The organism is Anaerococcoides asporogena, from assembly GCF_029590275.1.
Classification (GTDB): domain Bacteria; phylum Bacillota; class Clostridia; order Clostridiales; family Clostridiaceae; genus JG1575.
This window is the reverse complement of the sequence record NZ_CP120965.1, coordinates 3,569,495-3,627,165: the sequence shown is the minus strand read 5'-3', so window position 1 is coordinate 3,627,165 and position 57,671 is coordinate 3,569,495. Positions and strand designations below refer to the sequence as shown.

Below are 57,671 nucleotides of genomic sequence, written 5' to 3'. Positions count from 1 at the left end.
AACCGTCATTGTCTCCATCATGCCCTGTACTGCCAAGAAAGCCGAAGCGGCCCGCCCGGAATTCGAGGCCGAAGGCATTAAGGATGTCGATGTCGTTCTCACCACCCAGGAACTGGCCAGTGCCATTAAAGAAATGGGCATCGTCTTTGACGAGCTGGAGGATGAAGCCTTCGATATGCCGTTTGGACTGTCCAGCGGAGCCGGTATGATCTTCGGCGCCACCGGCGGTGTCACCGAAGCGGTGGTTACCCGTCTGCTCAGTCAGAAGCCGGATCAGCATGCCAAGCCTGTCATCTTCAAAGATGTCCGCGGTCTGGAAAACATCAAGGAAGCCACCTTCCATGTGGACGGACTGGAAGTTCGCCTGGCCGTCGTCCATGGACTCAAGCACGCCGATGAACTGGTCCGCCAGATTAAATCGGGTGAAAAGAACTACCACTTCGTGGAAGTTATGGCCTGCCCCGGCGGCTGCGTTGCCGGCGGCGGACAGCCTTCACCGGTCAATCATGACTTAAGAGCTCAGCGCGCCAGCGGACTGTACAAAATTGACCGCGGCTCCCTGATCAAGAGCTCTGAGAACAATCCGGAAGTCACTCAGATGTTTGAAGACCTTCTGGCCGACAACAAGCACCTGATTCACGTACACAAGCACTAAGCCCGAGCGCTGGAGACCTGACTATGCATACCAAAATCAACCGCTGCATTGAACTGATTGATCGTCTGGATGAATCCCATACCCTGACGGGGGAAGAAATCCAATACCTTCTGGAGCATGTCGAGGAGACCAGCCGGGACTACCTGACCCAAAAAGCGGATGCGACCCGTCGCCGGATTTACGGCGACCGGGTCTTCCTGCGGGGACTCGTGGAGGTCTCCAATTTCTGCATCCGTCATTGCCAATATTGCGGAATCAATGGGCTTAACCCCAACATTCGCCGCTATCGACTGAGCCAGGAGGAGATCCTGGCCAGTTGTCGTGGCGGCTATGAAATGGGCTTTCGGACCTTTGTCCTGCAGGGGGGAGAAGACCCCGCTTTTACCGACGAAGTGCTGACGGAGCTGATCCGGACCCTCAGACGGGATTTCCCGGATGCCGCCGTCACCCTGTCGCTGGGAGAGCGCAGCCGCGAGTCTTACCGCCGTCTGCGTGAAGCCGGAGCTGACCGATACCTGCTGCGCCATGAAACCAGGAACCGGGATCTGTATCAGAAAATCCATCCCAATTCTGACTTCGACGAACGGACCCAGTGCCTGAGGGATCTGAAGGAGCTGGGCTACCAGGTGGGAGCCGGCTTCATGGTCGGCATTCCGGGCCAGACCAGGGCCGACCTGGCCCAGGATCTGCTGTTCGTTAAGGAGCTGGACGCTGAAATGGTTGGCATCGGCCCGTTTATGCCGCACCATGACACGATATTCAAGGCGGAACCGGCGGGAAGCCTGGCCGATACGCTGCTCCTACTGTCACTGACCCGGCTGCTGCTGCCGCAGGCGCTCATCCCGGCTACCACCGCCCTGGCCAGTGTGGCTGACGACGGGCGGGAACTGGGACTCAAGGCCGGCTGCAACGTCATCATGCCCAATCTGTCCCCGCCGGGGGTTCGGGCCAGCTATTCGCTGTATGACGGAAAAGTCAGTTTCGGCAGTGAGGCTGCCGAAGGAAAAACGTTACTGGAACAAAAAATCAAGGACGCCGGTTATCAGACCGACCTCTCCAGAGGGGACCATGCCACATGGAAAATAAAATGATTATCAATGAAGCCTATATTAACGACCTGCTGGACTCAACCCAGAATCCGACGTTGGAAGATATTCGCCAGGTTCTGGCCAAAGCCGGCAAAAAGCAGACGCTGACCCACCGGGATATCGCCCTGCTCCTGCAGACGGAAGATCCGCAGGTCATGGCTGAAGTGTTCCGGATTGCCAGCCAGATCAAGCATGACATCTACGGCAACCGCATTGTCATCTTTGCCCCGCTCTATTTGAGCAGCTACTGCGTCAACAACTGCCGGTACTGCGGCTACAAGGTGACCAACCAGATGCCGCGGCGCAAGCTGACCCGGGCGGAGATTCAGGAAGAGGTCCGGCTGCTGGAGCGGATGGGCCACAAGCGGCTGGCGCTGGAGGCCGGTGAGGATCCGGTCAACTGCGACATGGACTATCTGGTGGAGGCCATCAAGGCAGTCTACGACACCCACAGTGATAACGGCGCGATTCGCCGGGTGAACGTCAACATTGCGTCCACCACGGTGGAGAACTACCGCCGCCTCAAGGATGCCGGCATCGGAACCTATATCCTGTTCCAGGAAACCTATCACAAGCCCACCTACGAAGCCATGCATCTGGGCGGACCCAAGCGCGACTACAACTATCACCTGACCGCCTTCAACCGAGCGATGGAAGCGGGCCTGGACGATGTGGGCGCGGGAGTTCTGTTCGGCCTCTATGACTATAAGTTCGAAGTGCTGGCTCTAATGCTCCACAACAGCTATCTGGAAGAAACCCATGGCGTGGGCTTCCACACCATCTCCGTGCCTCGAATCAAGCCGGCCAAGGGGATGGATCTGGCCGAGTTCCCGCACCTGGTCAGCGATGACCAGTTCCGGAAAATTGTCGCCATCCTGCGCCTGGCCGTTCCCTTTACCGGAATCATCCTGTCCACCCGGGAGAGCCATGCCATGCGCCGGGAGGTCATCGAGTACGGCGTATCCCAGATCAGCGCAGGATCCTGTACCGGCGTCGGCGGCTACAAGGAAAGCGACGCCCGGAAAGAGGAGAGCCAGTTTGAGGTGGCCGATGACCGCAAGCCCATGGATGTGCTCAAGGAGCTCATTCTGGAAGGCCACATCCCTTCCTACTGCACCGCCTGCTACCGCACCGGCCGGACCGGGGACCGCTTCATGAGCCTGGCCAAAAGCGGCGAAATCCACAATGTCTGTCAGCCCAATGCGCTGATGACCCTGCTGGAATACGCCCTGGACTACGGCGACGCGGAATTCCGCAGTGCCGTTGACGCCCTGGTAGAACAGGAAATGGATCGGGTGACCCGCCCGGCGATCCGCGAGAAGCTCGTGGAAAACCTTGATAAAATCCGTCAGGGACAGCGCGACCTGTTCTTCTAGACGCCCGTGACGCCTTCCTTAAATCATTCCGAGAGCATTTCTCGGATGATACCGCGACCGTCCTCGAATGATCCCGGGGCGGAATCACGGGACAGCCAAACGAAAGAATAAATAAAGACGGACCAAAGCCCGGCAAGCTTCGGTCCTGATGGAAAGCAGGTGCCTCTAAGTGGAAACACCCAAAGCCAATCGAAAACATATCGTATTATACGGAAAAACCAATGCCGGCAAGTCTTCCCTGATGAACCGGCTCATAGGCCAGGAGATCAGTCTGGTGTCCGCTCAGAGCGGAACCACCACCGATCCGGTGGCCAAGGCCGTGGAGCTGATCCCGTACGGACCGGTGGTGCTGGTTGATACCGGCGGCATGGAGGATGAAAGCAGCTTGGGCGAGATGCGCATGCACAAGACCAGGCTGGCACTGGAGCAGGCGGACCTGATTCTGTACGTTATGGAGATCAGGGAAAATCCCGCCCGGCTGGCCTCTCTGCGGGAAGAAATCGCCCGGCGGGACATTCCGGCCGTTCTGGCCATCCATAAAACGGATGAAGCCGATGAAGCGGAACTGACCGCGGCGGTGCAGGCTGCCAGGGCACTCTGGTCCGGCTGGGAGGTTGTACCAACCTCCATTCATGATGACCAAAGCATCGAAACGCTGCGCCATGCCCTGGGTCGCCGCCTGGGTCCGGCGGATGGAGAGGAACCCCTGGTGGGGGACGTCATCCCCCGGGGCGGAAGCTGCATCCTGGTGATTCCCCTGGACGCGGAAGCGCCCAAGGGTCGGTTGATTCTGCCCCAGGTGCAGGTGCTGCGCGACCTTCTCGACCATGGCATCCGTACCACGGTGGTGCGGGAGACCGAGTTGCCCGCCGCCCTGGCGGCACTCGGGCCGGTGGATCTCATCGTAACCGATTCCCAGGTCTTCCATCAGGTGGATGCCATGGTTCCGCCGGAGCAGAAGCTCACCAGCTTCTCCATTGCCCTGGCCCGGCAAAAGGGTGACCTGCGGGAACTCCGTGAGGGCATCCGGCGTCTGAACGAGCTGTCGGAGATCGAACAGCCCAGCATCCTCATCATGGAAAGCTGCAGCCACAATGTATCCCATGAGGACATCGGCCGGGTGAAGATTCCGGCACTGATCCGGAAGAAACTAGGCCGGGAGGTCCGGTTCGACTACGCCATGGGGAATGATTTTCCGGAGGAGCTGGCCCGGTATGACCTGGTGGTTCACTGCGGTTCGTGCATGTTCAATCGCCGGACCATGCTCAACCGGATGCGCCGCTGCCGCGAAGCCGGCGTGCCCATTACCAATTACGGCATGGTATTCGCCTACGGCACCGGCATTCTGGACCGCGCCATTGAGGTGTTCCTGCCCTAGCTTGGGGCAAGGCGCAATCCGGTTAAGATCCCGGCACCACCGGTGAAGCAGCATCAGATATGCGCCGATCCCCCCGAACCGTCAAATCCCTTCAGAAACTTCATGAAGAAAATCCAACCATAAAAATCAACCAGAAAACTTAACCAGAAAACCCCTGCGCCTTTCCACCGAAAGGGCAGGGGTTTTCTGGTTGGGTTCAGCGAAAGACTCGTACGGACAGCGCTTTGAAGACGGCATACAGGGAATCGCCGACCGCAAAGCCCAGTTCACGGAGCGACCGCGGGGTGATATGGGCGGTCAGCGGGAAGCCGACATCCAGGAGGACCCGAATCTCTCCGTCCTCCTGCTCAATCGACCGGACAATGCCCGGGAGCACATTGCGGGCACTTGATTTCAGCGGGTCCATGCTCAGGATGACATCATCCGGGGAAATGGCAATCCGGCCGGGCCCCGTCAGCGGAGTGCTTACCCAGATCCGGACATCCTCAACCAGCGCCAGGGAATCGCCTTCCTCCCGGATCAGTTCGGCGGCAAAGAGATTGTCATATCCTCTGGCCTTCATCAGGTAGAGCTGGAACTGGGCATCGGAGATCCGCAGGTGGCGGCCCAGGCGGTGAGCGGACAGTTCGCCCCGCTTGATCATTTCGTAGACGGTAAATTTGGTGATTTTCAGCCGGTCGGCGATTTCTTCGGGAGTATAGAGGACATCCTGAATCATGTTACGGTTCTCCTTGAGAATTGATTTCTTTCAGCAGCAGGATATGCTCCGGTGCAATATGAACATAAAGAAGCCGGTCCGGAGCGCGGAATCGATGCATCTGAGCCGGGGTGAGGGGCAGCCGGAGGAACAGGGGGGAACAGCCCGGGGCATCGCCGGCGGCAACCTGGATCGACCCGGTGAAGGGGTCCGGTTCCTTCTCCGTCAGCCGGACCGGGAAGCAGTTGACCTCAACCGGTGCCTCCAGAAGCTGAAGCGCCTGTTCCGGCAGAGAGACATGGCAGGCACCGGATGGAATGTCCCGGGCGGTGGTCAGCCGGATGCCCCAGGCGGGGGCTTCCAGCGTCCGGGAATCCAGAACCTGGATGGGCGAGATGTTTTTATGACCCGTCAGGCGGGCTGTTTCAACCCAGGCGGGGTGCCGGAACATGGCCTGGGTTGGACCGATTTCGACCAGGGTGCCCTGATGCACCAGGGCGGTGTGCTGGCAGAAGCGCCAGATTTCACGGATGCTGTGGGAGACATACAGAACCGTGCCTTGATACTCCTTCAGAATCGTCAGGAACTCCGGTTCCAGCTGATCCCGCAGATGGCTGTCCAGTGCCGAGAACGGCTCGTCCAGCATCAGAATTTCCGGATCCCGGGCCAGCATCCGGGCCAAAGCCACCCGCTGCTGCTGCCCGCCCGAGAGCTGCCAGGGGTAACGATCCCGCAGTTCTTCGATCCGGAGCAGTCCCAGATAGCGGTCGAGCAGTTCCCGGCGGTTGGCTTCCCTGCGGTCAGACAGACCCAGGGTAATGTTCTGCGCCACCGTCAGATGGGGGAACAGCGCATAGTTCTGAAACATCAGGCCGATGCGGCGCTGCTGGGTCGGAAGATTGACTCCCGCAGCTGAATCAAACAGGGTGTTTCCGTTGAGGACAATCCGGCCTTCATCCGGCGTCAGGATCCCGGCGATGCAGTGCAGCGTCATGCTTTTGCCGGATCCGGACATGCCCAGCAGTCCGATCCGCTCATCCTCGACGTCCAGGTCGACGGTCAGGCGAAACTCGCCCAGATTTTTTTTGAAATGGGCCGACAGACTCATGAGCGCCTCCCCCGGGTCCGATCTTTTTCCCGCGCGCTGAAATAGTTCAGAATGCCCAGAACGATCAGAGAGATGATCAGGATGATTCCGGTCCAGCGAATGGCAATTTCATCCTTGCCGGCGGCATTGGCAAAATAAATGGCGAGGGGAATGGTCTGGGTCACCTTCGGGATATTTCCGGCGATCATCAGGGTTGCTCCGAATTCTCCCAGAGCCCGGGCAAAGGCCAGGATGGCGCCCGAGATCAGACCGGGCCAGGCCAGGGGCACCAGAATTCGGAAGAAGATCCGGGTTTCGGTCAGTCCCAAAGTCCGGGCGGCCCAGATGTAGTGGGGGTCGACCTGTTCAAAGGCTCCTTTGGCGGCACGATACATCAGGGGAAAGGACACCACCACCGAGGCGATGACGGTGGCCGGCCAGCTGAAGATGACCGTTGTGCCCAAAGCGGCCAGAATTTTTCCCGGAAAGGAGTGCCGGCCAAACAGGATCAGCAGCAGAAAGCCGATGACTGTCGGCGGCAGGACCAGGGGAAAGGTGAAGAACACATCCAGCAGCCACTGGACTCTTTTTCCCGACCGCATGGCCAGGCGCGCGGCAGCCACCCCGAGGCAGGCCGTGATGATGACCGCCAGCAGCGAGGTTTTCAGCGAGATAAGCAAAGGGGAGTAATCCAGTTCCATCATGAGCAGCCTCCGGGTTCTGATCCAGCGTCCGAAGCGATGCCCCGGAGAAGAATTCGTTTCTATTATTATATCAATACTGAGGGGTGAAGCCATACTTAACAAAAACGGCTTTGGCTTCGTCGGTGAACAGGAAATCCACAAAGGCTTTGGCCAGATCCGGCTGCTTCGCCGCCTTGACTGCACCAGCCGGATAAACGATGGCCTTGTGGCTGCCTTCCGGTGCTTTCAGGACAATCTGGACCTTGCTGCTGATTATGGCATCTGTTTCATACACGATGCCATAATCCACCGCCTCGGTTTCGACCCAGGCCAGCACTTCCCGGACATCCTTGGCAAACACGAATTTCGGTGTGAGCGGCTCAAACAGCTGCAGGTTCACCAGGACTTCCCGGGCATACTGTCCGGCCGGCACGCTGTCGGGATCGCCGATGCCGATCTTTTTGACGCTGTCCTGGCCAAGATCCTTGAACTCCTTCAGGGAAGCGGCGGACCAGGGAGCAATCAAAACAACCTCATTCTTTAAAAGCGGCTTCACCGTAGATGGATCCATCAGACCGGCGTCAGACAGGGCGGTCATCTGCTTCTGACCGGCGCTGACAAACACATCAACCGGAGCACCCTGTTCAATCTGCTGCTGCAGAGCTCCGGAGCTGCCGAAGTTAAAGCTGATGTCCGCACCGCTGTGCTTTGCCAGGAACAGGGGCTTGAGCTCTTCCATGGCATCGCTCAGGCTGGCTGCAGCGGAAATCTGCAGCGAGCCGGAAGCAGGCGTGCTCGTCTGACCGCTCGACGGGACCGATCCCCCGGTGGTTGACACAGTGGCAGGGCTGCAGGCTGTCAGGGACAAACCGAGAACCAGGAGCAAAGACAGGGTGCTAAGACGTTTCATACGAAATCCCTCCAGTTGAATTGACCAAAACGTAACCGATCCTGTTTCATTGATTTAAGTTCATTTTAGTTCGGTTTTGTTTGGTTTATTTGAATAATACAAGTTTAAAATACTCCAACTCCAACGCTCTGTCAATCACATCGCCCGGTTCTTGCCGATGGTCGGAAGCAGCCAGGCAGTCAGTTGAATTTCCCGTCTCAGTTTTGAGCTCGCCCCAGAATGCCGGGCTGGAAGAACCCTTCGGAGGGCGTTCCGTTTCCCTTCTGTCGGATCCAGGTTCCATTTGTCGTCGGACTCCAGTAGAATGAAACTGACACCATGGGAACGGGAGTCTTCTTCACTCGCCGGGATCCCTTGTTTCGCAGACGATTTTTTACCAGAAGCAGCTCTGAAAACTTCATTTGCTAATGAGACTCAGCTCTGAAAATTTCATTCATTAAGGAGAGACGCATACCATGGAAGAACGCCTTATTTCACTGGCTCAGGAACTGATCCGGATTCCCAGTCCGTCAGGACAGGAACAGCAGGCTGCCCTGGCCATCGAACGGACGATGAAGGAACTTGGATTTGATGAGGTTGTCATTGACCGGTACGGCAGCGTAACCGGCCGGATCAGGGGGCGGTATCCCGGTCCCACGGTCCTGCTGGACGGCCACATCGACCACGTCGACGTCATCGATGCCGCCGAGTGGCTTCATGATCCCTTCGGCGCTGAAATCGAGGAGAACAGGATTTATGGCAGGGCGGCCTCGGACATGAAGGGGAGCGTGGCGGCCATGATCATCGCTGCCGCTGAGTTTAACCGGTCCACCGGCGGGGCGTTTGGCGGCAGTGTATGTGTGGCCGGAACGGTCCATGAGGAATGCTTTGAAGGGGTGGCGGCCCGGGAGGTCAGCCGGGTTCTCCGTCCGGATCTGGTCATCATCGGGGAAGCGACCTCAGGCACACTGAAAATCGGACAAAGGGGCCGGGCGGAAGTCATTGTTGAGGCGGAAGGCCAAAGCTGCCACTCGTCCAACCCGGAAAAAGGCATCAACGCGGCTTATCATATGGTCAGTGCGATCCAGGCATTTCGCGGTCTCACACCGCCAAGCCATCCGATCCTGGGGAAGGGCATATTGGAACTGACCGACCTGATTTCATTCCCTTATCCCGGTGCATCCGTCGTCCCATCCCGCTGCCGGGCCACCTTTGACCGACGGACGCTCCCCGGTGAGGATCCCGAAGCGATCTTAAGCCCGATCCGGAAAATTCTGGAAACCGTCAAGCAGCAGATTCCGGAGCTGAAGGCCACGGTCCGGCTCGAGCAAGGTCAGGCCCCATGCTGGACGGGTGAAACCATTGCGGCTCAGCGGTATTTCCCCGCCTGGCTGATGGAGGAGGACAGTGAACTTGTCCAAAAGTGCCGAAAAGGCCTGCGTCAGGTGGGAATTGACGCACCCCTTTCCCACTTTTCCTTCTGTACCAACGGCAGTCACTATTGCGGGGAAGCCGGGATCCCCACCATCGGATTCGGACCTTCGCTGGAGAGTCTGGCCCATGTCCGGGATGAATCCATCGAGATCCGGGAACTGGTGACGGCCTGCCGCGGGTTCATCGGTATGCTCTCCGAGCTTCTGGCCTGTCCCAAAGAAGAACCGGAACAGTAAACCAGTGAGACGAATGGGGGGAGAACTTGATGCCCCGGCCGATCACAGCGATCGGCCGGGGCATTGAAATGGGACCAACCCAGGGGCAAAAGAATGAACGGGAGATCGGATCAAGACGAGATGGAATCAAAGGGCGAATGCCTCAAGGATTGATACCGTTCAAGGAAATCAGCGAACCTTCCGGCGCCACTTCCAGAATTCATCCTGCCCCTCCGGAACAAAGCCCAAGGTTTCATAAAACGGCTGATCACCGCCCAGCATTCCCCGGGCCGGACCGATCTTGCGCACCCGATTGGCCGCTTCCCAAAGCAGAGCCTTTGCAACCCCTTTGCGCCGGTGCCACCAGACCACTCCCAGCGGTTCCAGTTCACAGTAGGGCATGGCCTCATGGTACCAGATGATCGCCATGCCAGCCGGCTTGCCCTCGGGATCCAGTGCCACCAGTTCCAGTTCCGGACGGTAGTCCGGCATCTGCCTCAAATGGTTGAAGGCGGCTTCTCCTGTCTCCGTGTGGGGAAGGCCGTATTGAAAGGAAAAGGCGTGGACAAGTAGAAGGCAGGGGGCCGTTGTGCCATCAATGATTCGAAATCCCGCGGGCAGCTCTATTTCAAACGGTCCCTCCGGGAAAGTCAGAATGTTCTGGCGGTCATGAATGCCTTTGAACTCATAGACCCGCTCCCTGGCATACTCACGCAAAACGGGGCATTGAACCGGCACATGCAGATCCAGAATCCGTTCCCCCGTGGTTGATTCAAAGCGGGCAATGTGGGTTTCGGCATGGAAGAGCATCCGGTCCAGAAGTTCGCGGTCATTCATTCGGCTGACCCGGTCAAAGAGGGGGAAGGCGCCGCCATCGTAGTTCCCCTCACTGACCACCGCTGCCGCCAGATGATCTCCTTCAAACCAGAGTCCGTTGGTGTGGCGCCAGCTGCCGGGCGCTCCGACATAGGCCGGATGCAGCCCGTGACAGAATTCATGGCGGCTGATGCTCCAGGCCGGAACCGACCATTGATAGCTGGCCAGCACCAGTTCCCGGACCTGTGCGTCATCAGATTCCCGATAATAGCGGAATGTATAACTCATAGATTCACCAGCTTTCCATCAGATTTCGTTCCAGCAGGTCAGAGACCAAACACAGCCCTGCATAGTGATCCCCTAAATCGAATTTGAAATCGGCCTGCTTTTCTCCTTTATTATCCGTTTCCGAATTCAGGAGTACAAGAGAACAGTTGATGAAAACCTGTCAGTTCAGTTTCAATTCCTGCACCGTCTGTTCCACGCGTAAGCTGACTCGACCCTAACCCGACCCTCAACCGGGATCTCCGGATCCCGGACCCTCAGGCTCTCAGGTTCTCTGCCATTACATGCAATCTGCTCATACTTGACTTGCTCTCTGTTTCCTCAGCAGGACATTTTTAGACATCGAACCCTTTCCGGTCACCGGGACTGGATATATTCTCACGGATCTTTATCACCAAGCCACGCGATCAACTATAATAATAGTAGAGATACCATGAAGGATGCGCCGTGGGCGCTGTATTGAACCATAAGGAGCAGCCATGGTCTACCTGAAATCTTTCTATGCATTTTCCCGGAAACTGAAAGATTCAAACCATCATAGGGCGGAATCTGCTGATTCTGACCCTGGCTTTTCTGATTCTGTCGGTCTGGCAGGCACCTGATACGATGACTTTGCTGGCGGTTCTCAGCTTTCTCCCGGGAGTGTTCCTGGGGATTGTGAAGGGAGACAAATATGTCGTGACCAGAGATTCTTTGGACGTCCTGAAGAAGAACTTTCCGCCGGGCTTTGACACCAGGGATCTGTACCTGCATCTGGACTGGGTCTGGCCAACCATTGAAACCCATCTAAAGGATAACCACCTCTTTGTTATTCAGCCGGATCATTTTCTGGTGGAGGATCTGAACGAAATCGACTGGATCTACACTTCCTATGGTTCAGGCCGTTCCATGTATTACTTTTTTCTGGAAATCATCCGGAAGGATCAGCGGCATCGGATCGTTCGTCTGCCGCATACGACCGATATGGACTGGTCCGGGGTTTCGCGTACCAAGGATGATCTGCTGGATCTGATGGAGTTCCTGCGCCGCAACTACCCGCATATCCGGATCGGCTATACCAGGGAGCGACGGGAAGCCTTTCTCAGCGGACTGCCCTGGTATCCCAGGCTGCTGGAACGGCCCCGCTTCGCAGGTGCGAGGGATTTCATCCCATTGAACCCGGATCCGGCCAGCGGAAGGGATGCCTGATCCGGCGCATGGTCAAATAGGATTGAAACAGGTGCAGGAATCACACGTACTGTCAAGAAATTGAACTTCTGAACTGGTAAGATGAACTCAGACACAGGGAAAAGAGGTGACCGGAATGGGATCCCGGGATACAGTGGAAGCGGTACAGCGGATGCAGGATTATATGGAGGAGCATTTATTGGTTCCCATTACGATGAAGCAGCTCGCCCGGGCGGCGGGGTATTCTCCCTGGCATGCCGCCAGGATCTTCCGGGAGGAGCTGGGCAAATCACCCTTTGAGTATCTGCGGGCGCTTCGGCTCAGCCGGGCCGCACTGAAGCTGCGGGATGAGCCAGTGCGCGTTCTGGATGTCGCGCTGGAGTTTGTGTTTGATTCCCACGAGGGCTTTACCAGAGCCTTCAGCCGGACCTTCGGCGTGACGCCCAGCCGGTATAAGGCTCACCCCCAACCCATCGGGCTGTTCATGCCCCATGGGATTGCGGACTACTATCGATTCCTGGAAAATGAGGTGAAACAAATGAAATCGGATCACAATGCTGCCGTTCAGACTGTGTTCGTTCAGATCGTGGAACGGCCGGCTCGAAAACTCATTCTGAAACGAGGCATCAAAGCGGAACAATATTTTGACTACTGTGAGGAAGTCGGCTGTGATGTCTGGGGACTGCTGACCAGCGTCAAGGAGGCTCTGTACGAACCGATTGGTCTGTGGCTGCCGAATTCCCTGATCCGGCCCGGCACGTCCCGATATGTGCAAGGCGTTGAAGTCCCGGCAGACTATACGGGCATTGTGCCTGAGGGTTATGAACTCATTGATCTGAAACCCTGCACCATGATGGTCTTTCAGGGAGAACCCTATGAGGACGAAACCTTCGGTGAGCGGATTCAGGAAATCTGGCTGGCCATGGAGAACTATGACCCCACGGTATACGGCTATGCCTGGGCAGATGATGAAGCACCCCGCTTCCAGCTCGAACCCCAGGGTTTTCGCGGATACATCGAAGCTCGCCCCGTTCGCCGACTGATCCACGAGCAGATCGCCAAACTGGATTCACAGCCATGACACCTTAATCAGAAACAGAAATCCTTGAGCCTCTCAAAGAGCTTCGTTGTTTATTCTGGGTTATTTTTAAGTGAATAGACCGAATATCAGATTGAAAACTGGTGACAGGAAAAAAACAGGATCCTGAGACTGAACCAGTCTCGGGATCCTGTTTTTGAAGTGATTTGAAGTGATTTGAAGTGATTTGAAGTGATTTGATATCCATCCTGCTCCGGCAGAACTTATTTCACCTTCGAAGTGATGATCTCATAGCCGACTCTGCGGATGGCTTCTTCAATGGTTTCGATGGACAGCTTGGTTTCATCAAACTTGAGCTTCGCCTTGCTGGTGTTGAAGGATACACTGGTAGCTTCCTGATCGATGCCGTCCAGGGTTTTCAAAGCTCCCTCAATTTTCAGCATACAGGATGGGCAGGTCAGAGTTTCTAACTGGATGGTTGCAGATTTCATTTTTTTTCTCTCCTCTTACGAATTGATGTTATTTTAGGATATATGGGATGGGGATTCAAGTAGGATCTGGATTCAAGGGGGAGTCCGGTTAGTTGGCCAGATTCAGGAAGTCCGGATTAGTTCAGTTTATAGCGCATGAGCCGCATGCCGTTGAGGATGACGGCCAGGATGCTGGCCTCATGAACGAGCATGCCGATGGACATGCTGACCCATTCACTGAACAGCACGCCGGCCAGCAGCAACACGACGACGCCTACCGCGATGAGGATGTTCTGCTTCATGTTCCGGGCGGTGGCTTTGGTCAGTCCCAGTGCATGGGGCAGACGGCCAAAGTCGGAGTTCATTAATACCACATCCGAGGTTTCGATGGCCACATCCGTACCGCTGCCCATGGCGATGCCGATCTGGGCGAGAGCCAGGGAGGGGCTGTCATTGACGCCGTCGCCGACAAAGGCGACAATCTGGTGTTCCTTTTCAATCAGATTGCGGACATACTTGGACTTATCCTCCGGCAGGAGATTGCCGATGGCTCGGGTCAGTCCCAGATCGCGGCTTACGGCATCCACCGTGCCCTGGTTGTCGCCGGAGAGCATGATCAGATTCTTCACACCCAGTTTTTTCAGCCGGGCCAGGTCTTCGCGGATTCCGGGCCGGAGCTGGTCCCGGATTCCCATAAGGATCTTCAGTTCGCCGTCCACTGCGGTCAGCACCAGGGAGTTTCCATTCCCTTCGAAGCGCCGGATATCCGACCGGACCTGCTCGCTCAGAACAACTTCTTCTTTTTCCATCAGGGCGACATTGCCAACGGCCACGCGGTGTCCGTCGACACTGGCAACAATGCCTCCGCCCTTGAACACTTCGGTATTGCTTACGGGATAAGTCTTGATTGGCCCGATCTCCTGAAGGACAGCCTTGGCCAGGGGGTGGTCGGATTCGTACTCGACACTGGCCAGATAGGCCAGGGACTCGCCGGGTTCACCGTACCCGGCTTTTTCAGCCACCGTCGGATTGCCGACGGTGAGGGTCCCGGTCTTATCAAAGACCATCGTCTGCACCCGGCTGAAGTCACCGATGACTTCACTGCCTTTGAGCAGAATGCCGTGACGGGCTCCGTTGCCGATGCCTGCTACATTGGATACCGGGACTCCGATGACGAGAGCGCCGGGGCAGCCCAGGACCAGAATGGTGATGGCCAGCTCGACATCTCTGGTTGCGAGCCAGACGATGAACGCCAGTACCAGAACCGCGGGGGTATAGTATTTCGAGAAGCGGTCGATGAACCGTTCCGCTTCGGATTTGGAATCCTGGGCTTCTTCCACCAGTTCGATGATCCGGCCAAAGGTGGTATCTTCACCCACCCGGTCAGCCACGATCTGAAGGGTGCCGTTGTCGAGGATGGTTCCCGCAAAAACGGTGGAACCCTTCTCCTTGCTGACCGGAAGGGATTCTCCGGTGATGCTGGCTTCGTTGATGCTGGCTTCGCCGCTTTGCACGGTTCCGTCCACCGGTACCTTGGCTCCGGTTTTGACCAGGAGAACATCGCCCACATCGACCTCATCCACATCCACTTCCTCGAACTCGCCGTTTTCCATTTGCTTCAGCGCGCTCTCCGGAGCCATTTCCGTCAGCTCACGGATGGCGGATCTGGTTTTATTCAGCGTCCGCTGCTCCAGGTATGCTCCGAACAGGAAGAGAAAGGTTACGATGGCAGATTCCTCAAAGTTACGGATGACAAAGGCACCGGCCACAGCGATGGTAACCAGGACATCGATGCTGACCACCTTGACTCGCAATGCCTGATAAGCCTGGATTGCAATGGGAGCCACTCCGATGAGGGATGCGATGATCAGCGCCCAGACCAGGACGATTTCCTGATGAAAGAGCCATTCAGCCAGGAACCCGATCGCGATCAGAATCCCGCTGAGCCATGTGATTTGATTTTTGTGTTTTAGAATATACCGCTGCATAAGCGCAACTCCTTTCCTTCTCCAGGCGATGTCCTCATTGACTCCACTTCAAAAAAGTTCCTCTTCCCGGCAGACGCAAAGAAGAGGAGTCCCGCTTTATCCGTGATAAGCTTCATCCAGCTCGGACAGCATGACATAGACCGCTTCATAGCTCTCACAGACATCACCGGGAACGGTATAGCGGTCAGTGAGTTCCCTCAGGCGGCTGAATTCAGACTCAAGATCCGGGGCTTCCGAATCAGATTGATTGATTTTTGCGATCATCTCATCGTATACTTTCCGAACTTCATGGAATTCAGGGTGATGTTCCCCGTGAACCCGGGCGACCACCGGTACAAAAAGCTTGAGCTTGTCCAGATTCCGTTTTTTTGCTTGTGCGAATGTCATCATTTTTTTTCCTTCCTTTATTACCTGTATTTTTATCAGAGCAGCTTTTCCGCGTGAACCAAAGGAATAGACCTGTCTCTGATATCCGATCTTCTGATTCTATTCTAGTCGAACTCTGCCCGGTAAACTATGATTCAAATCAACTTTCAACCAAGTTCTAAGGATAAAACAAGTTGAGGCGGACTGTAGTACTGAATTCAGCGGGCTGTCGTCAGCTTGGGAAATAATCAGAGGATTCATGAAACCGGAAGTAAATCCTATTGTAGGATACCTAGGATCAAATGATTGTAAAGTAAAAATCTCCGGCGACTGTTTCGATCAGCACAGGAGACCTATTCCGGTGTTATTAAGGTAATTAGAATACTACCTGGAATATGCAAAAGCTGAACTTAAAAAGGAGGAACGAGTCATGATTGATTCTGCTGTCAGCATTGAACTTCCCAATAAAGTAAAGATTTCCTGCTTTGAGAGGGGGTCATGGGAAGGCGTCCCGATGATTCTGCTCCATGGATTAGGCGACTCCTGGCATATCTTTGAACTCCTCATGCAGGATCTGCCCCAGTCAATCCATGCGTTTGCCCTGTCGCAAAGAGGCCATGGGGAGTCAAGCCGGCCGGACTCAGGATATGACACCGGGGATTTTCAAGGGGATTTGGAGATGGTCATGGATGCCTTGAATCTTGAGAAAGCGGTTATTCTGGGGGCTTCCAGCGGAGGTTTTCCAGCCAGAAGTTTTGCACTCAGTCACCCGGATCGCACCCTGGCCCTGATTCTTCTGGGAGCTCCGGCAACCCTTCAGGGTAATCCGGCAGCTCAGGAGGTATGGGAGTCCACCCTTTCAAAATTGACAGATCCGGTGGAAAGGGATTTCGCAGAACGCTTCTTATTGAGCACTCTGTCAAAGCCGATTGCCCAAGATTTCCAGGAGATGTTACTGAGGGAAAATCTGAAAGTGCCGGCAAGGGTATGGCGGGATACGATGGAGGGCATGATGAAGGAGGCATTCCCCGGGGGGTTAAGCAAAATCAGTTCGCCTACCCTGATTATCAGGGGAGACCAGGACAGACTTCTCACCAGAAGCAGTCAGGAGGAGCTGGCGAAAGTGATCCCCGGGTCTCGGCTGGTTGTACTGAAGGACGCCGGGCATTTGCTTTACTGCGAGGATCCCAGAGGCGCTGCAACGGCTATTGCCCGTTTCAGCGATGAAGTGAACCAGAATACAAGGGGAGATAACCCGGTCTGAATCAGATCACCGAGGATCAGCTGGCGCTGGTTCACATCTCGTCCCAAGAAGGAAATAAAAGGGAGTTCGCCGGAGGGAAATCTGCCTGGAATCAGATTCAATCAGACTTCTGTGGACCGTCAGAGGGGAGAATTCCTGCAGATTTCACAGGGATGAACACTGTTATCTGATCCATGCTTCCGTGGGAGCATAGGTGAAAATAGGACATGGCAATGCCTGAATGAGTAGGATCATGGTGGAAAGTACTCTTCGCAAGGTGTAAGCTTAAGGTTAAAAAATACACCATACGAAAACATATGCATCTTGTGGTTTGCACTTAATGTTTGTAAACGCTTGGTTATGTCCATATCAAATGAGGAGATGAAGATCATGAAACGGATGAAATGCCTCCTGGTCGGGATGATGGGAAGCATACTGCTGCTCACAGCCTGTCAGGGAACTCCTGTTTCAACGACCGGAGGTACTCAGCCAGTAATCTCCGGATCAACCCGGCCGGCGACCGTTCCGGGCACCCAGCCGGCGACTATTCCAAGCACTCAGCCAGGGACGACACCCACTTCCACTACTCCTGGAACGACAGTTCACAACATGGGAAATCTCAACGTATCTTCCAGAAAAAAAACCTCAAAATTGATTGGTGCCTCTTGCTTTGAGGCACTTTTTCAATTTCCAATGTATGGTCAAAACTTGATTTCCAGCAGTTCCGCAATCTTTCTCTGCTCTTCGCTGAGTTCGGAGATGACTTCGCTCTCCACGCCGCTGAATTCGACGATTTCTTTGCGGATCGATTTGAGAACTTCGATGACATAGTCAAAGGTATATTCTTTGTTTTTTCCCTCAACATCGCTTTCCATCAGCGGTTTGATGCGCTGCTTCATGTTCCACATCAGGTAGTAGGCAAGCATACACACAAAGACATGGCAATCCACTCGGTTATCAGTTTTGTGGAATACCGGTCTGATGTCGAGTTGCACTGTCTTCAGGTTGCGGAAGGCCTGTTCAACATTGATCAGTTTCCGATAGCTCCTGACTACTTCCTCGATCTCCATATCTTCTTTCGGCACACTTGTGAAAATGACATAACAGCCGTCAAACTGCTCTTCTTCCCGGATTTTGGCTTCGTCGAAGGACCAGGAGAAGGTTCCGTCGATGATGGTAGACTGCACGAATTTACCGACTTTGAACTTATTGATAACCTTGCCTACCCGGATCCCCAAGTCGCCATCATCAACTTTGCGCTTGCCTCTGGCGATCTTATCCAGCTCAATACGGGTCTTTTCCAGTAATGCACGGCGAGTCTGCCCCTCATCGGCCGCGCGGGCGTTGTTCTTGCACAAGCCATACCGGATTCCCTTTTCAGGGTCCACCACTTCGACGATATTCTTCTCATCGAACATCGACAGCTGCACATCTTCCCGTTCGCAGAGCTTCTCGATCTGGGAATGGGTCAGGGCTGAAATCGTATGGATTTGGAAGGCTTCCTGGGTTTGGATTTTCTCAAACTGCGCCTTTGTGATCATCCCACGGTCACCCACGAAGATGGCATTCTCAACTCCATACTTTTCTTTGATCTCGAGGATCTTCGCCGATACGGTCGTCTCATCCTTGGTGTTTCCCCGGAAGACCTCGACAGCTATGGGGCACCCATCCTGACTGCAAATAAGGCCGATGACGATTTGTTCATGGCCTCTTTTTTTATCACGGTTGTAGCCGTAGGTGATCATTTTGCTGTTTGAATATTTTCCTTCAAAATAGGTACTGGTGATGTCATAGAGGATTACACTGCGCTGGGTCAGATGCTTTTGTGCCAGTTTCTTCTGGATGATGTCCTTGCGCTCCATGAGACGATCCATGGGGCTGTAGCAGTGATGGTTGACATCGATATTCGTGTCAGTCACACCGCACAGTTCCCACAGCGAGCTGAAAGAGCCCACTCGGGTAAGGGACAGCTTGCTGCCCGCATAGATGACGCGGCCGACTATCATAGCCATAACATCCTGCACCCACGGCTCAGCCGGGCGGGAGTAGATGATCTTGTCGAGTCCGGTGGATCTGGCGATCTGGCGCAATGCAAACGAAGCCCCATACTCCTTGGAGTTGAGGATTTTAAAGTCTGATTTCAAGACGACATTGCCTTGAAAAGCAGCCTGGATGAGTTTCAACGTGGCCAAGGGAACGCCAGTGATCCGGGATAGCGTTTCGTGCTTAATGACACCGTTCTCCCTGTAGGAAGAGCGGATGAGACCATACGGATTTGAACGATGGGTTTGGATCTCTAAATGCAGTCGTGAAGACTTTTTATCACTCGACGATTTCATAAGACACCTCACCATTGAACTGTATAGTATTATTATACACTTATATCGATTACATATCAATGGATTTCGATTAAAATGTATGGCTACATTTTCACAATCAATATGGCTGTAATCATTGGCACACAATGATTACAGCCATTTCCCCTCTGGAAGATACGTCTCAACCGAAACTATTCGAACAGCGGATTGTATGCTGAAAACGACGAGTGGGTATGGTTCTCCCAAATGCCGGAATATCGGCTGAGCCGCATGACCAAATCAGGCTCGCAGGTGACATCCTTTGAAGCGGTGCACGTCATGCATATCAGTCTCGTTGGTGAGGCGGTCTATTATGTCGCAATGGATGAGGAAGGCGTAGAGATGGGCGGATCGCTATTCCGGATGAATCAGGACGGGACGAATCTGACAAAGATCAGCCCGGTCCAGGTGAATGTCCTTGGAACCTGCGTCATCCTGGATGACGGGATCTACTTTACGAATGCCGAGGATGGAGATCGCCTCTATCGAATGGATTTGGATGGGAAGATTCTCACGAAAGTAAATGACTCGCCGACCTGGATGGCCAATATCGATGAGGAATGGATTTTCTATCTGACGAGCGTCATGAATCAGGGGGAACAAGTGCTGGAAATCCATAAGATGAGGCTGGATGGGTCTGAAGATTCAGTTCTGGTCAGACCGGCCGGACGAAATCTGATGGCCGATCGCGGCTGGTTGTATTATGCGGATGACGCAGGAAGCCTTTTCCGCATGACATACGATAAAGCCCAGAGCAGTAAAATCGTTGCGGGACCCATCATCGATTACACCATCGATGGAGATACTTTGTATTTCATTGATCAGAAAACCGGAAACCTTATAACAAGCAGCCTGGATGGCTCTAAGGTCAGAGAACTGCTGACTTATCCAGTCCAAGGAGTTCAGATTACCGAGTCCTGGATTTATGTGCTTCATCGGAGCGGTCGATTGTATCGCATCAAGGCGGATGGCTCCAATTTAATGGAAAAAGCCTATGCGCTGAAGATGGTTCAACCAGATCCCCCTGGAACTCCGGTGGTGGAAGGACTGGGTTCCCTGAACGCCAATCAGAAGTATCGATCCATGTTCGTCTCTCAGGGAGACTGGATTTACGGCATTGATGTTACATCGCCGGAAAGCAGTCTGTTCCGGATGAAGCGGGATGGTTCCCAGCGGAGCGTGCTTGCTCCCAAGAGCGTGAGATATTTGAATCTGGTCGGAGACTGGCTCTACTTTATCGATGGTGATGCCTATAGCAGCATGGCCCGCATGAAGATCGACGGGACTTCCTATGGAGTCATCCATGACAGCAGTGTTTCCGGAATGATTGTGCGGGATGGGTGGATTTATTTTACCGACCGGGATCAAGAAAATCAGATCTGGAAGATCCGGACCGACGGCACTGAATTGACAGTTCTAAACAAAGGGCAGGCCATTCTTCTAGCCCTGGAGGGAGACTGGGTCTACTGGTCTCATCCCCGAGAGGACAACTGGGGCGTTAAGGATATTTATCGGACGAAGACCGACGGCAGCGAGGAAGAAATGCTGCTGGAGGGAATCGTCCAGCACATGACCGTCGGCGAAGGCTCGATGTTCTATGCGCCCGATGAAGACTGGATGGGAAAAATCAAATCCGACCCGGCGGGGATCTATCGCTTGAATCTCGACGGAACCGGAAAAGAAAAAATTCTGAGCGAGGATACCCTGACTTTAATCGGAGTTTACAAAGGCCATGTCTATTATTACAACGGGATGGAGGCAGCCGGGCTCTACCGGGCAAAGCTGGACGGAAGCAAACGCGAACGGCTCAACGGTCCGGGAGATTTCACCTGGGTACACTTCCTGGACGATCAGATTCTTTTCTTTGACAACTCCACCGGAGCCTACCGAATCATGAATCTCGATGGATCGAACGTTAAGAATCTGAAAAAATAGGAGACGACAGCAGCTGAATCCGGACAAAGATCGAGCATGCCTCGGGATAAAGGGGCATGCTCATCGGAAGTCCTTTTCGAAACGGCTTCAGCCTCTGCGAAGCATCAGAAACTTCTGATTGAGGATCAGATCGAACAATGATAAAGACCGTCGAATCGATCGCCTGCTTCAGGTGATCGATTCGACGGTCTTTTTCCTTCATCCGATGCTCATCAGGCACCATGCGATTCGAAAGCTATTACGAGGATTTCGACTTTGCGTAAAAAAAGCTTAGTTGACCGGCACGCCGTAATAATGGGTATTGATGGAATTCTGGCACATCTGGAGACAGATGCCCTCTTCCTTGCCGCCGTTGTAGTAGATATCGATGAGACTGACCCCGTTATTGAACTTGAGATAGAAGTCATTGTTGGGATTGCTTTTCACATCGATGATCTTGTAGGTTCTGACCTTCCCGTTCAGATCAGAGACCGATACCAGGGAACCTGTCTTGACATTGATCATATAGTTGAAAACCCCCGAACCATGACCCAGGATCATTGTGGTCTTGTTGTCGTAGTTGTACATAGCCGGACCCCAGGTTACCAGAAGTCCTTTGTCCAAGTAAGTCTGCAGGGTGGATCCGCTCATATAGTTATGTTCGCCCCAGGACGGATCAAAGTAAGGCCGCAGATCGGCGATTTTTTTGTGCAGCCCTCCCAGGTAACCGATGCTGTGCACCGGAACGCTGGTCGTACCGGTGGACTCACTGGCGAGTTTCAGATAGGAAGCGGAAAGATAGCCAACGGTGCCATTGACGCTCACTTTGTACCAGGTGGAGCTGTATTTGGAGATTATTGACACACTAAATAAACCTTGCGTTTCTTGATGATTTCTGATATAATAATCTTATGAATAATGATTTAAAGACCCAAGCAGTACGGCTTAGTCCGGAAGAGCAATATCAGATTCGCAAGAACATCATCCGACTATCAGAAAAAGGTAAAACGAATGAGGAAATAGCGGAAATCTTAGATGTAAGCTTGCGTCACGTCCAGAACACTAAGAAACAATACAAGGAAGGCGGGATCGCAGGGATCAAGCCCCAAAAGCGTGGTCGCCGAGAGGGTGCCAAACGAACCCTTACTCCTGCCCAGGAAAAGGAAATACAACAAATTCTGGTTGATAAGACACCGGATCAATTGAAGTTCAAAGACTGCATGTGGAGCAGAAAAACCATTGCAGAGCTCATTTATGAAAAGTATAAAATCAGCCTGCCCGTATCTACTTTAGGGGTCTACTTGGCGCGGTGGGGATTCTCAGTCCAGCGGCCGATGAAACGCGCCTACAAGCAAGACACAGAGAAGGTGCAGCACTGGGTCGAAACTGAGTTTCCTGGCATTACTGAACGAGCAGAGGCTGAGAATGCAGAGATTTTCTTTGGAGATGAAACCGGATTGCAAAACCAGTCAACTTGCTTGCGTGGGTATGCGCCAATCGGTCAAACGCCCGTGGTTCGAACCGAAGCAAAACACATCAAGATCAACATGCTTTCAGCAATTTCCAATCGAGGAAAATTGCGCTTTGTCCTCTATAAAGACAACATGAATGCCGACAAACTGATTGATTTTATGAGGCGGTTGGTGCATGACAGCAAAAAGAAAGTGTTCCTGGTGCTCGATAATCTGCGGGTTCATCATGCTAAAAAAGTCATGGCGTGGGTAGAAAAGCATAAGGAAGAAATTGAGCTGTTCTACCTGCCACCGTATGCTCCAGAGTACAATCCTGATGAATTGCTCAACAGCGATCTCAAACGTGGCATAAGTAAAAAACCAAGTCCCAGGAGCGATGAGGAGCTTGAACATAATGTTCGATCTCATTTAAAAACTGTGCAATTGCGTCCTAATAAAATCAGGGGGTTCTTCCATTCAAAAACCACAAAATATGCCTCTTAATATCCGCAAGGTTTAATCAGGGGAGCAATAGTGTGGCGGAGGTGCCGGCGGATAGTTTGCGGATGACAGAATAGGCAGTGGAAGGCCCGGTCCGGAAGTTGATCGATCCAGTGGTTACATAGACAGAAGCTGTTGTCGGCAGTGCTGAGGTTGTTGCTGCTTTCAGATAACTGGCGGAAAGATAGCCGACGGTTCCATTGACGCTTACTTTATACCAGGTGGAACTGTATTTGGATATCAGTTCCACTTTTGTGCCGGCGGACAATTTACGTATGACGGAGTAAGAGGTGGAGGGCCCGGTCCGGAAATTTACAGAACCCGTAGTCTGGTAGATCGCACCGGTATCCGGCAGGGACGGGACTTCCTGAGTTCTGGCGACCGGAGCCATCTTCGGGGCGTTTGTCTGTGACTGACCCGCGGGAAGAGCAGTCTTGACTGAGTTTGTCTGAATGACTGAACCAGGATCCGTTGGCGCTGACTGAGGCGCGGAGAGTACAGCGAACTGTGAGATCCCGAGTATGATGGCCAGGGTGACAAGTGATTTACGATGTTTCATTCCATTAAACCTTCCTTAAGCGTATTCTTTTGATTAGTAAATTAGGTTAATTTAATATATCTCAAATAATACCATGTTTTGTAAATAGAAATTCCGCATTTAAATATGGATTTTATTAGTTATATAAAGACTTGAAGTAAAATTAAATAGAATTAAAATTTATATTGAATCCAACTTGCTGTGGCTGCTGGCTCAGGATAAGGACTGAAAGAAGTCTCATCCGAGATAGTTTTCTAAACCTGAACAGAAAACTGCTGTATTGATCCTTGTTATTTTTTAAAAGACGAATATAAGTCAAACGGATCGATCGAAAAGATTAAAAGAAAGATTATATGCATCATCCAGACACCGTTCAACATATCCTCACTGAGAATGGTATGCCAGGAGCGAAAAAAACAGGAAAGCAGTCGAAATTTACAAATGGCCAAAATATAAGAGAGAGGTCTTAGGTAATGAATCATTGCTGAAAAATGAGGTAAGCAAAAGACAGCAGAACCAAGAAATGTCATACTTTCTCGGTTCTGCTGTTTTGGTTTTTGGTGTGGTGGAATAGCGTTCAGGTGTAGAGTGCTGATTGAATTTAAGTTAAATAAAGGAAAGACGACTCATGCGAGTCTTCTTTCCAGTCAGTGGTTATTTTGTTCAATCATGTATTTTCTCCAGTAAGGAGCTGTTACTGCAATAAGTTGTTTAAGCCATCTTATTTCCGCTTGATCGTTAACGATACGGTTGCAGTATTGGAGTATGTACTTCCATCCCGTACCCGACAGGTGAATTTATCCGTGCCTGTAAAACCGCTATTCGGAACATAGGTGGCAATATGATCCGCAAGGGTGACACTGGCGCTGCCAGGTGGAGCAACAATTTCGTAAGTCAGAGGATCCCCGTCCACATCAGCACCCTTCAGTGTGACTTGAATGGTTGCGTTTCTTTTTGCAGTCACTGAAACATTGCCGGCAGTGGGGGGATCATTGACCGGCGTTACCGTAATGCTGATTGTGGCAGAATCGGAGTATGCTTTTCCGTCATAGGCTCTAAATGTAAATGAATCATTTCCGAAGTAATTCAGCGCTGGTGAATAAACGAGATTCGGAGCTGTTCCTTTCAGAGTGCCATGAGAGGGTCCCGAGGCAATCTGGAACGAGATAGTATCTCCGTCAGGGTCGCTTCCCGTCAGAACAATGGATTTTGGGATGTCTTCAGGGGACGCAACAGACTGGCTGACTGCGAACGGCCGATTATTAGGGGAAGGTGCGCCGCTTAGCGCGGCAGCAGCATCGATGAGGCCCCAGCCGAAGGTATTGTCTCGTCCGGAAGATCCAAGGTCATAAGCAGTACTCTGGAGGATATTCTGCACTTCAAGGGGCGTCACCGCCGCTCCGTACGCAATTACCAGAGCAGCGGCGGCTGCTGCATGTGGAGTCGCCATGGAGGTTCCCTGGAAGAAATAATAATTGAAGCTGGACGGATTCTTGGAGGTCGGATCAAAAGTATTCTGCAGGATACCGTCCACATAGCCATCTCCGTTTTTATCTACACTGGTGTCTCCGCCTGGAGCAACCAGATCGACACTGGATCCGTAATTGGAATATGGTGCCAGATAACCGCCATAGCCTGTCGCGCCGACTGCGATCACGTAATCATCATAGGCTGCGGGATAACCGGTGAAGCTTGATCCCTCATTACCGGCAGCCGCTACGATGGTAACGCCTTTGACATCATGGGCATATCTGATAGCATCCAGGAGGATCGAGGAATCATCTGGCCCGCCCAGACTCATGTTAATGACCTTGGCTCCGTTGTCAGCAGCATAATAAATTCCGTTTGCGATGGCGCTATAGGTGCCTGACCCCTTTTTGTTCAGCACTTTCACCGGCATTCGTGTGACTCCGAATGCTGCGCCGGCAACACCAAGGGAGTTGTTGGTACTTTGGGCCACCGTTCCGGCCACATGCGTTCCATGACTGTTATCATCATTGGCATGAGCGTCATTGTTGATGAAGTCATATCCCTGCATAAATTTGGTGTCGGCGAGGTCCGGAGCTCTGTAATAGTTTCCGTAGTTTTCGTAGGCAATGCCCGTGTCCAGGATCGCGACAACGACATTGCTGCCCGTCGTTTTTCCCAGGCCTGCTCCAGCTCGATGCCGCCCTGTGCTTTCTCTTTGAAGTTCCACTGATAGCTGTAGTAAGGATCATTCGGAACCATGTATGCCTGAGCAATATAATTAGGTTCAGCATACTCCACATTGGCTTGCTTCGAATATTTGGCCACTTCGTCCTTCACTGAACCGGCCGCAACTTTGATTGTTCGGAAGAGATTCTTGTCATTACGGAATTTCACATTGATTTCATCAGGCACGAATTTCAATTCATTCTTTCCCAGAGAGTCGTTCACTTTGAACTCTTTGTCGGCGGCTCTGGTAGGGAGTCCCATGAAGGTCATACTAAGCAGGATTGCAGTAATCGCGGATAACCATCGTTTCATCCAATTCACCCCCAGGCTTGATTTTTTAAAGACATCCAGCTGGTTACAGAAGACCCTGTTCAAGGGATATCTATTTGTAAAGAATTATAACTCTAAGATGTGAATTAAACAGAAATAATTGAAGATCACTAAACATTTGGTTAAAATGAACTTATGATCCTGTCAACTTGAAAAAATGATAATAAACAGGCCTTCAGAATACGATGCAGCCTTCAGGATCGTACTTTGAGGAGTTGTAAAAGCGTAGTTAAAGTGTTGTAAAAGAAAAAAATAAAAACAGCAGAATCCTTGAAATCGTTGATACGACAAGGATTCAGCTATCTTTATAAGTGTTCTATGGCGGAGAGTCAGGGATTTGAACCCTGGGATGCTTGCACATCGCCGGTTTTCAAGACCGGTGCCTTAAGCCACTCGACCAACTCTCCATGTGACTATATTATATTACCAATTGGAAAGTTGGATGTCAATGATAATGATTTTAGGGCCTTATAGCAGTTATTATGGCTGGAACTGGTGATGGGTAGCTGTGTCGTATCGGATCAAAGCATGAGCTCATAAACAAATTATGGGAAACAGGAACTGGAGCGTTAGATGACAATTCCTGTTTCCCATTCATGCCGGTGAGTTATTGCGATTGTCTGATAGTCAGGCGCGGTCGATGGCTACCAGCAGATCCATAACCATTTTTCCATCGACGGTCAGAACTTCTTCCAGGCAGGGGGCCTTGGGATCGTGCTTGAAATCCGGATCTTTGAAGTCGTGCTCTTCGAGCCAGGCGACGAGTGCCTGCCATCCGCCTGGAATCCGTTCAAAGGGAGCGGCAAAGGGATCGGTGATGCGTAGGATAGCGTACCGCAGAGAGGGAATCTGTTTGATTGTAAGCCGTGTATCTTCAAAGACGAGTGAGGTGGGAAGCTGACCGACCTGAGTCGGGTCGATCACCAGCCAGGCTTCGTATCCCCGCAGGGCAGTAACATCTTCCGATCCCTCAACCGGTGAATCAAAACCAAACCGACGGCTGACCTTCAGATTCCAGGCTTTCGCCAGACGATCCATGCGGCCGAGGATCTCGTCTTCTGGTTCTGAACCGATGGCGATTCCACAGACAACAGTCATGGCTGGCAGAATTTCATAACGGACATCACTTAAATAATCTTGCATGCTTGATACTCCTTGTTCAATGGTGGGCAGCAGCGGGCGAAAGGCAGGGGGTAAGCCCTTCAAAATTCTTTGCGGATCGATTTGAAGGGTTCTGTCATAGGACTTCAGACGTCGGATCCGAATGGGCGGATCCATTCGAAAGGCACTGGGAGGCTGACCGAAGGTTCTCCGAACTGCCCGGGAGAAGGCTTGTTCCGACCCATAACCGGCATCCAGTGCTGCATCCAGGATGCGATTGCCGTCTTTCAAGCTGATCAGGGCTTCCTCCAGACGACGGCGTCGGAGGTAGTCCATGACGGTATATCCCGTTTCAGCCTGGAACAGGTGAATCAAATAATACTTTGAAATTCCGGCTTCGGCGGCCAGCTGATCGAGAGTTACCGGATCATTCAGGTGATCCTCCAGATGTTGAAGAATGGATTGAAACCGATGATTCAAGGGGAACCTCCTTTTCGGTCTGATGTTAGGATAACCCGTCTTATGAAAAGATACCCAACCAAAATTGCTATTACCGGTCGGTTGAAGAATTTTTTTCGCTTTTTACGTCGTCGGATCAGGATTCTCATCCCTGTCCCAGACTTGCTTCAGCAGAAGCCGTTCCTTGAAAGCGCCGCGTTCTTCTGCTTTCTTCTGACGCAGAGCTTCCAGTTCTTCCATGGAACAGTCCTGGAGTTGGGCCAGAGCCCGGATGACTTCCAGGAGATCGGCCAGCTCCTCGGTGTTTTTGGCTTCCAGGTACTCTTTGGTTTCTTCCATAAGTTTTTCTTCCAGTTTGGCAGCGTATCCTTTTTCCGACAGGATCTCAAAGTCAGCGGATTTACCGGTCGCCTGGATAATCTCCGGGATCCGGTCGCGCACCAACTTGTTGTAAAGTTTCATCAGCAAGGTTCCTCCGTTTCAACTGCTTGCAATACAGCTATGTTCACTCTGATATTATTGAACAAAATCGCTACGCGATAGTTCTTTGTTACAATTTTATACTTATGCCTCTTGGTTTGACAGAGGCTTGTTCGTGCAAAAAAAACAAATAGTAGCTACACCTCCATTTATGGTTTATTGTGGATTCACTACAAACAACAAATAACCAAAGGAGAGCAACTACTATTTGCACGCCTATGTTACCATATTTTAGCCACCACAACAACACAACTTTTTTAATCTGCCCATTCAGGTCTCCACCCAAGGCGCTGATGCCCAATGCATTACTGCGCTTTTTGAAAGGAGTACCTCGATGGATCAATTTATTTTAGAATCTTATTTCTCTCAAATGGAACATTATCTCGAACTCAGAGATCTCTCATCAAATACCAAAAAAAGTTATCAATCCTTCCTGAAATCCTATCTCGAGTGGCTTGACTCCATGGGCATCCAGCCCAAGGACGCATCCTACGAAAATATCAGGACCTACATCCTCTACTTGAAGAAGACAAAGAAGCTTTCCAACCACAGCATCAATGCCCATACCTCTCAAATACGATTTTTCAGGCTCTATCTCCTGAAGCAACCGTGGGACCGGTACGAAGTTCCCGCCATGACGATCAAGTCTTACCTTCCAGAGGTTCTTTCGGTGGATGAGACCATGGCGTTTATCAACTCCATAAACGATTTGCGACTGAAAGCCTGCGTTGCATTACTGTATTCCTCTGGACTCCGGTTGTCTGAGCTTTGTCATTTGCGCTTTGAAGATATCCATTACCAGGATGGCCGAATCTTTATACGGGCTTCGAAAAACCGGTCCGAGCGGTATGCCACGCTCTCTAAAAAAGCGGTACTCATCCTAACAAAATATTATTATCAATATGGGCGACCCAGGGGATGGCTTTTCCCCAACAAAAAGGGGATGGACCAGTGAAGAGCGCTTTTTCGGACGTCTCATTTCTCTCCATCTGAAAAGCCTTAACTGGAGCAAGCATGTGACCGCTCACTCATTTCGCCACGCATTTGCCACTCATCTCTATGAGAGTGGGACAGATCTTCTTACCATCCAGAAACTGCTGGGACACAAATCCATAAACAGCACCACCATATACATCCATCTGGCAAGAACCGGGCCTGTCAACTTCACAAATCCCTTTGATGGTGGTTTGTAATGCACAAAATCCAGCAGGTCTTTGATCAGGGTTACCTTGGTTATCTGGAACAATACGGAATGAACTATGAGTCGAACAAAGTGGCAGAGGCGATCATGAGCTGCAAGACACCGGCTATGGGCGGTAACCAGACCATTTGCCAGGACTGCGGCAAAACCCATTTCCACTACAATTCCTGCAGAAATCGCCATTGCCCCTGCTGCCAATCCCTGAAAAAGGAAAAATGGATCGATGCCCAAAAGGCAGATGTCATTGATGCTCCTTATTTCCACGCGGTCTTCACCGTGCCCGAAGAGTTGAACCCACTGATCTATGCCAACAAACGGGCACTCTACAACCTCCTGTACAGCGCCAGCTCGGAAACTCTGATGGATCTGGCCCGCGACAAAAAGTTTTTAGGTGCGGACATCGGCTTCATCAGTGTCCTTCATACCTGGGGCAGCAACCTGTCGTTTCATCCGCATATTCACGCGATCGTTCTGGGCGGTGGTCTCACCGATGCCGGTCGATTCGTGACTTCAGGCAAGAAATTACTCTTTCCCATTAAGGTTGTTTCAAAGCTCTTTCGAGGCAAATTCCTGGACGGTCTTAAAAAACTCTCACTCAAAAAGACTCTGGCTTTCCCTGGTGAACTGAGCCTGCTCCAATTTCCTCGCGAATTCAACCAATTCCTGACGAAGCTTTATGCCAAAGAATGGATTCCCTACCTCAAAGAACCGTTCAAATCCGCGGACCAGGTGATTGAGTATTTGGGCCGATATACGCATCGTATCGCCATCAGCAACTCCAGAATCCTTGAGGTCGGCGACAAATCGGTTACTTTTCGGGTGAAGGACTACAAAACCGGTACGAAAAAAACGCTCACTCTTGGGCATGAGGAATTTATCCGAAGATTTCTCATGCATGTTCTTCCAAAGGGATTCGTCAAAATCCGGCATTACGGATTGCTCAGCAACCGAACGAAAGGCAAAAAACTTAAGCTGATCCGGATCCTGATCAAAGGGAAAATCGTCAAACCGGTCTTAGAGGATCTGACGGGAGTTGAAATTCTCAACCGCATATACGGGATCGACGTCAATTGTTGCAGACATTGTGGAAGTTCAAACATCCGGCGACAAAGTCTCGCCAGTGTCAAAAAGATCGAATGACCATGGGCCCCGATACAAAAAAAGCTCCACCCAGGTGGGGCTGCGAAGCATCCCCTTTTTTTCCAACGATGTTCCAATTCCAAAGTTTTAGAGAGTGGAGACAGCTCTTTTGCCTGATCCATGAGGCGGTGGGTTTGATTGAATCCCCATAGCCAGATCCAGTTCACGCGATTGTGTCCAATAGGAAAAATTGCTTCGGGTCATCAATGCTTTACTGCATATGATGGCTTTTTTTTCCCCGAATCAATTCTTTCCTAACTAATTATACCCCTTGAACCATCCATGGAGCAGCGCCCTGGTGAGAACCATACGCTGGTGAAAACAGCCAGCAGGCTGCCCATGGGGCAGCCTGCTGGAAATCATTTTTTTGTGAAGTCAGTTTATTGGACGACATAGGCTGATGCGTCAAAGGCATGGATCAGCGTCTGTCTGGGAAGGCTCCGAATATACTGAGCCAGCTTGTCACGGACCGGAATGAAAGTATCCACAACATCAATGGCACCGGTGAAGTTGTACTTGTCTCCGCCGGTGTATACAAAGTCCAGCGTGGAAACGGAGTACAGGGCTGCATTGTCGATGGGATCACCGTTTTGCAGAGTCATCTCCACAATGCGGGAACCATATGGTTTGGACAGATCTACTTTGACCTTGACGCCATAGAACTGTCCGTCCTTGAAGGTTCCTTCCTCAATGCCATGCTCGATGAGCTCGTACAGCTTCGCTCCGGTGACTTTCAAGGTCAACAGCGTATTGTCAAAGGGGAACAGGGCATACATGGTACCCATGGTGATTTCTCCGGCCGGCATCCGTTCACGGATTCCGCCGCCGTTGATGATCGCGATCTGAGTTCCGCCTAGTTCTGAGAGAGCTTTGGCAGTCCACTGTCCCAGCGGGGTCAGTCCAAGCGGTCCAGTTGTATCATGTTCCAGGAGTTGGGCATTCATTCCGACATACTCATTCAGGACATCTGCCAGATCGGCCTTGTAACCGGCTACCAGATCCGCTACTTCCTGGTTCACCGGAAGGCTGGCGATCCGGGTGGAGATCGGGTCGATGAACCCGTCAATGGATTCAAGCTTGGTGTTGCGATTGTTAAAGGTGAGTCGGGCCACCTGGAGAGAGCGGCCGTTATATCGGCCCTGCAGAATCTGAATGCCATTTACAACGGCATCGATGGTCTGGTGCGTGTGTCCTGAGAAAATCAGATCTACACCGGAAATATGATCGGCATAGTCCTTGAGTTCTCCGGTTACTTCACCGGTCGAGCTGTCCTGGTATCCGCCAAGATGAGTCAGAGCAACCACCGCGTCAACTTTTTTAACTTCCCGCAGGTATTTGACCCAGTGTTTTGTTGCCTTGACCGGGTCGGTAAACTCGATGTCAGCTACGTTGGCGGCAGCAGTCTTGGTGGCCGTTTCCGGGGTGGCGATTCCAATAATTCCGATTTCTACGACTTTACCGCTGGTGAGGCGGACTTTCTTGATCATGTAAGGATCCGCATAATCCACCGGCTCGCCACTGTCCTTATAAACAATATTGGAAGCCAGGAAAGGATAACCACCCTCTTCTGACCAGTCATACATCATATCCTTGCCCCAGTCATATTCGTGGTTGCCGATGGCAGAAGCTTGCAAATCCATCAGCTGGAACGCGTCATTGACAACTTTGCCATGGGTCAGATTGGATATGGCCGTACCTTGGAAATTGTCTCCGGCTGAGAAGAAGAACGTGGGATATTCGGTCTTCATTTGATCGAGCACGCCGGCAATCTTGGCAATTCCGGGATTGCTGCTGCTGGACTCGACATTTCCATGGAAATCATTAAAAGCGACAAACTGTATGGTTTCGTATTTTGAGCGCTGCCCATTCGCATAGGCATTTCCGCCCTTGGCAATGGCATTTTCAGTTCCGGTGGCAGCATAGCTGTTGGATGGAATAGATTGGATTCAATTGTAAAATCATCATAACAAACAAATGTTAAGCTTCCGTTCAATCTTCGTTTACATTTTAAGAATATCGCAGTGTAGAACCTTGATATCACGGTTCATTTTGGAATTATCTATGGCAGAAGCCATTTTTGTGCGTTATTAATGAAAAATTTTCTATAATTTTTAAGGCTCAATCACTTTTTATGTGGGATTATGATTTTCCCTGTTTACACGGAGAGGTCGACGTGGTAGCCTGACTGGCCGACTAGCCCAGCATTTATGCAGCATAGCGGCAAGGCTGGCGGAACCACGCCGACAGAGGCTCCATGTCAACTTGGGAAAATCCCACAGTTTTTGTGATTGACCCATTTTTTTAAACAGAAATGTTTTCATAAGTTATATATTTTTTAAACACCAAAAATATCGAATTAAGTCTGATGACAAATGGAAATATTCAATTCAATTTTATACCATCGTTTACAAAGTGAAATATAGATGGCCTTTTGTCCGTTGAATTTGTTATTATTAATTCAAAACAAATTCTCATTTTAAATAATCTCCAGTTTATACTTTTCAAAAAGATGGTTGTAAAGGAGTTGAGGCGTCTTGCATCCTGCTTTCCATTATTTATGGGCAAAGAAAGCAAGTAACGGTTTGGCATGGCTCCCTTTGTACATTCACTTGGAGGACACTGTCGCCATATCAAATCGATTATGGGAAAACTGGCTTTCCGATGGCGCTAAACGGGTAATCAGCGAGTTGTGCAATGCCAGTGAGGAGAAAACCCGACAATTGTATATCTTTCTCTCTGCCTGTCATGATATTGGAAAGGCAACTCCAGTATTTCAATCAAAGACAACTCAGTATCAAAGTACAGATTTGGATCGAACAATTGAAGAAAATATAAGAACACAAGGCTTGTCAATGATGGGAAAGGACTGGTTCCGGAATGGAAACAGAACACCGCACGCTCTTGCTGGTCTTTTCATTCTTGAAAGAAACAACATTGATCGCAGAATATCGTCAATTGTATCTGCCCACCATGGCAAACCTGCAGATAATGCTAATTTAGCAGATACCATGGGAGCGTTTAAGGAGAATTTTTACGGGGACTGCCAAGAAGCAGATTGGAAAAGGCTTCAAGATGATTTTTTGGAATTCGCATTAAGTAAAGCAAATTTGAGTGGTCCGGAGGAACTACCGCTTCCATCCTCGCCAGGTCAGGTTTTGCTATCTGCTTTACTGGTTATCTCAGATTGGATTTCCTCCAATGAAACACTGTTTCCCTATATTTCACCCGATATATCTCCCTTATCAGTAGAACAGTATATTAATCTCTCGGAACGATGCAGCTACGCATGGGAAAAACTTAGCTTTCCGCCCCTCTGGGCTCCGGGTAATTCGTTTTCTCAGGATGACTATTATAATAGTCGATTCGGTGATGAAAACCATGAATTCGAACCAAATCACCTCCAGCAAGCGGTATATCGTATAGCGAGCGAGTTGGATGAACCCGGCTTGATGATAATCGAGTCGACAATGGGATCTGGTAAAACCGAGGCTGCTTTAGCGGCAGCTGAAATTTTTGCCGCGAAGAGCGGCCGGACAGGTGTTTTTTTCGCGCTTCCCACACAGGCTACCTCCAATTCAATGTTTTCAAGGTTTATCGACTGGTTGGATCGAATCGACCATTGGACTCATGAAGTTAAGCTGGCTCATGGAAAAGCGAGGTTTAATGAGATTGTTCAATCCTTGGAAATAATAGACGGAGAGCATCAGATTTTTGAAAATGAGGGAGCCGGGACACACACCAGTGTTGTCCATCAGTGGTTCGAAGGACAAAAGAAATCTTTGCTTGCCAGTTTTGTAGTGGGAACTGTAGACCAGATTCTACTGGCTGGTTTAAAACAAAAGCATGTTATGCTGCGGCACCTTGGGCTGACCAATAAAATAGTAATCATCGATGAGTGCCATGCTTATGATGCGTATATGAACCAATACCTGTTAAAAGCCATCTCCTGGTTAGCTGCCTACCGTGTACCCGTCATTATTCTGTCAGCTACATTGCCATATCAGAAGAAAAAGGAGTTTCTTAACTCGTATCGTAAGGGTTGGGGACATAAAGCTTTTCATCTCAAGGAGGGGATTCGGTCTTATCCATTGGTTACCTATACGGATGGCGACGAAGTTAGTGAGAGCAGCATCGAGATTCCTCAAACCGGACGAGTTGTCAGAATTGAACGTATTGAGGATACGGAGATCTCGAGCGTACTGACCAATTATTTATCGCAAGGAGGTGTAGCAGGGATAATAGTAAATACCGTCGCCAGAGCGCAGAACCTTTATTCTCAGTTATCCCAGGACTATGGGGAAGATGTGGTAACGTTGCTACATTCACGGTTTACTGCTTATGACCGGATCAAAAAGGAAGATCGGCTTATCAGTGAATTAGGAAGGAAGACCGATAATCGGCCCGCATTGCGAATTGTGATTGGAACACAGATCTTAGAACAGTCACTAGATATTGATTTTGATTTGCTTATTACTGACTTATGTCCGATGGATCTGCTGCTTCAACGCATTGGCCGACTTCACCGGCATGAGCGGGTTCGACCGCAACTTTTGAAAGATGCACACTGCCAGGTTGTTTCACCAAAGGAGGGTTTTGAAAAAGGAAGCGCACAGATTTACTCGGAATATTTATTAGCAAGGACTTCTAGTGCATTGCCCCTGACCGTGTCGATTCCTGAAAATATTCCATCACTAGTTGAGTTGGTTTATGATGAGACATCTATGCCGGACAATGACCCGAATTACTGGAAAGAAGTCTATGAGGCTTGGAAAACAACCATCGAGAGCAGTCGAATTCGATCGAAGGCATTTCAAATCGCGGATCCACAGGTCCGGTTTCACTACCCGTTTACAAGCTGGCTGGAAACGGACCAGGGTAACACAGAGCATCAAGGCAGAGCAGCAGTACGCGACAGCGCGGAGTCTTTGGAGGTTATTGTGCTATATGAAAATGATTTGGGAGAAATTCATACACTACCTTGGACAGATCCTGACATTAGGGTAAACCCGAAACAAGTTCCTGAGATAGAAGCAGCCACTATGATCGCCAGACAGACGGTTAGTTTACCCAGGCAATTGTGTGTTCCTTGGGAGATCAATCACACGATCAGGTATCTTGAAGAACAGTCTGTAAATCTGCCCATGCTGCAGGAGTCACATTTATTGAAGGGTGAGTTATTTCTTGTGCTGGATCGGGATTTTCGCGGAGTTATTAATGATCATCCTGTCAGGTACAGCCAAACGCTTGGATTACTAATTGAGGAGAAACCAGAATGTTAGAGATAGAATTTAATTTGTTGGAGGAACCATGGATCATGGTTCTGAATGAAGCAGGCCAAACATTAGAAGTGTCAATAAAGGATGCATTTCAGAATGCGCATCGCTACATCCGTCTTGCTGGAGAGACGCCTACACAAAACATATCAATTACCCGCATGCTGCTAGCTATTCTTCACTCTACTTTGGGAAGAGACTTCCCTCAGGAGTGGTTACAGGATTCGTTGCTGGAAACGATTGAGGATACTTCTATTAAGGAATTCCTTGACACGGATCTGGAAGTGGATCCACTGCAAAGATGGTCTCTTTTATGGAAAAGAGGTTCATTTCCAATGGAACTTATGATGAAGTATTTTACTCATTATTGGGATCGGTTTTATCTTTTCCATCCCACTCACCCTTTTTATCAAGTGCCGGGAATGAAGCGGGGTACAGCATATCAAGCGGCAAAACTGAATGGAGAACTCTCTGAAAGCAATAATAAGGTTCGATTGTTTCCCTCCCGCAGCGGGCAGGGGAAGCAAAGCCTTAGCTACAATGAAGCGGCCAGGTGGTTGCTGCATGTAAATAATTTTGACGATACGGCCAGTAAATCCACTGAAAAACTAGCCAGCCCTGGGGCAGGGTGGTTGGGGCAAACCGGGAGCATTTATGCAGAAGGAAGGAACCTGTTTGAATCTCTGCTACTAAACTTCATCTTGTGTGACAGCAGTGGCACTGTTTGGCCAGAAGGTCGGGCAATTTGGGAACGTCCCGTTCAGGCTCAAGAGCGGCGGGAAATTCCTCTCCCTGAGAATCAGGCGGATCTGCTTACTCTTCAGTCTCGAAGGCTTTTACTTCAAAGAACAGACGACAAAGTGACCGGTTATATTCTGCTTGGAGGAGATTATTTCAAGAAAGATAATGCTTTTTCGGAGAATTTTACACTCTGGCGACGTTCATCCACAGGGAAAAAGGATGATCCCATAAATTATGTACCGAAGCGACATGATCCTGCAAGACAGCTATGGAGAGATTTTGCCAGTTTGCTAGTTGCTGAAAATGGTGATAAAAGACCTGGAATTGTGAACTGGCTGACCTTTCTTAAGGTAAACAATGTACTGGAAAACAGGCATTGCTACTTTCAGTCCGCAGCGATTCAGTATGGCGACAAGGATTTTTTTGCGAACGATATCATTGAGGATTCTTTATCGTTCAGCAGCCAGTTGCTGGATCAGATGAACAGTGACTGGATCACGGGAATATTGGAGGAAATCAAGCACACAGAAAACTTGATAAAGGAATATGGATATCTGGCGCGCCGTATTGCCCTTGCATCGGGGGATTCTACCGGCGAGAGTCAGGAGATGACAGCCAAGGAGCAGGGATATTTTACAATTGATCCATTGTTCCGGAACTGGCTAAGAAAGATAGAACCAGTGAAGGATGACTTGTCACAGGTGAGTGAGGCTTGGTGGAAGATAGCACAGTCAACGATACGAAGGATGGGCAAGGAATTGGTAAGTCAGGCTGGATCTGGGGCAATAATTGGCCGGACAGTTAAGCTGGATAAACAGGAAAAACATTATAGTTCTCTGGAGGCATACAACGATTTTATCTACCGTACGAGTAAACCACGATAAAAATAAAAAGGAGGCATTCATGGATACATCTTGGAATCAGACAGCCAGCTTTATCGAAGGTCGGATCAGTCAGCTCAATCAAACGTCAAACGAGGCAGCAGTTAGAGCGACCTTTGCCAAAATGCGGCGAGGTTTGGGGAAATCACCGGCAGCCAGTCCTGAAAACTGGGAACTTACTCTTCAGGGAGTTCCTGAGGGTTTAACCGGCAGGGGATTGGAACCATCCTGGGGTGAGTGGGCAATTCATATATCCCTGACTCTCTATTCGTTTCACCAGCAAGGCAAGAGCCTTCAAGCGGAGTCTATGCATGAAAAGGGACAGTATTTAGGAAAAGCCCTGCAGCGGCTGATCAAGACGGATGAGGAATCTCCGCGGATAAAAAAAAGATTTGACCAACTGGTAACGGCAAATAATCTGGAGGAGATTGCTCATTATTTACGTGGAATTGTTCAATTATTGAAGGCGGAGGGATATCCGCTGGATTACAGTGCCTTAGGGCAGGATCTGTATTTATGGCAAAATCTGGCAACACGTGACGGTGTAAGGCTCAGATGGGGCCGCGATTACTATCATCGAATTTCAAAGTCAGCTTCTGACGAAAATAAAAAACAAGAAATGGAGAATTTGTAATGGAGAATCAGAAAAAAGAGAGATTGTTCGTCGACATTCATGTCCTTCAAACCGTTCCGCCCAGCTGCCTGAACCGGGATGACACAGGTAGTCCCAAAACCGCAATTTACGGGGGAACCACACGATCCAGGGTTTCCTCACAAAGTTGGAAGCATGCAATGAGAGGTCTTTTCAAAGAGAACATGCCGAAGGAAGACTTGGCCTATCGCACAAAGGAAGTCATGCAGCTGATTATTCGGGAACTGGAATCGAGGAATTATCCAGAAGACACTACAGTCGCAGCTGAGGCACTCCTAACTGCCGCAGGCATGAAATTGAAGAAAAACGCAAAAACAGGACTAATCAACCGGGATGCACTGTTCTTTATTAGTAACGCACAGGTACGGGCACTGGTTGATCTACTGCTAAGCAATTCTGATTTTCTCGAAAAGAGTTCTTCCAAAGAGTATAAAGCAATGGCACAACTGTCATTAAAGCAAAATCCAGGCATTGATATTGCTCTTTTTGGCAGAATGGTAGCAGAGGATCCTTCACTCAATACTGATGCAAGCTCTCAGGTTGCTCATGCCATTTCAACACACAGTGTCAGCACAGAATTTGATTTTTTCACTGCTGTGGATGATTTAGCGCCAGAGGACAATGCGGGAGCAGGACACATTGGAACCGTTGAGTTTAATTCTGCCACCTTGTATCGCTATGCCACGTTGGCAGTCCATGATTTAAAAAATAACCTGGGAGAGGTTTCCAAAGATGCAGTGACTCAATTCGTTCAGGCATTTGTTTACTCCATGCCAACTGGAAAGCAAAATTCATTCGCGAACAGGACATTGCCGGATGTGGTTCAAATATCATTGCGGGAAGATCAGCCAGTTAACTTTGTGGGAGCATTCGAAAAGGCAGTCCCAATAAGCAAGGAAGGGTATGTCCAGGAATCTGCACGTCGATTAGTGGCTCATGAGGATTCTTTAAGTCAAACATTTATGAAGCCTGCAATAAAAAATTTCTATGTGGGTAGCCACTTCGCTGAATCAAGACCAACTCTTTCGTTTGCACAAGCGCTGGACGAAGTAAGTAAGGTTCTATCTGAAAAAATGTCGTCTTAGGGTGATGTTTATGGAAAAAACACTATTGCTTCGTCTGGCAGGACCTTTACAGTCATGGGGGATAGGGTCCAAATATGAGGGCAGAAGACAGACGGAGCGCTACCCCACGAAAAGCGCAGTTATCGGGTTGCTCGCCAGTGCTCTTGGCCGAAAAAGAGATCAATCAGTGGATGACTTGGCTCAGCTCAAGTTTGGCGTAAGAATAGACCGTGAGGGAACTCTGATTCGTGATTTTCATACGGCAAAAGCTAATAACGGGAAGGACAGCTATATCACTAACCGCTATTATCTTTCTGATGCTTGTTTTCTGGCAGGGGTCGAAGGAAATCCGGATTTAATTCATAGGCTGGAAGAAGCTTTGAACTATCCAATGTTTCCACTGTTTCTCGGTCGGCGCTCCTGTCCGCCGGAGGGCAGAATCAATCTGGGGATCCAATCATCAAACCTCAAAGAAGCCCTTTCGAACTATCCTCCCCTTTGTCGAGGGGGGGAGTGGGATAAATTGGGTGACACAGCGGAATATCGGTTAATCATTGAGGATCATGATCTTGAAAATTGCATGTTCGTAAAGGATCAACCGGTCAGTTACAGTTTTATAAAACGTCAGCATACGTACCGAGCAATTGAGGAGCATGGTGTTATAGGTGAAATAAGGTCATTTGACGAAAAGACAATCACCACACATGATCCGATGGCAATTCTGGAGGAAGTGTAATGTTTTTATCGCGAATCCACTTAGATGTAACCAAACGTCATACACTGCAGATGATGAATTCGCCGTCTAAGATCCATGGTGCAGTCCAACAGTGCTTCCCTGGTATAAAGGAGCGGTGCTTGTGGAGAATTGACCGAATCAAAGACAACTATTATCTGTTTATATTAAGCTCATCGAAACCAGATGCTGCGTCTTTTATTGAGCGTTATTGCGAAGACAGGAATGAGGTCCAATTTAAATGTAAAGAATATGATATTCTGTTGGATCAAATTACAGACGGGCTGAGTCTTAGGTTTCGCCTTGCTGCAAATCCAGTGAAAAGCTTATCTTCAGATCAACCCAATCGCGGAAAAGTTTTGGCTCATGTGACATTTCAGCAACAGAAGGACTGGTTGTGCAGGCAAGCTGAAAGATGTGGATTCTTACTAGACCCCAATCAATTTGAAGTAATAAAAAGTGACTGGAAGAACTTCAGAAAATCAGATGGGAATAAAGTATCTCTGAAAGTGACCACCTTTGAAGGAGTTCTGACAGTAGCTAATCAGGAAAAATTTCGAGACGTACTGACACATGGAATTGGACGTGGCAAGGCCTACGGCTGCGGGCTTCTTACTGTCATGAGATCAACATGAAGAACATAGGATTGCGCAAGGCAAAATTAGCCGCTCTGCCGCAAATCAGAGATCGTTTATCATTTCTTTATGTTGAAAACTGTGTGGTGAATAAAATGGATGGGGCATTTACTGTAACGGATGCAACAGGTACAGTGCATGTCCCAGCTGCGGCACTGAGTGTCTTGCTTCTGGGCCCAGGGACTAGTATCACCCACCGGGCAATGGAGCTGCTGGGTGATACAGGTTGCCTGGCGATCTGGATGGGAGAGCATGGAGTGCGTTACTATGCACATGGCAATGGAATGACACATAATGCTGCTCTCCTCACACAGCAGGCAAAACTTGTCTCAAATTCAAAATCAAGAGTAGCTGTGGCTCGAAAAATGTATCAGATGAGATTCCCAGGAGAGGATGTGTCACATTTATCTATGCAGGAACTAAGGGGAAGAGAAGGAGCCAGAATTCGAAAAGCCTATCGAATAGCTTCAGAAACAACAGGAGTCCCATGGATTCGCAGAGACTATGATCCGAGCGATTTTGCAGGCGGGGATCCTATTAACATGGCTCTCTCGGCAGCGCATGCTTGCCTGTATGGATTGGCACATAGCGTAATTGTAGCTTTGGGATGTTCTCCGGGACTTGGATTTATCCATACTGGTCATGACAAATCGTTTGTCTACGATATAGCTGATTTGTACAAAGCAGAAGTTACAATTCCACTTGCTTTTGAAGTGGCATCGCAAAAACAGGAAGATATCGGGTCAGTCACTCGAAGACGAGTACGAGATGCATTCGCAGATCATAGACTTCTTGAGAAAATGGTTCATGACATACATGCTCTTCTGATGGATGAAACGAACAAAGAAGAAATTGTTGAAGCCACAACCCTGCACTTGTGGGATGACAAGATGGGAATCGTTAAAAATGCTACATCCTATGGGAAAGACCAGCAAAATGATAATAATGGAAGTGAAGTTGTGGAATGACAATCATTACTCTTACATCAACTCCGATTTCATTGCGTGGCGACCTTACAAAATGGTTGTTTGAAATATCAACAGGTGTCTATGTTGGAAATATCAGTGCCAGGGTCAGGGATGAGCTTTGGGATCGTATTTGCCTGTACTGTAAAGAGGGACAGGTGACAATGGTGTATAACGCAAAGAATGAGCAACGACTTGCCTTTCGGGTTCATAATACAAACTGGGAACTGACTGATTATGATGGCATAAAACTTATGAAGAAGCCGCTAAATCCCAATGAGCAAATCCCAAAATTGAAACCTGGATTTAGTAAAGCCTATCAGAACCACCAAATCCATAATCAAAGGAATGGCAAGACTCAGAAGAAATATCAGGACCCTAACTTTCCCACAACGTACGTTGTACTGGATCTTGAAACGACTGGTCTTTCAAAGGAGACTGATCAGATTCTTGAACTGGGAGCCTTGAAGATTGTGGAACTGGAGATGAAAGAACAATATACTTCGTTTATCAAAATCGACTCAGTCATTCCCGATTCTATTCAAAACCTAACGGGAATCACAAATAAAATGGTTGCCGCGAACGGGCGTAGTTTAGAATGCGTTCTTGAGGAATTTAAGCAATTTGCAGGAGACTTGACGATACTCGGTTACAATATTCCCTTTGACTATGGGTTCTTGCAGATGGCATCAAGAAGGTTGAATATCGACCCTATAAAAAATAGGTATGTTGATCTCCTCCCACTCTGCAAAAGATTCATCCAGAATGTTCCCGACTATAAATTTCAGACAATTCTTGACCACTTATTCCCCAATCAAAAACACATCCATAGAAGTTTGGAAGACTGTTTGGCAATGCACCAGGTATATATGCAACTAATAAAAATCCGTGATTTACCTAAGTAGAAAAGTAGGAAAATCAATGCTTTTTTTAGTGTGTTCCCCGCGTGTGCGGGGGTGATCCTTTCATTGAACTTAGCGACTTGCTTTCCGTCCAGTGTTCCCCGCGTGTGCGGGGGTGATCCTAGGCGCTCCTGCTTTTCCATGAATACCTCCAGGTGTTCCCCGCGTGTGCGGGGGTGATCCTCATCGGTTGGTGCTTTGTCAGTGAGCTGATCAGTGTTCCCCGCGTGTGCGGGGGTGATCCTTGATGGAAAACAGGACGCTGCTGAATCGAGCAGTGTTCCCCGCGTGTGCGGGGGTGATCCTAAAGATTCTTTCCGCAATGCCAGCAGAATCTGGTGTTCCCCGCGTGTGCGGGGGTGATCCTAAAACGGCGGGAAATCATCGGATCAATAAAAAGTGTTCCCCGCGTGTGCGGGGGTGATCCTAGTAGTTATACCTGTATCGGTTACTACACCAAGTGTTCCCCGCGTGTGCGGGGGTGATCCTGAAACTTTGGGAAGTAATGCGATTATTGGAAGGTGTTCCCCGCGTGTGCGGGGGTGATCCCTAAATTTCTGTCCCATCAGATCATCCCCATTGGTGTTCCCCGCGTGTGCGGGGGTGATCCTTGAGGCCATTTTGGAAAAGAAAGGAGAGGCGAGTGTTCCCCGCGTGTGCGGGGGTGATCCTATCTCTTGCGCTGTCTGGATTACTATTTGATGGTGTTCCCCGCGTGTGCGGGGGTGATCCGCATGGGGCGACTATCACGCAGTACCTGGTGGAGTGTTCCCCGCGTGTGCGGGGGTGATCCTGGCAGCTGCCAGACCTGCCGGCAGTGTCCAGGGTGTTCCCCGCGTGTGCGGGGGTGATCCTGCACTGGGCGGATATCTTGCGGCATTGGTTCAGTGTTCCCCGCGTGTGCGGGGGTGATCCTTAAGGAGGACTAGAAAATGAAAAAATTTATCAGTGTTCCCCGCGTGTGCGGGGGTGATCCTGACAAGCAACTAAAAAAGTTAGAAGCGATCAGGTGTTCCCCGCGTGTGCGGGGGTGATCCTAGATCGCCCTTAGTCCGTCCTCTGTATAGCTGGTGTTCCCCGCGTGTGCGGGGGTGATCCTTAAAACGCCGTTTATATGGTAGTAGTCGCACGGTGTTCCCCGCGTGTGCGGGGGTGATCCTTGACCGTCAGGGATCCATCCACGTTGTGCGCCGTGTTCCCCGCGTGTGCGGGGGTGATCCTATTAAACGAGCGGGATTATATGGATGCTTTTGGTGTTCCCCGCGTGTGCGGGGGTGATCCGTGTCTCCTACTCCATCAGCAATAGTGCCGGAGGTGTTCCCCGCGTGTGCGGGGGTGATCCCTTATCGACCAACATCGGAGAGGCCTTAAACTGGTGTTCCCCGCGTGTGCGGGGGTGATCCCAGTCTCATTACTTCCCAAAGTTTCATTCTCTTGTGTTCCCCGCGTGTGCGGGGGTGATCCTTACCCGGAAGCGATCTTCCCGACTACTACAGGGTGTTCCCCGCGTGTGCGGGGGTGATCCTCGCACAGGAACCGTATATCACCGGCACAAACGGTGTTCCCCGCGTGTGCGGGGGTGATCCCGAAAACCCGCACTATGAAGGTACGGCGATCGAGTGTTCCCCGCGTGTGCGGGGGTGATCCTTGGTGATTTATCATTGAATTGGTGGTATAGTAGTGTTCCCCGCGTGTGCGGGGGTGATCCTGATCTGCCGTTTCGGCCTTTTGGCCTCATCAGGTGTTCCCCGCGTGTGCGGGGGTGATCCTCTCCAGTGCGTTCGGGATCTCAGAAACCTTACGTGTTCCCCGCGTGTGCGGGGGTGATCCCTATAACAACAGGATGGGCAAAGCATGGAAATGGTGTTCCCCGCGTGTGCGGGGGTGATCCTTGTTCCGTCCATGGTGATAGCGATTCCGTATGGTGTTCCCCGCGTGTGCGGGGGTGATCCTTTACCAGGTTGAAAAAGATGCGATATCAGGAAGTGTTCCCCGCGTGTGCGGGGGTGATCCTCAACGAGCGGATCGCTCAGGTATGTCGCAAGCGTGTTCCCCGCGTGTGCGGGGGTGATCCTTTCTCAGTGTCTCCGGTGGCCAATCAGAACACGTGTTCCCCGCGTGTGCGGGGGTGATCCCTTTTGGGAGGCAGAAAAAATGAATTATAACGAGTGTTCCCCGCGTGTGCGGGGGTGATCCAGAATAGGCGAATCATGATTACCGTAGATAAAAGTGTTCCCCGCGTGTGCGGGGGTGATCCTTCGTCATCTTCTATTTCATCATTTTCGTATAGGGTGTTCCCCGCGTGTGCGGGGGTGATCCCGGATCGACAGCGGCTGAGGCCTGGCAGACAGTGTGTTCCCCGCGTGTGCGGGGGTGATCCTCAATCGATAATGAAACGGCAGTAAACCCATCGGTGTTCCCCGCGTGTGCGGGGGTGATCCTTGGGACAGGCCGATAAGCGCGGAGCCGACAGGGTGTTCCCCGCGTGTGCGGGGGTGATCCTCTGGACTGGCTTGTTATTGTTTTTCTTGTCGCGTGTTCCCCGCGTGTGCGGGGGTGATCCCATCGCAAACCCTGATGGTCAAAAGACGCTGAAGTGTTCCCCGCGTGTGCGGGGGTGATCCTCCGAGTAACCAGGGCTACAAGCTCGCGAGGCGGTGTTCCCCGCGTGTGCGGGGGTGATCCTGAGCAGGGCAAGACTAGCATCCTGGACGCCATGTGTTCCCCGCGTGTGCGAGGTTACTTTACTGGGAAACGATCCCGAAAAATCAATAACACAAAGAAGGCAGGGTGTTTATCCCTGCCTTCTTGCTGCATGTTATGCGGGTTTCATTGGTTGGAGCTTATTTGAGGTACTTTTCGAACCAGTTGGTGATTTCGGTGAGGCGGCGGATCCGGCCTTTGGGTTTGCCGCTGCGGGAGAGTTCGTGGGTTTCACCGTGGAAGACTGCCATGCGGGCTTCACAGCCGTGGAGCTTCAGAGCGGTGAACATCTGGAAGGCTTCGGGGATCCAGCAGCGATAGTCCTGATCGGAGTGGATGAAGAGGGTGGGGGTGGTGCACTGATCAGCGTATTTCAGGGGGGAGAGTTCCCACATCTTTTCCGGATTCTTCCAGGGCCAGGCGTCGTTTTCGTTGGGTGCAAAGAAATAGCCGATGTCGGAATTGCCAAAGAAGGACATCCAGTTGGAGATGGAGCGCTGGGATGCAGCACAGCGGAAGGCCTTGCTGTGGCCGATGATCCAGTTGGTCATGAAGCCGCCGTAGGAACCGCCGGTCACTCCGACGCGCTTTTCATCGATATCCGGATAGGTATCCAGCACTTTATCCGTGAAGTCCATCAGGTTTTCATAATCGACGGAACCGTATCGGCCGCGGATGTCGGCGAATTCATTGCCCTTGCCGTCCGAGCCCTTGGGATTGCAGAAGAAGACAAAGTAGCCAAGGTTTGCCCAGACCTGCATTTCATGATAGAAGACGGAGCCATAGGCAGTTTTGGGGCCGCCGTGAATGACCAGGATGCCCGGATATTTTTTGCCTTTTTTGTAGTCGGCCGGTTTCAGCACGAATCCATTGACGATGTCATCGCCTTCGCCGCGGGAGCGGATGGACTCAGGAATCAGAACCTGATGGTTTTTCAGGTAGTCTTCGTTAAAGCTGGTGAGCCGGACCCGGGAACGTTTCTCCACCCGGTAGAGTTCCTGCAGACCCGAAGTCTCCATTCCGACAAATACGATGGTGCCGTCACTGGATACATCAAAGGCATCCACGGAGCCCGGTTCATCCATGAGCACTTCAATCTTCCCGTGACGGTCCATCCGCTTCAGAAGGGAATCCGTGTCATTGGTTTCGACATAGTAGATCCAGCCGTCTTTCACGATCAGGGAATGACCGCCGCCGTAGCGCATGTCGGAATTAATGGAGGAGCCGATGGAGAAATCCTGGTCTTCCAGAATTGGCTGAAGCTCCAGGCTTTTCAGGTTCAGCAGGAAGAACTTGGGGTTTTCGTTCAGTCCGAAGAGTTTTCCTTCGCTGATCAGAAGAACCGCCGTTTCATCATCCAGGAACTGAGCGTCATAAATCCGGTGCTTGCCGATTTTTACCTCGCTCACTTTTTTAGCGGCGACGTCGAGAATACCCAGCTTGGATTCCAGAGCAGCAACGCCCTTGTTTTCATCGATGGTAACCAGAGCCAGCGTTTTGGCGTCATTGAGCGAAAAGTCATGGATGGACGTTTTGCCTTTATTCAGAGCGGTGATCTTCTTGGTTTTTGCATCATAAAGGCACAGGCGTCCACGTTTGCCAGCCGTAAAGCCGCCGCCGTTGCTCCAGAACGGAATCTCTTCGATGGTTTCAAAATCCTTTTCCGCTTCCCGGCGGTCCAGTTCCTTCTTTTTCTCGGCTTCATCCTTCAGGATGTGCAGGTCCTGACCCTTCAGGTCGGTGGACATGGTGAACAGGTAACGGGATTCGTCGATCCGCTCGACTTTTCCGGCTTTGGCCGGAAGCGTAATGAATTTCTCCGCCTCGCCGCCCTTGAGGTAGATGCGGTAGAGATTGGTGAAATCATCCTTCTTGGCCTGATCCTTGTCTTTTTGCTTGCGATTGGCGGAGAAAATCAGGTGGTCATTGCCGTCCCAGACAAAGCCGGTGACTTCGTCGGAGGCGGTGAGGCGCCAGCTCTCGCCCTTTTTTACATCATGGAGCCAGATGTCCGACTGATAGCCGTTCTCCTCCAGATCGGGCTGGGTTCGGATAAAGGCCAGCCAGGTGCCCGCTTCATTAAATTCCGGAGCGGATAAAAAACGAATGTCTTTCAGGTCTTCAATTAGTACTTTCTGCATGGAATACCCTCCGTACTGCTTTGCGCATGATAACTCCAGTGTACTACAAAACGGCAGTGCCGGATGCCTGCCCGGCTCAGGTTCTGTTCTGATTCAGTCGCTTTGTGATGTGTTTCACCAGACCGGAAACCCGGCCGTCTTTCGACAGCCGGGTTTCGGATCGGACGTTCTGCCGATATTTTTTGAGTTTTGACTTATTTGCTGTAGTTGTCGAAGTACCCCTGAATGTAGATGACCGGGGTGCCCTTGTCGCCCGAACCGGAGGTCAGGTCGCACAGGGAGCCGATGAGGTCGGTGAGACGGCGCGGCGTGGTCCCCTGGGATTCCATGCTGCCGGTCAGATCCGCTTCCTTGTGGTTGATGTGGTTGGCAATGGCCGCCTTGAGCTCGGTACCGGACAGGTCGCGGAAATTGTTGTCTGCCAGATACTTGATCTTGATCTCATTGGGCGTGCCTTCCAGCCCGTCGGTATAGCCGGGAGATACCACCGGATCTGCCAGTTCCCAGATGTAGCCGACAGGATCTTTGAAGGCGCCGTCTCCGTAGACCATGACTTCCGGCCGTTTGCCGGTCAGTTCATGGAGCTTGGTCTGGATGCCTTCGACCAGACGCTTGCTGTCCCGCGGGAACAGCTTGACTTCCTCTTCCGTGGACTTGTTCGAGCCCAGCAAACCGTATTCCTCATTGTAGCCATGGGCATCGGACGGTTCGCTGAGGATCTCATCCAGGGACAGAACCCGGTCGGCGCCGGCCTGAAGCAGAATCCGCTTGGTCCGCTTGCGCGTATGGATATCGCAGTTAATGACGGTTTTGGTGTAATCCAGAATGGTCTGGGCATTGTTGGCGAAGACCACTTCACACTCACAGCCTTCGCCTTCGATGATGCTCCGGTAATACTGGACATAATCGACGCCGGTGAAGGTATGCTTGGCCTGACCGAAAGCGGTCCGGAAATCCAGCTCGGACAGGACATCCGTCCACGGATTGACTCCGGATTCATCCAGCTTGTCCAGATAGATCAGGTGATTTCCGACTTCATCCGCAGGATAGGACAGCATCAGAACGATTTTTCTGACCCCCCGGGCAATGCCCTTGAGGATCATGGCAAAGCGGTTGCGCGAGAGAATGGGGAAGATGACGCCGCAGGTCTCGCCTCCGGTTTTATCCCGAACATCCCGGGCAATGTCATCCACCGAGGCGTAATTGCCCTGGGCTCTGGCAACAATGGATTCGGTCATGGCGACAATATCCCGGTCCTGCATCTGCAGGTGCTCGGACTCCAGAAAATCCATGACCAGCTTGGTGACCAGCTCGCTCAGATCGTCACCCTTGCGGATAATAGGGGCTCTGAGCCCACGTACGGTAGTTCCAACGATTCGTTCCAATGGTAGTTCCTCCTTAAGGAAAGCATATTTTCGTGATCGATCCTACAAGAACAGGATCAGACTGAGCGCCATCAGCATCATGCCCAGGACAAAGCCCAGGATAGAAAGGTGGTGCTGGCCGTATTCTTCGGCCGTGGGCAGCAGTTCATCAATCGAGATAAACACCATGATTCCGGCCACGGCGGCAAAGACAAACCCTTCCACCGTATCGTTGAGAAATGGCATCAGGATCAGATAACCCACCAGTGCGCCCAGCGGTTCGGCCAGGCCGGACAGAAATGAGTAGAGGAAGGCCTTGCGCCGGGAGCCCGTCGCGAAGTAGATCGGTACCGAAACCGAAATTCCTTCCGGAATGTTATGGATCGCAATCGCCACCACAATCGGAATGGCCAGAGTCGGATTATCCAGGGCTGTAATAAAGGTGGCCAGACCTTCCGGGAAGTTGTGGATTCCGATGGCCAGGGCCGTGAATACGCCAGTGCGCATCAGGCTGCTCTTGGAATGACGCTGGCTTTCGTGATGCTCCATGAACGAAGCCGGATCTTTGATTTCATGAGGGTTTTCTTCTTCCGGAATCAGCTGGTCGATGACGGCAATCAGGGCGATGCCGACAAAGAAGCCAATTACCGTAAGGGTTGTCGCTGTTTTCGGACTGCGGCCGTGACTCAGGGAATCCAGCGCTTTGGGAAATATTTCCATGAATGAGACATAAACCATGACTCCGGCGGAAAATCCCAGACTAAGCGACAGAAACTTCGTGTTCGTTTTTCTCGATAACAATGCAATCAGACTTCCAAAGCCGGTGGCCAAACCAGCCAGAGAAGTCAGTAAGAATGCGAGCAGAATATTTTTTTCCATCGTTTATACTCCTTCTGCTTCCATTTTACACGCCCAGTCCCTGGGACACAATATCACCCGGGGACTCACGGCAGACGTTCCCGCCTGGGACATGCGAAAAAATCAAGGAATCCGCATCAAATTGTCGCCGGATGCTTGAGGATTCGCTCCCGGCCGGACCGGACAAATTGCCCAGGCAAGGAAGCGGGGAGTATAATGGAAGCAATCAGAAAAGGAAGGGGCACAGAACCGGAAGCAGCCGGATCCAGGGGACGGTTGTCAGGGGTTTCCAGGTGACGGCCGCCTCGAAACGATCCAGGGGAATAAGGGGCGCAAGCCCAACGGAGGAATGAAAATGGAAAGACAATGGTGGAAAGAGGCGGTAGTCTATCAGATCTACCCGAGAAGTTTTCAGGACAGCAACGGTGACGGCATCGGGGATCTGGCCGGAATCAGTTCCCGGCTGGATTATCTTAAGCATCTGGGGGTGGATGTCCTTTGGATTTCCCCCTTCTTCAAGTCGCCCAACGATGACAACGGCTATGACATCAGCGATTACCGGGAGATTATGACGGAGTTCGGCACGATGGCGGAGTTTGATGAGCTGGTGGCCGGCATTCATGCCCGCGGCATGAAGCTGGTCATGGATCTGGTCGTCAACCACTCCTCGGATGAGCATGCCTGGTTTCAGGCATCCCGCCAATCCAGAACCAACCCCTGGGCTGATTACTACATCTGGAAAGATCCCCGGCCCGAGGGCGGTCCCCCCAACGACTGGAAGTCGATCTTCTCCGGATCAGCCTGGGAGTATGTTCCCGAACGCGGTCAGTATTATCTCCACCTCTTCTCCCCAAAACAGCCGGACCTGAACTGGGACAATCCCGCGGTGCGCCGGGAAATCCATGAGATGATGAAATTCTGGCTGGACAAGGGAGTGGACGGCTTCCGCATGGATGTCATCAACCTGATCTCCAAGGCCTTTGCCGCCGACCCCGAGGGGGAGGATCTCTACTTCCAGGGACCGCGCCTGCATGAGTACCTGCAGGAAATGAACCGGAACGTACTGGCGGGACGAAATCTTCTCACCGTCGGCGAATGCCCCGGAGCGAGCCCGGAGGATGCCATTGACTTTACCTCACCCGAACGGGGAGAACTGACCATGATCTTTACCTTCGAGCACATGGATCTGGACAGCGGCCCCGGCGGCAAGTGGGACTTCAGGGAGTTTGCGATGCCTGCTCTGCGGGAGAATCTGTCCCGGTGGCAGCTCAGCCTGCACGAACGGGGCTGGAATTCCCTGTACCTGAACAACCACGATCAGCCCCGCATGGTCTCCCGCTTCGGCGACGACCGCCGCTACCCCAAAGAATCCGCCAAGCTGCTGGCTCATGTCGTCCATTTCCTGGAAGGTACCCCTTACATCTACCAGGGGGAGGAGCTGGGCATGACCAATCTGAACATCGAGGGCCTGGACGATCTGCGCGACCTGGAATCCATCAACGCCTGGCATGACCTGGTGGAAGCCCGCTCGCTTTTTACGCCGGAGCACATGATGGAAGCCATCCGGCGCAAGGGGCGAGACAACGCCCGCACGCCCATGCAGTGGGACGACTCCCCCCAGGCCGGCTTTACCACCGGACAGCCCTGGATTCGGGTGAATCCGAATTATCAGTGGATCAACGCCGCCCAGCAGCTGTCCGACCCCGATTCCGTGCTGCAGTATTACCGCCGGATTCTGTCCCTGCGCCGGGAGCTCCCGGTCATGGTCTACGGCCGGTTTGAGCCCCTGTTCCCGGATCACCCCAGTCTGTTTGCCTGGGAACGCATTCTGGGAGAGGAACGGCTGATTGTGGTGAACAACTTCTCCGCCGAGCCCACTCCCGTGGATCTGTCAAGCATTGCCCGGCAAGGCGAATTTGAACTGTTCCTGGCCAATTACTCTGATTTCAGGCTGTCCCCGGAGGGGCGGTATGAACTGCGGCCCTATGAAGGCTTCGTCCTGTATAACGAAGCCCATGAACGGGAGGATCAGGATGTATCGGGTCGCTGATTTTCCGCAGGCCATTCAGGATTACATGGTGCGGCAGCGGCGTCATTTTCACGCCCATCCCGAACTCTCGCTGAAGGAAGAGCGCACCAGGGACCATATCCTGGCGCAGCTGGACGCCATGGGCATCGCCTGGCAGATCGTGGGACTCACCGGCGTGCTGGCCAATCTGAGCGGAGACCGGCCCGGACTGACGACTCTGATCCGGTGTGAGATGGATGCGCTGCCCCTGACCGAAGAAACCGGACTGCCCTTTGCCTCGCAGGAAGCCGGTGTCATGCATGCCTGCGGCCATGACGGCCACATGGCCATCGTGCTGGGCTTGATCAAATACCTGGCGGAGAAACGGGTTTCCTTCTCCGGTAAAGTGCTGTTTCTGTTTCAGCCCGGGGAAGAGATCGGCAAGGGAGCCAAGCTGGTGCTGGAGGACATGGAGCGCCTGGGCATCGAACCGGATGAAGCCATCAGCGTCCATACCGGTTCCGAACTGAAACTTGGCCTGATTTCCGTCCCGTCCCGCGCCGTCATGGCCGGAACCCGGACTATGAAGGCATTGATCAGGGGGCAGGGCGGCCACGCTTCCCGACCGGATCAGACGATTGATCCCATCAATGCGATGGTCAGTTTTCTGTCCGAAGCCCAGCGCCTGAAGGACCGGACCATCTCCCCCTTTGAGGAAGCTATTCTGTCCTTCACCGGCGTTCATGCCGGCACGAAAACCAACATCGTGCCAGAAACCTGCGAAATCTGGGCTTCCATGCGCTTTTTCAACGACCGGGTCGGCGATCAGCTGCGGGACATCCTGGAACGGACCGCCCGGGCCGTCATCGAAGCCACCGGCGTTGACATCGATCTGGTGTTTTCACCCGGACTGCCCCCGGTCTGGAATGACGAAGCCGTCACCAGAAAATGCCGGGCCGCTGCCCGGGCCACCTTCGGTAACGACAACGTCCAGGAAAACGAACGCATCATGGCTTCCGACGACTTCGGCAAACTCCTCCAGCGCTGGCCCGGCTGCTATGCCTTTGCCGGAGCGGGCAGCGAAATCACCGGCATCTACCCCGGCCACTCCCCTAAATATAATGTGGACGAGCGGGTCTATCCCTACATCGTGACTTACTACCTCAATTACCTGACGTCCCAGCCGGATCAGGCAGTGATTTCTTCCGACTGAACAGGGTCAGCATAAAAGGACCAGCATAAAAGGACCAGCATAACTGATCAGCAGAACAGGATCAGCAGAACAGGATCCACATCATATGAAGAACAAACCCCGGACCGGTCTCAGTGGAGACCGTCCGGGGTTTTCGTCCGCTCGTCGAACAATCAGTCTCGGAATATGCAGCGGGAGCAGTGGAGGAAACTGCCGGAAATGAGCGAAATTTCGTTATGACCTGGTGTTATATTGCATAAGTGGCAATCCGGGGAATCGGAGAAGGGGTGTGAAGTCGTTTTCCCTTGATCTGCAAGGATATTTTTGATAATTCGGCGATAAGAGGGTTGACAGAAGAAAAAGCGATAGGGTATATTATTAACAATAAATGAATAAATATACAGACTAAGACGAGAAGAGTAGCCAGGGGTGATTCAGACAGCGAGTCCCGTGGGTGGAAGGGGATATGGAATTTCCTGGCGAACAGAGCCTCCGAGTCGTGCCGCTGAAATTGATGAGGCGGCGACGGGATGTCCCGTTACCGATTGAATAATTGCATAAATATGTAATTATAAGTGAGGCCGGAATCCTCTGGAATCCGGTGAATTAGGATGGTACCACGAGAGAGCTGCTCGTTCCTGAATCGATGATTCGGAACGGCTTTTTTAATTGAAGCAAACAAAAGAGGAGAATGAAAATGAAGATTGTGAATTCCTGGAATGATTTTGATCCCTTGAAGCATGTGATTGTGGGGCGGGCGGACAACTGCTGCATTTCCCCGTCGGAACCCGCTTCCAAAGCCAAAGTGCCGCTGGACAGCCCGATGCGCGGCATGACCGGACCCAGACCGCTGGCCACCGTGGAAAAAGCCAACGAACAGCTGGAAGGCCTGGTCAAGCTGCTGGAGAGCCGCGGCGTCAAAGTGGACCGGCCCGATGCCCTGCAGTGGAATCAGGCGGTGGTGACGCCGCATTTCATGATCGGCAGCATGTTCGGCTGCATGCCCCCGCGGGATGTGCTCCTGACCATTGGCAGCGACATCATCTCAGCCCCGATGTCCTTCCGTTCCCGGTATTTTGAATTCTATGCCTATTCCCGGATTCAGAGAGAGTACTTCGACAAGGATCCGAACTTCCGCTGGATCGCCGCTCCCCGCCCGGAACTGTCGGACGCTTCCTACGACATGCATTACTTCGATGATGAAGTCACCGAGGAAATTCTGCTGGAGCGGACCGCAAAGCTCCATATGGTCACCAAGGAGCATGAGATCCTGTTTGACGCCGCCGACGTGCTCCGCCTGGGCAAGGACCTGTTTGTCCAGCATGGCCTGACCACCAACCGCAAGGGCATGGAGTGGCTGCGCCGGATGTACCCGGACATGAGAGTTCATGCGGTGAACTTCCCCGGCGATCCGTACCCGATCCATATTGATGCCACGTTCGTACCGCTTCGTCCGGGTCTGATCCTGAACAATCCCGTTCGGAAACTGCCCAAGGAACAGCGGAAGATCTTCGAAGCCAACGGCTGGGAGATTGTGGACGCTGCTCAGCCGGCCCACAGCCAGCCACCTGAACTGTGCTACTCCAGCGTCTGGCTGTCAATGAACTGCCTGGTTCTGGATCACAAGACCGTCATCGTCGAAGCCAGTGAAACCGCTCAGCAGGAGCAGATGGACAAGCTCGGCATGAACGTGATCCCACTGCCCTTCCGCGATGCCTATGCCTTTGGCGGCGGATTGCACTGCGCCACGGCGGATGTATACCGCGAAGGCGTCTGTCAGGATTACTTCCCCCATCAGGTGGAGGATCCCACCCTGGTATCGTTCCAGGAAAAATAAACCCGGCCGGATGACAAACGGACCGCGCCGGAATCATGTGAACAAAAGAAAAGCTCAACGGAGAAAGGAGATTCTTATTATGTCAGGTTCATGGACTATGATTTCATTTTTGATTGGCTGCGGACTGCTTCTGGTCATTCCGACCCTGGTCACGATCTACAGTGAGTGGATGGCACACCACGGAGGAACCCATGTGGTTTAACTGGACCGTTTTGGTGGTCACGGCCATCGTTCTGATCGGAGTGGGTGCCTGGTCCGGCCGCCAGATTAAGGGAGCGGCTGCCGAAGGCGCCGGCTTCCTTCTGGGCGGCCGCCAGATCGGCCCCTTCATCGGCGCCGGCACCCTCATTGCCACGGGCTACAGCGGCTGGGGCTTCATCGGCTCCCCCGGCACGGCCTACCGCTATGGTACTGTCGAGATTCTGGCTAATTTCCTCTTCGCCCCAGCCATTGTCTTCGGCACCATGCTGTTTGCCGGATTCATGCGCCGGCGGGCCGAGCGCAGCGGCGGTCTGACGATCCCGGAGTACCTGGCCAACAGCCATCGCGGGACCCCCGGTCAGCGGCGCCTGGTCCATTTCATTGCCGGCTTTGCCACCTTTCTGTTCCTCTCGGTCTATCTCATCGGTCAGATCCGGGCCATCGGCCTGGTGGCGTCGCAATGGCTCGGAATCCCCGAAGTAGCCGCCTCCATGCTCCTGATGCTCCTGATCACCGTGTTCACGATCCAGGGAGGCCTGCTGGCCGTCGCCCTGACGGACACCCTGATGTGCATCGGCATGCTCATTGCCACAGTCATTGTCGCTGCCGTCATGCTCAGCCATGTCAGTCCGACGGATCTCCTGGCCGGCCTGAGCCGGATCGATCCGGAGCTGGTCAATCCCACAACTTCCGTACCCTATGGCAAAAGCCAGCTCAGCGTATTTCTGGTATTCATCTACGCGCTGCTCTTCACCACAACGCTTCCCTACATGTCGGTGCGATTTCTCTCCCTGAAGGAAGACATCAAGATTCACCGGATGGCTCTGTACATGGCCCCCATGGGCGTCATCCTCAGCCTGATCCCCCTGGTCGGCCTGTTCATGCGCCAGCAGGGCTACGTGCTGGCCGATCCCGACAGCGCTATGCCGGTTTTTCTCAATACCTATCTGCCCCCAGCCATTGGCGGGGTGATCACGCTGTTTATCCTCTTTGCCATGCTGTCGACCATCAGCTCGGTGCTGCAGACCCTGGCTTCGGCGCTGTCCTATGATATGACTGTTTCCCTGACGAATCGCCAGGAGAACGTGTCGCTCCGGATGAACCGGATTATGGTCGGGCTGACCACCGCCTGGGGATTGTTCCTGACCTTTGTTGCCCCCGCCGGCATGCTCAATCAGATCGCCTACATCGGAACCGGCGGCCTCATCGCTATGCTGGTCGGACCCACCATCATGTCCAGCCTTGTCGAGGGCGACCTGCGCGCCTGTCTCGGTTCCATGAGTGCCGGACTCCTGGCTCAGATCCTCCTGGTCCTGCGCTTCAATGTCGGCTGGGTAGAAGCTCCGATCCTGGCCGGACTGGCCGGATCCGCCGTATACATCGTTCTGGCACTGGCGGCCAACGGCGGCCATCGCAAGCCTCAGCCCGCACCGGTGAACTAGCGCTCATTCCCCACCGGACACTTCGACCGCAAAGCCAGAGCGAATGAAGCACAACAAAAAGCACTGCTTCCGTCCAAAGACGGAAACAGTGCTTTTCTTATGGGGGAGAGGAGGTGAGAACTCGAAGGGGATACGGAAAGGTTGAATTAGTGGATCCTTTCGGATGCCTTTCTGTTTTTTATCCGAGCAGCCTCTCCACCGGTTTCTTCATGCTGTCGGGCTCTGCGGCCAATCCATGTTGTCATTCCCTGATGAGCTGCACCATGCGGTCATGCGTTCCCTTGCAGGGTCTGCCCTGCCGGAATCCTGAAAATGGGGGGTGTAAGCAGTGTTGAGGAGGAGTGTGGTGAAGTGAGCAGTTACGGAAGGACGTAAACTTCCTGATTTTTATCAATTGTACTAAAAATCTGTGGCTGTTCGCCACTGGATCTATTTGGTAACCGGTCCGGCTGCCCTCTGGCTCGGGGCCGATTCGTCGGTTACTGCCTGTCGCTGTAGAGCCGTTCGACTTCCTTCCAGTTCACAACGTTCCAGAAGGCCTTGATGTAGTCCGGACGTCTGTTCTGGTAGTTCAGGTAGTAAGCGTGTTCCCAGACATCCAGGCCCAGCAGCGGGTGTTTGCCCAACGACAGGGGACTGTCCTGATTGGGGGTGGAGAGGATCTCCAGCTCGCCGCCGTCATTTCGTACCAGCCAGGCCCAGCCGGAACCGAATCGGCCTGCCGCGGCATTGCCGAACTCTTCCTTGAAGGAATCGAAGGAACCAAACTTCTGCCGGATGGCTTCGGCCAGATCGCCGGACGGCTCACCGCCCTGATTGGGTCCGATCACTTTCCAGAAGAAGGCGTGGTTGACATGACCGCCGCCGTTGTTGCGAATCTGAGTCTTAATATCATCCGGTGCATCCAGCTGATCCAGGTTCCGGATCAGTTCCTTCACCGCTTCGTCGTCATATTCATCGGCGGCCTTGCCGGAGTTCCACTTGTCCAGTGCTGCCACCAGTTTATCGATGTAAGCCTGATGGTGCTTGGTGTGGTGGATTTCCATAGTTTTGGCGTCAATGTGGGGTTCCAGTGCGTCATAAGCATATTCTAATTCAGGTAATTTGATCATGTGTCATTCTCTCCTTTAGTGGTTTGATCCATCGCCAGTCCCCGGATCCGACGACCCGAAGTCCGATGGACTGTTTCATTCATTAGCTTCATTATAGACAACTGATAAGGATTATCAATTAACTGCCTGTGAATAAACCGTGAAGGTTCCGGATGGCCGGCCGCACGCCCGATTGCGATTCATCGACCCCTAGTTGTCCGCACTGCTCCATCGGAAAGAGAACAGGCTGCCTGAGGCAGCCTGTTCGAGCAGGATCGGGTATTTCCTAGAAACAGGAATCCCCATGATTCGGGTATCCCCATGATTCGGGTATCATGGGGATTCGGTGCTATTCCGTAATTCGGTCATTCTGTGATCGTTTCTCTTTGAGGTGAAATCAGGTTACTTAACCTTGCGATCCCAGAACCGGTGATTTGCCAGCAG

General features: G+C 51.8%; 47 protein-coding genes, 1 tRNA gene, 1 pseudogene, 1 CRISPR repeat array and 1 other annotated feature (2 of these 51 running past the window's edge). Of the genes and pseudogenes, 26 read left to right on the top strand and 23 right to left on the bottom strand.

Going from position 1 to position 57,671, the window contains the following annotated elements; all coding sequences use genetic code 11:
• The 4 genes from P6M73_RS16520 to hydF all read left to right on the top strand — a co-directional run.
• Nucleotides 1-655, top strand: partial view of a [FeFe] hydrogenase, group A gene (locus tag P6M73_RS16520; RefSeq protein WP_277854104.1) — the 3' end only. Its footprint begins 1,031 nt before the window's first position; 655 of the gene's 1,686 nt are visible here — the last part of the coding sequence; its start codon lies off the left edge, out of view; its stop codon occupies nt 653-655.
• Between the two features lie 23 nt (nt 656-678).
• Nucleotides 679-1,746 carry a [FeFe] hydrogenase H-cluster radical SAM maturase HydE gene (hydE, locus tag P6M73_RS16515; protein ID WP_277854103.1) on the top strand — a complete coding sequence of 356 codons (1,068 nt, stop codon included), beginning with the start codon at nt 679-681 and terminating at the stop codon, nt 1,744-1,746.
• Nucleotides 1,743-3,119 carry a [FeFe] hydrogenase H-cluster radical SAM maturase HydG gene (hydG, locus tag P6M73_RS16510; RefSeq protein ID WP_277855808.1) on the top strand — a complete coding sequence of 459 codons (1,377 nt, stop codon included), beginning with the start codon at nt 1,743-1,745 and terminating at the stop codon, nt 3,117-3,119. Before hydE ends, hydG begins: the two co-directional genes overlap by 4 nt.
• 169 nt (nt 3,120-3,288) lie before the next feature.
• The gene (gene hydF / locus P6M73_RS16505) at nt 3,289-4,497 is read left to right on the top strand and encodes a [FeFe] hydrogenase H-cluster maturation GTPase HydF (RefSeq protein WP_277854102.1); all 1,209 of its coding nucleotides are present in this window, start codon (nt 3,289-3,291) and stop codon (nt 4,495-4,497) included.
• Nucleotides 4,498-4,693: 196 nt separating this feature from the next.
• Here the strand turns inward: hydF and P6M73_RS16500 are convergent, their stop codons facing one another.
• The 5 genes from P6M73_RS16500 to P6M73_RS16480 form a co-directional block, all read right to left on the bottom strand.
• Entirely contained in the window at nt 4,694-5,215 is a 522-nt protein-coding gene (locus P6M73_RS16500) for an excisionase family DNA-binding protein (protein WP_277854101.1), read from the bottom strand.
• A gap of 1 nt (nt 5,216) precedes the next feature.
• The gene (locus P6M73_RS16495; protein WP_277854100.1) at nt 5,217-6,302 is read right to left on the bottom strand and encodes a sulfate/molybdate ABC transporter ATP-binding protein; all 1,086 of its coding nucleotides are present in this window, start codon (nt 6,300-6,302) and stop codon (nt 5,217-5,219) included.
• Entirely contained in the window at nt 6,299-6,985 is a 687-nt protein-coding gene (gene modB / locus P6M73_RS16490) for a molybdate ABC transporter permease subunit (protein ID WP_347276304.1), read from the bottom strand. Before modB ends, P6M73_RS16495 begins: the two co-directional genes overlap by 4 nt.
• A 70-nt stretch (nt 6,986-7,055) precedes the next feature.
• Complete coding sequence (gene modA, locus P6M73_RS16485; RefSeq protein WP_277854099.1) at nt 7,056-7,874, bottom strand: molybdate ABC transporter substrate-binding protein; 819 nt, start codon at nt 7,872-7,874, stop codon at nt 7,056-7,058.
• A 197-nt stretch (nt 7,875-8,071) separates the two neighbouring features.
• On the bottom strand, nt 8,072-8,275 hold the full coding sequence (locus P6M73_RS16480; RefSeq protein WP_277854098.1) for a hypothetical protein: 204 nt from the start codon (nt 8,273-8,275) through the stop codon (nt 8,072-8,074).
• A 54-nt stretch (nt 8,276-8,329) separates the two neighbouring features.
• Here P6M73_RS16480 and P6M73_RS16475 point away from each other — a divergent pair, with 54 nt between their 5' ends.
• Complete coding sequence (locus P6M73_RS16475; RefSeq protein WP_277854097.1) at nt 8,330-9,523, top strand: YgeY family selenium metabolism-linked hydrolase; 1,194 nt, start codon at nt 8,330-8,332, stop codon at nt 9,521-9,523.
• Nucleotides 9,524-9,691: 168 nt separating this feature from the next.
• Here the strand turns inward: P6M73_RS16475 and P6M73_RS16470 are convergent, their stop codons facing one another.
• Nucleotides 9,692-10,606, bottom strand: a complete 915-nt coding sequence (locus tag P6M73_RS16470) for a GNAT family N-acetyltransferase (RefSeq protein ID WP_277854096.1) — start codon at nt 10,604-10,606, stop codon at nt 9,692-9,694.
• 603 nt (nt 10,607-11,209) lie between these two features.
• Here P6M73_RS16470 and P6M73_RS16465 point away from each other — a divergent pair.
• Both P6M73_RS16465 and P6M73_RS16460 read left to right on the top strand, forming a co-directional pair.
• Nucleotides 11,210-11,791 (top strand): hypothetical protein, encoded by a 582-nt coding sequence (locus tag P6M73_RS16465; RefSeq protein ID WP_277854095.1) that lies wholly within the window; start codon nt 11,210-11,212, stop codon nt 11,789-11,791.
• Between the two features lie 115 nt (nt 11,792-11,906).
• A complete protein-coding gene (locus P6M73_RS16460; RefSeq protein WP_277854094.1) occupies nt 11,907-12,851 on the top strand; it encodes an AraC family transcriptional regulator in 945 nt (314 codons plus the stop codon).
• A 221-nt stretch (nt 12,852-13,072) separates the two neighbouring features.
• Here the strand turns inward: P6M73_RS16460 and P6M73_RS16455 are convergent, their stop codons facing one another.
• The 3 genes from P6M73_RS16455 to P6M73_RS16445 all read right to left on the bottom strand — a co-directional run bounded on the left by P6M73_RS16455 (nt 13,073) and on the right by P6M73_RS16445 (nt 15,657).
• Complete coding sequence (locus P6M73_RS16455) at nt 13,073-13,300, bottom strand: heavy-metal-associated domain-containing protein (protein WP_277854093.1); 228 nt, start codon at nt 13,298-13,300, stop codon at nt 13,073-13,075.
• Between the two features lie 116 nt (nt 13,301-13,416).
• Nucleotides 13,417-15,267, bottom strand: a complete 1,851-nt coding sequence (locus P6M73_RS16450) for a heavy metal translocating P-type ATPase (protein ID WP_277854092.1) — start codon at nt 15,265-15,267, stop codon at nt 13,417-13,419.
• Between the two features lie 96 nt (nt 15,268-15,363).
• Nucleotides 15,364-15,657: an iron-sulfur cluster repair di-iron protein, ric gene (locus P6M73_RS16445; protein WP_277854091.1), complete on the bottom strand. Its 294-nt coding sequence runs from the start codon at nt 15,655-15,657 to the stop codon at nt 15,364-15,366.
• 406 nt (nt 15,658-16,063) lie between these two features.
• On the opposite strand from P6M73_RS16445, the gene P6M73_RS16440 reads away from it, so the two are divergent.
• On the top strand, nt 16,064-16,897 hold the full coding sequence (locus P6M73_RS16440) for an alpha/beta fold hydrolase (protein ID WP_277854090.1): 834 nt from the start codon (nt 16,064-16,066) through the stop codon (nt 16,895-16,897).
• Between the two features lie 680 nt (nt 16,898-17,577).
• On the opposite strand, the gene P6M73_RS16435 is transcribed toward P6M73_RS16440, so the two are convergent.
• Nucleotides 17,578-19,215, bottom strand: coding sequence for an IS1634 family transposase (locus P6M73_RS16435; RefSeq protein ID WP_277853696.1), 1,638 nt, complete (start codon nt 19,213-19,215; stop codon nt 17,578-17,580).
• A 153-nt stretch (nt 19,216-19,368) separates the two neighbouring features.
• Between P6M73_RS16435 and P6M73_RS16430 the strand changes: the two genes are divergently transcribed.
• A complete protein-coding gene (locus tag P6M73_RS16430; RefSeq protein ID WP_277855806.1) occupies nt 19,369-21,168 on the top strand; it encodes a DUF5050 domain-containing protein in 1,800 nt (599 codons plus the stop codon).
• A gap of 270 nt (nt 21,169-21,438) precedes the next feature.
• Here the strand turns inward: P6M73_RS16430 and P6M73_RS16425 are convergent, their stop codons facing one another.
• A complete protein-coding gene (locus tag P6M73_RS16425; RefSeq protein WP_277854089.1) occupies nt 21,439-22,011 on the bottom strand; it encodes a sortase family protein in 573 nt (190 codons plus the stop codon).
• 47 nt (nt 22,012-22,058) lie between these two features.
• Here P6M73_RS16425 and P6M73_RS16420 point away from each other — a divergent pair, with 47 nt between their 5' ends.
• Nucleotides 22,059-23,102, top strand: coding sequence for an IS630 family transposase (locus P6M73_RS16420; RefSeq protein WP_277854088.1), 1,044 nt, complete (start codon nt 22,059-22,061; stop codon nt 23,100-23,102).
• Between the two features lie 16 nt (nt 23,103-23,118).
• On the opposite strand, the gene P6M73_RS16415 is transcribed toward P6M73_RS16420, so the two are convergent.
• The 6 genes and pseudogenes from P6M73_RS16415 to P6M73_RS16395 all read right to left on the bottom strand — a co-directional run bounded on the left by P6M73_RS16415 (nt 23,119) and on the right by P6M73_RS16395 (nt 28,185).
• On the bottom strand, nt 23,119-23,658 hold the full coding sequence (locus tag P6M73_RS16415) for an SH3 domain-containing protein (protein WP_277854087.1): 540 nt from the start codon (nt 23,656-23,658) through the stop codon (nt 23,119-23,121).
• 700 nt (nt 23,659-24,358) lie between these two features.
• On the bottom strand, nt 24,359-25,834 hold the full coding sequence (locus P6M73_RS16410) for a S8 family serine peptidase (RefSeq protein ID WP_277854086.1): 1,476 nt from the start codon (nt 25,832-25,834) through the stop codon (nt 24,359-24,361).
• A 62-nt stretch (nt 25,835-25,896) separates the two neighbouring features.
• Nucleotides 25,897-26,094, bottom strand: a pseudogene (locus P6M73_RS17090) (hypothetical protein); the annotation flags it as partial.
• 388 nt (nt 26,095-26,482) lie between these two features.
• Nucleotides 26,483-26,570, bottom strand: a tRNA-Ser gene (locus tag P6M73_RS16405).
• Nucleotides 26,571-26,790: 220 nt separating this feature from the next.
• Complete coding sequence (locus P6M73_RS16400) at nt 26,791-27,744, bottom strand: helix-turn-helix domain-containing protein (protein ID WP_277854085.1); 954 nt, start codon at nt 27,742-27,744, stop codon at nt 26,791-26,793.
• Between the two features lie 102 nt (nt 27,745-27,846).
• A complete protein-coding gene (locus P6M73_RS16395) occupies nt 27,847-28,185 on the bottom strand; it encodes a nucleoside triphosphate pyrophosphohydrolase (RefSeq protein WP_277854084.1) in 339 nt (112 codons plus the stop codon).
• A gap of 352 nt (nt 28,186-28,537) precedes the next feature.
• On the opposite strand from P6M73_RS16395, the gene P6M73_RS16390 reads away from it, so the two are divergent.
• Genes P6M73_RS16390 through P6M73_RS16385 form a run of 3 tightly spaced genes read left to right on the top strand, consistent with a single transcriptional unit; the run spans nt 28,538 to nt 30,544 of the window.
• A complete protein-coding gene (locus tag P6M73_RS16390; protein ID WP_277854083.1) occupies nt 28,538-29,158 on the top strand; it encodes a tyrosine-type recombinase/integrase in 621 nt (206 codons plus the stop codon).
• Nucleotides 29,106-29,396, top strand: coding sequence for a tyrosine-type recombinase/integrase (locus P6M73_RS17085; RefSeq protein ID WP_489666457.1), 291 nt, complete (start codon nt 29,106-29,108; stop codon nt 29,394-29,396). The genes P6M73_RS16390 and P6M73_RS17085 overlap by 53 nt, the downstream gene beginning before the upstream one ends.
• Nucleotides 29,396-30,544 (top strand): IS91 family transposase, encoded by a 1,149-nt coding sequence (locus tag P6M73_RS16385; RefSeq protein ID WP_277854082.1) that lies wholly within the window; start codon nt 29,396-29,398, stop codon nt 30,542-30,544. The genes P6M73_RS17085 and P6M73_RS16385 overlap by 1 nt, the downstream gene beginning before the upstream one ends.
• Before the next feature lie 380 nt (nt 30,545-30,924).
• Here P6M73_RS16385 and P6M73_RS16380 read toward each other — a convergent pair whose 3' ends face one another.
• On the bottom strand, nt 30,925-32,385 hold the full coding sequence (locus P6M73_RS16380; protein WP_277855805.1) for a 5'-nucleotidase C-terminal domain-containing protein: 1,461 nt from the start codon (nt 32,383-32,385) through the stop codon (nt 30,925-30,927).
• 693 nt (nt 32,386-33,078) lie between these two features.
• Between P6M73_RS16380 and cas3 the strand changes: the two genes are divergently transcribed.
• Genes cas3 through cas2e form a run of 8 tightly spaced genes read left to right on the top strand, consistent with a single transcriptional unit; the run spans nt 33,079 to nt 42,393 of the window.
• The gene (gene cas3, locus P6M73_RS16375) at nt 33,079-35,823 is read left to right on the top strand and encodes a CRISPR-associated helicase Cas3' (RefSeq protein ID WP_277854081.1); all 2,745 of its coding nucleotides are present in this window, start codon (nt 33,079-33,081) and stop codon (nt 35,821-35,823) included.
• Nucleotides 35,817-37,442, top strand: coding sequence for a type I-E CRISPR-associated protein Cse1/CasA (gene casA / locus P6M73_RS16370; protein ID WP_277854080.1), 1,626 nt, complete (start codon nt 35,817-35,819; stop codon nt 37,440-37,442). The genes cas3 and casA overlap by 7 nt, the downstream gene beginning before the upstream one ends.
• 19 nt (nt 37,443-37,461) lie before the next feature.
• Nucleotides 37,462-38,073: a type I-E CRISPR-associated protein Cse2/CasB gene (gene casB / locus P6M73_RS16365; protein ID WP_277854079.1), complete on the top strand. Its 612-nt coding sequence runs from the start codon at nt 37,462-37,464 to the stop codon at nt 38,071-38,073.
• Nucleotides 38,073-39,176 (top strand): type I-E CRISPR-associated protein Cas7/Cse4/CasC, encoded by a 1,104-nt coding sequence (gene cas7e, locus P6M73_RS16360; protein ID WP_277854078.1) that lies wholly within the window; start codon nt 38,073-38,075, stop codon nt 39,174-39,176. Before casB ends, cas7e begins: the two co-directional genes overlap by 1 nt.
• 10 nt (nt 39,177-39,186) lie before the next feature.
• Complete coding sequence (gene cas5e / locus P6M73_RS16355; protein WP_277854077.1) at nt 39,187-39,891, top strand: type I-E CRISPR-associated protein Cas5/CasD; 705 nt, start codon at nt 39,187-39,189, stop codon at nt 39,889-39,891.
• The gene (gene cas6e / locus P6M73_RS16350) at nt 39,891-40,523 is read left to right on the top strand and encodes a type I-E CRISPR-associated protein Cas6/Cse3/CasE (RefSeq protein ID WP_347276303.1); all 633 of its coding nucleotides are present in this window, start codon (nt 39,891-39,893) and stop codon (nt 40,521-40,523) included. Before cas5e ends, cas6e begins: the two co-directional genes overlap by 1 nt.
• Complete coding sequence (gene cas1e, locus P6M73_RS16345) at nt 40,520-41,491, top strand: type I-E CRISPR-associated endonuclease Cas1e (RefSeq protein ID WP_277854076.1); 972 nt, start codon at nt 40,520-40,522, stop codon at nt 41,489-41,491. The genes cas6e and cas1e overlap by 4 nt, the downstream gene beginning before the upstream one ends.
• A complete protein-coding gene (gene cas2e / locus P6M73_RS16340; RefSeq protein WP_277854075.1) occupies nt 41,488-42,393 on the top strand; it encodes a type I-E CRISPR-associated endoribonuclease Cas2e in 906 nt (301 codons plus the stop codon). Before cas1e ends, cas2e begins: the two co-directional genes overlap by 4 nt.
• 30 nt (nt 42,394-42,423) lie before the next feature.
• Nucleotides 42,424-45,075: direct repeats of the CRISPR family, unit length 28 nt; unit sequence GTGTTCCCCGCGTGTGCGGGGGTGATCC.
• 158 nt (nt 45,076-45,233) lie between these two features.
• Here cas2e and P6M73_RS16335 read toward each other — a convergent pair.
• From P6M73_RS16335 to zupT, 3 genes are all read right to left on the bottom strand, one after another.
• On the bottom strand, nt 45,234-47,234 hold the full coding sequence (locus P6M73_RS16335) for an alpha/beta hydrolase family protein (protein ID WP_277854074.1): 2,001 nt from the start codon (nt 47,232-47,234) through the stop codon (nt 45,234-45,236).
• A gap of 194 nt (nt 47,235-47,428) precedes the next feature.
• Nucleotides 47,429-48,619, bottom strand: a complete 1,191-nt coding sequence (locus P6M73_RS16330) for a coenzyme F420-0:L-glutamate ligase (RefSeq protein WP_277854073.1) — start codon at nt 48,617-48,619, stop codon at nt 47,429-47,431.
• Between the two features lie 42 nt (nt 48,620-48,661).
• Entirely contained in the window at nt 48,662-49,477 is an 816-nt protein-coding gene (gene zupT / locus P6M73_RS16325; RefSeq protein ID WP_277854072.1) for a zinc transporter ZupT, read from the bottom strand.
• Between the two features lie 334 nt (nt 49,478-49,811).
• Between zupT and P6M73_RS16320 the strand changes: the two genes are divergently transcribed.
• The 5 genes from P6M73_RS16320 to P6M73_RS16300 all read left to right on the top strand — a co-directional run bounded on the left by P6M73_RS16320 (nt 49,812) and on the right by P6M73_RS16300 (nt 56,136).
• Entirely contained in the window at nt 49,812-51,506 is a 1,695-nt protein-coding gene (locus P6M73_RS16320) for a glycoside hydrolase family 13 protein (protein WP_277854071.1), read from the top strand.
• Nucleotides 51,490-52,677, top strand: coding sequence for a M20 metallopeptidase family protein (locus P6M73_RS16315; protein WP_277854070.1), 1,188 nt, complete (start codon nt 51,490-51,492; stop codon nt 52,675-52,677). Before P6M73_RS16320 ends, P6M73_RS16315 begins: the two co-directional genes overlap by 17 nt.
• Nucleotides 52,678-53,054: 377 nt before the next feature.
• Nucleotides 53,055-53,299: a binding site (T-box leader), on the top strand.
• Between the two features lie 54 nt (nt 53,300-53,353).
• Nucleotides 53,354-54,493, top strand: coding sequence for a serine/threonine protein kinase (locus P6M73_RS16310; protein ID WP_277854069.1), 1,140 nt, complete (start codon nt 53,354-53,356; stop codon nt 54,491-54,493).
• Between the two features lie 79 nt (nt 54,494-54,572).
• The gene (locus P6M73_RS16305) at nt 54,573-54,695 is read left to right on the top strand and encodes a hypothetical protein (protein ID WP_277854068.1); all 123 of its coding nucleotides are present in this window, start codon (nt 54,573-54,575) and stop codon (nt 54,693-54,695) included.
• Nucleotides 54,685-56,136 (top strand): sodium:solute symporter family protein, encoded by a 1,452-nt coding sequence (locus tag P6M73_RS16300; protein ID WP_277854067.1) that lies wholly within the window; start codon nt 54,685-54,687, stop codon nt 56,134-56,136. The genes P6M73_RS16305 and P6M73_RS16300 overlap by 11 nt, the downstream gene beginning before the upstream one ends.
• A 479-nt stretch (nt 56,137-56,615) precedes the next feature.
• Here P6M73_RS16300 and P6M73_RS16295 read toward each other — a convergent pair whose 3' ends face one another.
• Together P6M73_RS16295 and P6M73_RS16290 are read right to left on the bottom strand one after the other, a co-directional pair.
• The gene (locus tag P6M73_RS16295) at nt 56,616-57,248 is read right to left on the bottom strand and encodes a superoxide dismutase (RefSeq protein WP_277854066.1); all 633 of its coding nucleotides are present in this window, start codon (nt 57,246-57,248) and stop codon (nt 56,616-56,618) included.
• A 381-nt stretch (nt 57,249-57,629) separates the two neighbouring features.
• Nucleotides 57,630-57,671: the final stretch of a catalase gene (locus P6M73_RS16290; protein ID WP_347276302.1), read on the bottom strand. 2,091 nt of this gene lie beyond the right edge of the window; the window shows 42 of its 2,133 coding nt (coding positions 2,092-2,133); its start codon lies beyond the right edge, outside the window; it ends in the stop codon at nt 57,630-57,632.

Coding starts and splice junctions, on each gene's coding strand:
- hydE (WP_277854103.1), top strand. CDS start 679: ATGCATACCAAAATCAACCGCTGCATTGAACTGATTGATCGTCTGGAT.
- hydG (WP_277855808.1), top strand. CDS start 1,743: ATGATTATCAATGAAGCCTATATTAACGACCTGCTGGACTCAACCCAG.
- P6M73_RS16500 (WP_277854101.1), bottom strand. CDS start 5,215: ATGATTCAGGATGTCCTCTATACTCCCGAAGAAATCGCCGACCGGCTG.
- P6M73_RS16495 (WP_277854100.1), bottom strand. CDS start 6,302: ATGAGTCTGTCGGCCCATTTCAAAAAAAATCTGGGCGAGTTTCGCCTG.
- modB (WP_347276304.1), bottom strand. CDS start 6,985: ATGATGGAACTGGATTACTCCCCTTTGCTTATCTCGCTGAAAACCTCG.
- modA (WP_277854099.1), bottom strand. CDS start 7,874: ATGAAACGTCTTAGCACCCTGTCTTTGCTCCTGGTTCTCGGTTTGTCC.
- P6M73_RS16480 (WP_277854098.1), bottom strand. CDS start 8,275: ATGAAGTTTTCAGAGCTGCTTCTGGTAAAAAATCGTCTGCGAAACAAG.
- P6M73_RS16475 (WP_277854097.1), top strand. CDS start 8,330: ATGGAAGAACGCCTTATTTCACTGGCTCAGGAACTGATCCGGATTCCC.
- P6M73_RS16470 (WP_277854096.1), bottom strand. CDS start 10,606: ATGAGTTATACATTCCGCTATTATCGGGAATCTGATGACGCACAGGTC.
- P6M73_RS16465 (WP_277854095.1), top strand. CDS start 11,210: ATGACTTTGCTGGCGGTTCTCAGCTTTCTCCCGGGAGTGTTCCTGGGG.
- P6M73_RS16460 (WP_277854094.1), top strand. CDS start 11,907: ATGGGATCCCGGGATACAGTGGAAGCGGTACAGCGGATGCAGGATTAT.
- P6M73_RS16455 (WP_277854093.1), bottom strand. CDS start 13,300: ATGAAATCTGCAACCATCCAGTTAGAAACTCTGACCTGCCCATCCTGT.
- P6M73_RS16450 (WP_277854092.1), bottom strand. CDS start 15,267: ATGCAGCGGTATATTCTAAAACACAAAAATCAAATCACATGGCTCAGC.
- P6M73_RS16445 (WP_277854091.1), bottom strand. CDS start 15,657: ATGATGACATTCGCACAAGCAAAAAAACGGAATCTGGACAAGCTCAAG.
- P6M73_RS16440 (WP_277854090.1), top strand. CDS start 16,064: ATGATTGATTCTGCTGTCAGCATTGAACTTCCCAATAAAGTAAAGATT.
- P6M73_RS16435 (WP_277853696.1), bottom strand. CDS start 19,215: ATGAAATCGTCGAGTGATAAAAAGTCTTCACGACTGCATTTAGAGATC.
- P6M73_RS16420 (WP_277854088.1), top strand. CDS start 22,059: ATGAATAATGATTTAAAGACCCAAGCAGTACGGCTTAGTCCGGAAGAG.
- P6M73_RS16415 (WP_277854087.1), bottom strand. CDS start 23,658: ATGAAACATCGTAAATCACTTGTCACCCTGGCCATCATACTCGGGATC.
- P6M73_RS16395 (WP_277854084.1), bottom strand. CDS start 28,185: ATGAAACTTTACAACAAGTTGGTGCGCGACCGGATCCCGGAGATTATC.
- P6M73_RS16390 (WP_277854083.1), top strand. CDS start 28,538: ATGGATCAATTTATTTTAGAATCTTATTTCTCTCAAATGGAACATTAT.
- P6M73_RS17085 (WP_489666457.1), top strand. CDS start 29,106: ATGGGCGACCCAGGGGATGGCTTTTCCCCAACAAAAAGGGGATGGACC.
- P6M73_RS16385 (WP_277854082.1), top strand. CDS start 29,396: ATGCACAAAATCCAGCAGGTCTTTGATCAGGGTTACCTTGGTTATCTG.
- casA (WP_277854080.1), top strand. CDS start 35,817: ATGTTAGAGATAGAATTTAATTTGTTGGAGGAACCATGGATCATGGTT.
- casB (WP_277854079.1), top strand. CDS start 37,462: ATGGATACATCTTGGAATCAGACAGCCAGCTTTATCGAAGGTCGGATC.
- cas7e (WP_277854078.1), top strand. CDS start 38,073: ATGGAGAATCAGAAAAAAGAGAGATTGTTCGTCGACATTCATGTCCTT.
- cas5e (WP_277854077.1), top strand. CDS start 39,187: ATGGAAAAAACACTATTGCTTCGTCTGGCAGGACCTTTACAGTCATGG.
- cas6e (WP_347276303.1), top strand. CDS start 39,891: ATGTTTTTATCGCGAATCCACTTAGATGTAACCAAACGTCATACACTG.
- cas1e (WP_277854076.1), top strand. CDS start 40,520: ATGAAGAACATAGGATTGCGCAAGGCAAAATTAGCCGCTCTGCCGCAA.
- cas2e (WP_277854075.1), top strand. CDS start 41,488: ATGACAATCATTACTCTTACATCAACTCCGATTTCATTGCGTGGCGAC.
- P6M73_RS16335 (WP_277854074.1), bottom strand. CDS start 47,234: ATGCAGAAAGTACTAATTGAAGACCTGAAAGACATTCGTTTTTTATCC.
- zupT (WP_277854072.1), bottom strand. CDS start 49,477: ATGGAAAAAAATATTCTGCTCGCATTCTTACTGACTTCTCTGGCTGGT.
- P6M73_RS16320 (WP_277854071.1), top strand. CDS start 49,812: ATGGAAAGACAATGGTGGAAAGAGGCGGTAGTCTATCAGATCTACCCG.
- P6M73_RS16315 (WP_277854070.1), top strand. CDS start 51,490: ATGTATCGGGTCGCTGATTTTCCGCAGGCCATTCAGGATTACATGGTG.
- P6M73_RS16310 (WP_277854069.1), top strand. CDS start 53,354: ATGAAGATTGTGAATTCCTGGAATGATTTTGATCCCTTGAAGCATGTG.
- P6M73_RS16305 (WP_277854068.1), top strand. CDS start 54,573: ATGTCAGGTTCATGGACTATGATTTCATTTTTGATTGGCTGCGGACTG.
- P6M73_RS16300 (WP_277854067.1), top strand. CDS start 54,685: ATGTGGTTTAACTGGACCGTTTTGGTGGTCACGGCCATCGTTCTGATC.
- P6M73_RS16295 (WP_277854066.1), bottom strand. CDS start 57,248: ATGATCAAATTACCTGAATTAGAATATGCTTATGACGCACTGGAACCC.